This is a genomic window from Nannocystis pusilla, from assembly GCF_026626665.1.
GTDB classification, from domain to species: Bacteria; Myxococcota_A; Polyangia; order Nannocystales; family Nannocystaceae; genus Nannocystis; species Nannocystis pusilla.
This window is the reverse complement of the sequence record NZ_JAPNKE010000002.1, coordinates 792,231-849,901: the sequence shown is the minus strand read 5'-3', so window position 1 is coordinate 849,901 and position 57,671 is coordinate 792,231. Positions and strand designations below refer to the sequence as shown.

Here is a 57,671-nt window from a genome sequence, read left to right as displayed (position 1 = left end):
GCGACTGCGTGTGCCCGTCGATGCGCGTCCACACGTCGGCCGCGGGCTCGAGCGCGTTGACGGCCGTCGCGTCCTCGTTGGTGATGAACGGGATGAGCAGCTTGTCGTCGGGGTAGCCGAAGCTCTTGAGGCCCTCGCTGAGGCCGTAGTGCGGGCCGAGGTACTTGCAGCCGGCCTGGTTGAACTTGGCGAACACGTCGCTCGGGCAGTCGGTGCCGGTGGCCTCGCGGTAGTACTGCAGAAAGGCGATCTCGCAGCCCACGCCGCCCGAGCAGCGGACCAGGTAGCGCCAGCCGCTCTTCTGCGGGTCGATGCACGGGTGGACGCACGGGTTCCAGCTGATCGGCAGGCCGTCGCCCGGGCGCAGCTTGTCGGCGTAGCAGACCTCGCCGCGGAAGAACGGCAGGACGAAGGTCGAAAGATCGCCCTCGCCCATCCCCGTGCAGTCGTCGGGGGCGTCGCAGGTCGCCGGCGGCCCGGTGGTCGCGGTCGGGTCCCAGCCGGTCGTCTCGCTCGTCGCGGTGGTCGACGTCGTCGCGTCGGTGCTGCCCGAGTTGCTGTCGCTCATGCTGCCCTCGGAGCTCGTGGTCGGCACCGCCGTCGTCGTCGGCACGTCGGCGGTCGTCGATTCGGTGCCCGTCGCGCCGGTCGCGTCGGTCTCGGTCCCCGGGATCGAGGACGACTCCGACACCGTGTTGAGGGCAGCGGTCACCATCTCGTAGTTGTCCTGGCAGCCGACCGCGAGCGCGAGCGCGGGGAGCCAGGCCATACGCGGCCAAAGCTGAGACATGGGCATGCCGAGCAGTGTAGAGGCTCGAAGGGCCGCGGGCGACGTCTCGGCCGCGCGGCCTGCGCCCGGGACGCAAGGGGTACGTGGCCCCGCGCACGACCTCGGCGCTCGCGGCGCCTGCTTCGGCGCTCGCACCGGGCCCGCGGGTTCGGCAAGCTTCGCGCATGTTCGACCTGCGCATGTGGTTTCGGGCGCTGCAGATCATCCCGCGGCTCAGCAAGGACGAGTGGGACCGCCTCGACGTCGTGAGTCGCTGGCTCGTCGCCACGCGAGCGGCCGTGTTCGTCATGACGATCGTGTCCGCCGGCATCGGCGGGATCCTGGCCGCGCGCGACGGTCACTTCTCCGGCCTGAACTTCCTCGCCTGTCTGATCGGCCTGGTGTTCGCGCACGCCACCAACAACCTCGTCAACGACCTCACCGATCATTTGCAGGGCGTCGACAAGGGCAACTACTTCCGCGCCCAGTACGGCCCGCAGCCGCTCGAGCACGGCCTCATGAGCGTGCGCGACGTGCTGCGCTACACCGCGATCACCGGCGCCGTCGCCCTCGCCGCCGGCGTGTGGCTGATCGCCGCCACCGGCACCACCGCGCTCGGCCTCATGCTCGCCGGCGTCTTCTTCGTCCTGTTCTACACCTGGCCCTTGAAACACATCGGCCTCGGCGAGCCGACCGTGCTGCTGGTGTGGGGCCCGCTGATGGTCGGCGGCACCTACCTCTGCACCGCCGGGCAGTGGAGCTGGGACGCCGCGCTGATCGGCAGCGCCTACGCGCTCGGCCCGACAGCGGTGCTGTTCGGCAAGCACACCGACAAGCTGCCGGCCGACCGCGCCAAGGGCATCTTCACCTTGCCGGTGTTGCTCGGCGAGCCGCTCGCGCGCCGCTGCGTCACCGTCATGCTGGTCCTGCAGCTGCTCGCAGTGGTCGCGCTGGTGTGGCGCGGCGCGCTCGGCTGGCCGCTGCTCGTCGTGCTGGCCGCAGCGCCGCTGCTGCGCGAGACCGCCGCCGTGTTCGCCCGTCCGCGGCCCGAGACCTGCCCGCCCGGGTTCCCGAAGCACATCTGGCCGACCTACCTGGTGGCCTACGCCTTCCGCTACAACCGCCGCTTCGGCCTGCTGTTCCTGCTCGGTCTGCTGATCGATCTGGCGCTCCGGTGAACGGCGCGTCTCGCGGCAAAAGCCGCTCGTGACGCTCGGCGAAGCGCGGTCGCCGGACGCGCGAAGGGCCGAAGCGGTCGTCACGACCGCCTCGGCCCTGCTGGCAGATCAAACAGTGACCGGTCGCACCGCCGCGCGGCGGTTCACTTCGGCGCGGGCGCCGGCTCGGCGGGCGCCGCGGCGGCCGGAGGCGTCGAGCCCGCGGGAGGCGTCGCGCCCGCCGCGGCCGGAGCGGCCGAGCCGGTCGAGGGCGTACAGATCGGCGGCTCGGTGGCGGCCTCCTGGACCTTGTTGGCGACCCCGTAGCAGCCCCACACGACCTCGAGCTCGCGGCACGAGCCGGGGTTGAGCTCGATGAACTTGGCGGCCCGCCCGCGCGCCTCGGAGGACTGACCGATGTTGGGACCCACCCACTGGAGCTGCAGTCGACCGAGGATCTCCTTCGTCAAGCCGACATTGATGCTCTCGCGCGCCGCCGCGTTGGTGACGCATTGATTGTAGTCGACGATGTTCTGCAGCACGCAGACGTTCCCCTCGGACAGCACATAGCCCGACTCGCAGCCTCCGGGGCTCTTGGAGCTGTCCTTCTTGCAGGCGACGGCGGACAGGGCGGCAGACGATAGAGCGATGACGGCGAGGGTACGGAGCATGGGGGGCCTCTTCGTTGCGGCCGATTGTATGCCACAGGGGTCCGCGCGCCGCACGAAATTCGCCGGGCCCGGGAAAATGCGACCCCGATCGCGTAAAACCGCGTCCCGGGCTATCTTCGCGGCCATGAGCGAGCCTTCCGACCTGTACTTCCGTCAAGTGCCGATCGGGCCGATGGCCAACTTCATCTACTTCATCGGCAGCCGCAGCACGCGGACCTGCGTGGTCGTCGATCCGGCGTGGGACACCGACGCCTTGGTGCGCCTGGCCGAGGCCGACGACATGAAGATCGTCGGTGCGCTCGTCACTCACTATCACCCCGATCATTGCGGCGGCGGGATGATGGGGTTCCGCGTCCCCGGCGGCGTCGCCGAGCTCATCGGCCGCGTCGACGCCCGGATCCACGTGCACAAGCTCGAGGCCGACGGGCTCAAGCAAGTCACCGGCGTCAGCGAAGGCGACCTCGTGCGACGCGAGGGCGGCGATCGGCTCGCGCTCGGCGACGTCGAGATCACGTTCATCCACACACCTGGTCACACCCCGGGAGTCAGTGCTTCTTCGTCCGCGATCGCCTCGTCGCCGGCGACACTCTGTTCGTCGACGGCTGCGGCCGCGTCGACCTCCCGGGCGGCGACGCGCAGCAGATGTACGAGAGCCTCACGGGGCCGCTGGCCGCGCTGAGCGACGACGTCGTCCTTTACCCGGGCCACAACTACGGCCCGACCCCCACGAGCCCGCTGGGTACGCAACGGAAGACCAACCGCTACTTGCGGATCCGCTCGCGCGACGACTGGCGGCGGCTGATGGGCCGCTGAGCGAGCGAGGGCGCGCGATGGACGGCGCGGCGCGTCGTTGTACGATCTCGGGTCCGCGGCCTCGGGCTGGCGGGTCGGGCTTCGGTAGGATGGGCGCGTGAACGTACAACCTTACGGCCGTCCCGGAGATCGCCGCGTCTACCCGCGGGTGGCATGCACGCTCGTGTGCACCGTCGCCAACGTCGGCAGCGGTCGGGTGTTGAACGTCTCCGACGGCGGGGCCTTCGTCGCGTTGCCCGACCAGCACGCGCACCTGCCCAGTCAATTGCTCCTGTCGGTCGCGCTGCTCGGCAGCGACCAGGCCGTCGACGTGTCCGCGCGTGTCGTCCGAGTAGCCGCACTGTCGCCGCATGGCCTCGGGGTCGGCCTGCAGTTTCAGGACCTCAGCGAGGCCGCGGCTGAGCAGATCCACCGCTACGTCCTCGGGCGGCTGCTGGCGGAGATCGCCGAGATCATGGAGGACAGCCCGCGACACGTCGACCCGCGCAACGTGCAGGTCGTCAGCGGCGTCGCCTCGGTCGCGGGCACCTTGCGCGACATGATCGCCGAGGGTCCCGTGCCCGGCCTGTTGTTTCAGCGCGACGTCGGCGAGCTCGTCGACTTGCAGCTGTTTCAGGTCAGCGGCGCCGCGATGTTCGTGCAGCTGCGGGACGCCGCGGCGCGCCTGCCGGCCGTCGGCGATCACGTCCACATCACCTTGACGCGCGGCACATTCAACGCCCACGCGCACTCGCAGGTGCTCGACCGCAGCGGCGCCCGCGTCACGCTCGAGGTGCCGGCCAACCTCACCCGCTTCGAGCTGCGGCGCTCGCAGCGGCGCTCGCCCGGCCCGCAGGAGATGTTCGTCTCGATCCCGCTGCCGTATCCTCCGGGCAAGAAGCTGCGGCGCGAGGTGCTCGACATCTCGGCCACCGGCCTCGCCTTCCGGATGCGGCCCGACGAGGCCCTGCTGCTGCCCGGCACCCCCCTGCGCGAGGTCGTCGTCAGCGGCGCCAACGGCGACGGCGAGACCCGCAAGACCGGCCAGGTCATGCACGTCACCCCGGTCCAGGGCGACGCCGGCGCCGTCGAGTACCTGCGGGTCGGCCTCGACTTCGGCATCGCCGACGAGGCCTTCACCAAGGGCGTGCGCCCGCGGGGCGCGTCGGAGAAGAAGTCGCTCGGCTTCGTCGAGAAGATGGGCCTTTTGATCGGCCGGCTCATCCCGCGCAAGGCCCCCGCGCCGACCGGACCGGGCACCGGCGGCGTCGAAGTGGTGCGCTACCCCAACCGGCGGCGCGAGGACATCGTCGCCATCCTCAACACCACCCCGCGCGGCGACGGACGCAAGCTGCTCGCGCCGGTGATCATCATCCCGCCGGCCCACTCGAAGCGCAAGGAGTCGACCTCCGGCCTCGCGCTCACGCTGGTCGAGAACTTCGCCCGCCGGCGCCAGGACGTCGTCGTGCTGCGCTTCGACGGCGTGCGCAACCTCGGCGAGAGCTACAAGGACCCCGACTGTCGCGAGCACGGGCGCGAGGCCATGCGCATGTCGCTGTCGCAGGCCGTCGACGACATCCAGGCCACCCTCGACTACGTCTACGACAACCCGATCTTCTCCCCGACCCAGGTCGTCCTGGTCTCGTTCAGCCTGCAGGGCGTCGTCGGTCGCCGCGCGGTGTGGCAGGACAAGGGCAAGCGCATCCACTACTGGCTCGGCATCAACGGCGCCCCCGCGGCCCAGGAGGTCATCCGCAACGCCTCCGGCGGCATCGACTACGTGTCGCAGCACGCCAGCGGCAAGCTCAGCGGGATCGCCAACATCCTCGGCGTCACCGGCGACATCGACCACTTCTGCGCCGACCTCCTGCGCGAGGGCCTCGCGTTCATGGCCGACGCCAAGCGCGAGATCGCCGAGATCCCGATCCCCGTCACCTGGCTGCTCGGCCGCTTCGACGCGTGGATCGACCCGGCCACGATCCGCGAGTTCATGGCCGTCGCCGCCCCCGGCGCGCGCGAGCTCGTCGAGCTCGACTGCGGCCACATGCCGCTGTCGAGCGTCGAGGCGCTGACCCTGTTCCACACCGCGGTGCGGCAGATCTGGCGCTTCCTCTTCCGCGAGGACATCGACCCGATCACGCCCGACCCGCGCGAACTCGTGCGGGCTCGCAACGCCGAGTGGCGGCGCGTCCCCAAGAGCCCGCTGCCCGACCGCCGCCGCTACTGGCAGGAGTACCTGCTCGGCGACAGCAGCTCGAAGCTCGCCTACGACGTCCTCAACGCCTGCGACGAGTACAACGAGTTCATCGAGCGCGAGCTCGAGCTGCTCGACGTGCGGCCCGAGCACGTCGTCTGCGACCTCGGCTGCGGCACCGGCAACCTCTCCGCCCGGCTGCTGCGGCGCCGCGGCGCCCGCGGGCGCCCGCCGTGCGCGCGGCTGAACCTCGTCGACTTCGTGCCCGGCGCGCTCGACGAGGCCGAGCGCAAGCTCCGCGCGCTGGCGGACGAGCGCGGGCTCGCGCTGCCCGAGGTCGCGCGGCACTGCGTCAACATCGACATCAGCCCGGTGCGGACCCTCCGGCGCTTCCTCGCCGGGGAGCTCTACGGCTACGACGCGCTAAGGGGCATCATCAAGGGTCTCACGGGCTACTCGATCGACATGTGGAAGGCAGCGGAGGACTGGCGGCTGCACGACGTCTTGCGCGGGCGGGAGCTCGACAAGCAGGACCTCGCGTACCTCGCCGCCGCGTTGCCGGCGGACGAGCAGGACGTCGCCCTCGACTTCAACCGCATGGCCCGCTGGCTGCGCGGGCGGCTCGGCCCGCAGGACCTCGTCCGCGACGCGCGGCCCCGGTTCGAGCGCGGCCAGGCGCCGGCGGTCGACGAGCTGCAGCTCGCCCGCCTGTCCATTCGGCCAGGCGATCAGGTCGAGCGCCTGCCGTTCGGCGACGCCACCTTCGACCGCGTCGCTTGCAGCCTCGTGCTCAGCTACCTGAGCAACCCGATCGAGGTCCTGCGCGAGCTCCACCGCGTCGTCCGGCCGGGCGGGCGGATCGTCGTGTCGACCATGCAGCCCGACTTCGACATGAGCCGGATCTACCAGAACCTGCTGCACCGGCTGCAGAGCGACCCCAACATGCCGCTGCCGCCGGGCGTCGACCGCGGCACCTTCCTGCGCGACGTCCGGGCCTTCCTCAGCAGCGCCGCCTTCCTCTCGATCCTCGCCGAGGAGGGCCAGTTCGCCTTCTTCTCGCGCGAAGAGCTGATCGTGATGGTCGAGCGCGCCGGCTTCCGCCGCGTCGAGACCGTCACCGCCTTCGGCGACCCGCCGCAGGCGATCATCGCCGTGGGCCATCGATGAGCAGGAGCGACCTCCCCACCGTCAGCGAGAGCACCTTGTCGCGCGACGAGGGCTTCGCCGCGCGCGTGCGGGAGGACGTCGCGGCCGGCTACCGCCGCGTCACCTACCTCGGCATCGCCTTGATGCTCGGCTTCGGCGTCCTCGACATCATCAGCCTCGACGACCCGGCCCTGGTCGCCAAGTTCTTCGCCATGCGCCTCGCGCTCGCGCTGGTGATGGTCGGCCTGCTCAAGTTCAGCCAGCGGCCGCGGTTCCAGCGCTACGTCGAGAGCGTGTGCGCCCTGGCCATGTACCTCATCGGCTCCTTCATGGGCCTGATGAGCGCGCTCAACCTCGGCCACAAGAGCCACTACTACGCCGGCATCACCCTCACGCTGATCGCCGTCGGCGTGTTCGTCCCGATCGGCCCGCTGCACGTCCTCGTCACCTCCACCGCCGTCTACCTCACCTTCGTCGGCCTGCTGCTCGCGCTCGACCCGGTGCCGCTGGCGCAGTGGGACTGGTCGGTGTTCGCCGCCAACAGCATCTTCCTGATCTCGACCGCCACCACCGTCACCGTCGGCGCCTACTTCAACCGCCGCCTGCGCCGGCGCCTGTTCGACGCCGCGTTCGCCCATGCAGACCAACGAGGAGCTGCGCAGCGTCTACGAGCGCATCACCCACAGCTACCAGGAGGTCTCGGAGAAGAACCGCGAGATCGAGGAGGCCTACCGGGCCAAGAGCCAGTTCCTCGACAACATGTCGCACGAGCTGCGGACCCCGCTGACCTGCATCCTCACCCCGCTCGAGGGCCTGCTCGCCGGCAACGCGCGCGGCGAGGTCCGGCAGGTGTTCGAGGACATGCACACCGCCACGCGACAGCTCTACGACCTCATCAACGACCTCCTCGACTACTCGAAGTACGGCGCGCGCGACCAGCCGCTCACGCGCGAACCGATCGACCTGCGCGCCGTCGTCGACGAGCAAGTCAAGGCGTTCGGCAGCACCGCGCGCCAGCGCAAGCTGGTCCTGCAGTGGGACCCGCCGCCCGAGCCGGTGGTCGTCATCGGCAGCGCGCGCGAGCTCGGCAAGGTCGCCCGCAACCTGATCAGCAACGCGGTCAAGTTCACCCCGGCCGGGGGTCGCGTCGGCGTCGGCGTCGGCGTCGACGGCGAGCGCGTGCGCCTGTCGGTGAGCGACACCGGCATCGGCATGAACGACGCGGTCAAGGCCAAGCTGTTCACCCCGTTCTTCCAGGGCGACGCCACCTCGACGCGCGCCTTCGAGGGCACCGGCATCGGCCTCGCGCTGGTCAAGACGATCGTCAACCGCCACGACGGCGAGGTCGTGGTCGAGAGCAGCCCGGGCGCGGCACCACCATGACCGTCGAGCTGCCGAGCCGCCCGCTCGACCCGACCGAGCTGGTCGGGATGGCCCCGGCGCAGCCGGCCCCCGGCGAGTCGATGCTGGCCATCCCTGTCCCCGAGGACATCCTCGCCATGCCGGCCATGAGCATGACGCGGATCGAGCGCCTGCCGGCGATCGAGCGGGTCAAGCTGCTCGACGCGACGATGCCGACCCCGGACCTGTCGTTCCCCGGCGCCGTCCCGCTGCTCGGCGAGCACCTGCTGGCCGCTCGCGGCGAGCGCAGCCGGATCCTCGTCATCGACGACCACCCCGAGATCGTCCGCGTCATCGAGCGCCTGCTCGCGCCGCAGCACGACGTCTACACCGCCAACAACGGCGAGGAGGGCCTGCAGAAGGTCCGCGATGTCCGGCCCGCGCTCGTCATCTCCGACGTCATGATGCCCAAGCTCTCGGGCTTCCAGCTGGTCGAGCAGCTGCGCAAGGACCCCGACTTCGAGCGCCTGCCGGTGCTGCTGCTGACCGCCCGCGCCGACGGCCGCGACCGCGTGCGCGGCCTCCGGCGCGGCGCCAGCGACTACCTCGTCAAGCCCTTCCTGCCCGAGGAGCTCAAGGCCCGCGTCGGCAACCTGCTGCGGGCCCAGCACTACGAGTCGTACCTCACCCGCCTCAACGAGGAGCTCGCTACCAAGAGCAGCTCGCTCGAGACCCGCGTCCACGGCTTCTTCATCGACACCGTGCGCACGCTGGTCGCCGCCATCGACGCCAAGGACTTCTACACCGGCGGCCACTCCGAGCGCGTCAGCTACTTCGCGGTGCGGATCGCCGAGCACATGAAGCTCGCGCGGCCGCTCCTGCGGACCATCGAGCTCGGCGCCCTGCTGCACGACGTCGGCAAGATCGGCATCCCCGACAAGGTGCTCAACAAGCCCGGCGCGTTGACCCTCGAGGAGATCGAGGTCATCCGCCAGCACACCGTGCTCGGCGGCAAGATCCTCGAGAAGTCGCCCGAGCTCGCCGAGCTGCGGCGCTTCGCCTTGCACCACCACGAGCGCTGGGACGGCGGCGGCTACCCCGATCGTCTGCGCGGCGACGACATCCCGCCGAGCGTGCGCGTCGTCAGCGTCGCCGACTGCTGGGACGCGATGGTCTCCGACCGCATCTACCGCGCCGGCATGGAGCCGCGGATCGCCGCGGAGAAGGTCAGCAAGCTGGGCGGAAGCCAGTTCGATCCGGCGGTCGTCGAGGCGATGATGGAGATCTGGCCCGAGCTCGAGCTGCCGCCCAACTTGCGGCCGCTCAAGCCGCGCACGAGCCCGGTCGAGAACCGTCAAGGCCCGCGCGTCAGCGAGTGCGGCGAGGTCTACGAGGTCCACAACTGACGCGCCGCTGCCGCCGAGATCGGGGGTCGCATGCGTAGGCGGCTGCGCACGCACGGCGCTGGTCCGCCTCGCCGTGACAAACGGCTGCGGCCGGTTACAATCGCCGCCCTGTGACCTCCTCGATCGACCGGATGCGGGCCGCCTGGCACTTCTTCCTCAACGGCTGGCGTGACTGGGACCAGACTGCCTCCTTCGTGCCGAGCTCGCGGTTCCTCGTCGACGCGCTGGTCCAGGGCGCCGACCTCGGTCGGGCCCGCAGCGTCATCGAGCTCGGCACCGGCACCGGCACCGTCACCGAGAAGTTGCTCGCCGCGATGCGGCCGGACGCGCGCCTGTACGGGGTCGAGATCGACGGCCCCTTGCTCGAGGCGACCGCGCGACGCCTGCCCGACCCGCGGCTCGTCGCCATCCACGGAAGTGCGGCCGACCTCGGCACCCACCTCGCGGCCGCCGGGCACGCCGGTCCGGTCGACGCCATCGTCTCGTGCCTCGGCATGAGCCTGCTGCCGCCGGACCTGCGCGACGCGATCCTCGACAGCGTCGCGCGGGTGCTCGCGCCCGGCGGCGTGTTCGTGCAGTACGGCTACCTGCACGCGCACGTGATCGTCTACAGCACCACGCGGGGCTTCTCGCAGTTCCACCTCGGCCGTTACCTCGGCCGCTACTTCGCCGAGCAGCGGCGGCAGATCGTCGTGCCCAACTTCCCGCCGGCCGAGGTGCTCGTGTGCCGCGGCTCGCTCCCGCGGGACATCTCCGAGGCCGCCTGAAGCACGGCCCGCTGGCACGGCGCGTCGTACTTCTGTCGCTGGTGTTTTAGTTCTGTCGCGGCCGCTGGGGGCCCTGCCGGGGTGACTGCGCGAGCCGTTGCGCACCTGCACAGAGCTTCAGGATCCGCGGCTGCACAGCCTCCACGAACGTTGCACGGGGGTCGGCTTCGGTGTATCGCTGCGGCGCGTGCAGAGCCTCGATCATTACTTCCAGTCGACGTACGACCGCGTCGCCGAGTTTTACGACGACCTCTGGAGCCCCAACGTCAAGACGCCGAACGACCGGCTCACGCGCGACCTGCACCTCCGCCGCGGCGAGCGCCTGGTCGACCTCGCGTGTGGCAGCGGCGCCGCCACCTTGCCGATGATGCGGCTGATCGCCCCCGGCGAGACCGTCGCCGTCGACCCCTCGGAGAACATGCTGCGCCTCGCCGTCGAGCGCGCCGCCGAGGAGGGCCTGCACCTGCTGCCCGTGCGCTCGAAGGCCGAGGACTTCATCGCCGACGCGCCCGCGCACTCGTTCGACGTCGTGTCGATGCGGTTCGCCCTCGCCTACCTCGACTGGCCGCGTGTGCTGCCGGCGATGGGCCGCCTCGTCCGCCCCGGCGGCCGCGTCGGCATCCTGACCAGCCTCGCCACCAGCGCCCCGCAGGCGATGGCCACCTACCAGAAGTTCGCCGAGCACCTCGAGCTCGACACCGTCGCCGAGCCGCCGACGCCCCGCGAGATCGATCCGGTGCTCGACCTGCTCGGCCGCGGCGGCCTCGTCATCGACACCTGCTGGCAGCACAACTTCCGCCTGTGGTTCAAGTCCGGCGTCGACGCCACCCGCTGGCTGCTCGACACCGGCTACATCACCCACCCGGCCCTGTCCGCGCTCGAGGGCGAGATCAAGGACGCCATGATCGAGCTGTTCGGCTCGCACCTCGAGGACGGCTTCCGCGAGGACGAGGGCGTCCCGCTCGACTTCTTCTTCGCCGGCGTCATCGCCCGCCGCTAGAGCCTGGCTCTTCGGACAGCCTGCCCGAAGAGCCAGGCTGCTCGTACCTGCTCCTTCGGACAGCCTGACCGAAAGGCCAGCCGACCTCGCCTGGGCCCGCCGGTCACCGGCCTGAGCCGTGGCCGTCGCTCGTGTCGGCGGCGCCGAGATCACCCGCGAGCACAGCCCGCCGTCCGCGTCGTCTCCCGCGCCGGTCTTCGGCGACGCCCTCGCCTCACGCCCCCGCGGCCGGTAGCCGGACCATCCACCTGTCCCTCGGGACAGATCCCGCTCGCCCGCTCCGCTCGCTCCCGCGCCTGCTTCGCCTGCGCCGGCGGCTCGCGTACCATCGCGCGCATGGCTCTCTCCCCGCGCGGCCAGCAGATCCTCGGCACCGTCGTCGTCGTGTTCGTCGGCGGGTTCTTGCTGCTCGCCGGACTCGACCACACCGAGCTCCGCTGCGACCGCGCGCGCGGCAGCTGCAGCTACGCGGCCGGGCTCCTCGGCTTCGAGCGCGCCCGGGAGATTCCGCTCGACGCGATCGTCGATCACCGCTTCGACACCCACGCCGGCCGGGCCGGCACGCGCGGCGTCACCGTCCTGATCGACGCCAGCGGCCGCGAGCTCGCCCTCGGCGTCACCGACGAGGCCTCCGCGCGCGCCGACTACGACGCCCTGCACGCCTTCCTGCAGGGCTCCGGCGACGGCGTCACGGTCGCCACCGGACCCAGCTGGTGGCTGCTGGGCTTCGCCCTCCTCTGCTTCCTCTTCGGCCCGTGGATCGTGCGCCCGAGCGGCCCGGCGCGCGCCGCCGCGCCGGTCGACGCCCAGCCGCGACGTGGCGCCAGCGCCCCCACCCTCGCCCTCGTCGTCGGCGTCCTCGTCCTCGTCGGACTCACCGCCTCGATCCTCACCTCGCGCACTCAGGGCTCGCTCGCGCTGCGCTGCACCCAGCGCTGCGACGTCGGCGGCGGCAGCTGCATGCCCGGCTCGGAGATGGTGCTCACCCTCGCGCCCGGCGAGCACGAGGTGCGCGTCTTCAACCCCGACGAGCCCGCCGCGCCCATCGTCCACCGCGTCGCCGTCGTGCGCGGCCAGGTCACCCACTTCGAGTGCGCGCGCTGACGAGCGCCCGCGCGCGCGTGCGGCCCTCGCTGCGCCGCCGCCCCCGCAGTCGTTTCTGTGGAAGCATCACCGCATGCCCGAGGAACACGACGCGCCGGCCACTGCCCTCGAACTCGTCGGTCAGCACCGCGTCGAGCTGCGCCGCGACCCGGCCGTCGACACCCTCGAGCTGTTCGGCCGCGACGGCAAGGTCGTGCTGGCGATCGAGGTCCGCGAGACCGGCCCGGTGCTGCGCTTCGAAGGCGCCGGCCTGACCCTCAAGGCCGCCGGTGAGCTGGTGCTCGACGCCAAGAAGCTGACCCTGCGCTCCGAAGAGGCCCTGTCGCTGTCGACCGGCGGCGACCTCGACCTCATTGCCGCCGGCGACCTCCGCAGCACCGCGCGCGTGCAGACGATCACCGCCGAGCTCGGCGACGTCCGGGTCGAGGCCAACGACGACGTCCGGATCGACGGCGAGCGCGTGCTCGTCAACTGCTAGAGGCGCCCGTGAAGCTCGACAACCGCTCGCCGTACCACGCCCGCCTGTTCCGCGGCGGCATCGACGAGCGCCGGCTGTTCGGCTCCGTCGCAGTGCGGATCACCTACGACATCGTCGGCGACCGCCTCCGCGTCGCCCGCGAGCAGGCGTGGGAGATTTCACCTGCCCCATGGGACAGCCCGCAGGGACCGCTGCCCGGCGACGAGCTGTTCTACCGCGGCGGCGTCGACCTGCTGGTGTTCGGCGCCGCCCGCTCGGCCCGGCCCGTCCCGCGCCTCGACCTCGACGTGCGGGTCGGCGCCGCCTTCCGCAGCCGCCTCGCCGTGTTCGGCGATCGCGTGTGGAAGCGAGGCCCGCGCGGCCTGGTCCCGGGCGCGCCGGAGCCGTTCCGCGTCATGCCGCTGACCCTCGATCGCAGCTTCGGCGGCAGCTTCGAGTGGGACGGCCTCGGCGTCGGCTTCCCCGACAACCCCGGCGGCCGCGGCTACTACCCCGACGAGCGCGCCGCCGAGGGCCAGCCGCTGCCCAACATCGAGGACCCCGCGGCCCTGCTCGCGCGCTGGGACGACCGCCCCGAGCCCGTCGGCACCTGCTGCCCCGGCCAGGGCTTCGGCCCGCGGATGCGCCGCAGCCTCGAGTTCGACCCCGACACCGGCATGCTCACCGTCCTGCGGCCCACCTTCTACAACGCCGCCTTCCCGCAGCTCATCATCCCCGCGGTCAAGCCCGGCGATCGCGTCTCGCTCACCGGCGTGCGCGAGGACGGCCCGCTCGTCTTCCACCTGCCTGACAACCTCCTGCGCGTGCACCTCGCGTTCGGCGACGAGACCGCCGAGAAGACCCCCGCGATCGACCAGATCGGCGTCGAGCCCGACCTGCTGCGCGTGTTCGTGTCCTACCGCTACCCGTTCCGCTACGTCCTGAACCCGCTGGAGAAGCGCGTGTGCGAGCTCGTCGCCCTGCGCTGAAGGACATGTTCTGAGGGACATCCCGTGCCGTTCGCCGTCCTCAAAGACTTCCACCCGATGATCGGCTACGACCTCCACATCCCGTGGCCGATCGGCTCGCCCGCGCCGCTGCCGGCGCCCGTGCCGTACTTCTGCTTCCACCTGCTGTGCGGCTGGAAGGGCACCTACCAGCGCGCCGTCACCCACAGCACCAGCTGGGCGCGCTCGTGCAGAAGGGCAGCGACATCGGCCCCGGCATCCCGCACATCGGCACGCCGTCGTACCTGCTGCCGCTCGACATCCTGTTCAGCGCCTCGAAGTCGTACTGGGGCACCACCGAGTACAAGGCCGAGGGCAAGCCCGCGGCGGTGTGCATCATCCCGTACGCCTGCATCAACCTGAACCTCAACTGCGGCACCCCGTTCCCCAAGCGCCCCGGCATCGTCATCGCCTTCAACACCCACTACGCGGGCATGACCTGGGGCGACTTCTTCCACGGCCTCCTCAGCTTCGCCATCGACTGGGCGCTGCAGTGGCTGTTCAACAAGCTCCTCGGCAAGCTCAGCGACAAGATCGCCAACCGCTTCCTCAACGCGGCGCTGACCAAGAGCGCCGCCAAGGCGGCCCTGCGCGGCACGGTCAAGGGCAACGTGATCAACCAGGTCGCGCGCGAGATGGCCGCGGCCAACCGCGCCCGCGCCGACGCCTTCCTCAAGATCTTCCCCGCCTTCATGCGCCCCAGCCGGGAGGCCGCCAACCCGATCCTCAACAACGCCGTCGGCGCGGTGTCGGGCTTCCTGTTCGGCGGCCCGCTCGGCATGGACGCCAACGGCGCCTTCGGCTGGTGGACCCCCGGGGGCGCCACCACCAGCGGCGCCCAGGACTACCTCAACAACAACGTCGTCGACGAGTTCGGCAAGCCGCCTCCGCCGCCCCCGCAGCCGCCCCCGCAGCCGCGCCAGCCGCCGAGCATCGGCCCCGCGCCGCCCGTCTGCCGCCCCTGAAGCACCTGCCCCAAACGCCAGGCCGTCGCCACCGTCTGTCCCTCGCGCCAGGTCGCTCCTCACCCATCTTCTGTCCCTCGCGCCAGCTCGCCCCTCACTCTTCCTCCCTCGCGCCAGCTCGCCCCTTCCTCTTCCCTCGCCGCAGTTCTCTCCTCACGCATCCTCTGTCTCTCGCGCCAGGTCGCTCCTCACCCATCCTCTGTCCCTCGCGCCAGGTCGCCCCTCACCCATCCTCTGTTCCCTCGCGCCAGGTCGCTCCTCACTCTTCCTCTGTCTCTCGCGTCAGTTCGCTCCTCACGCATCTTCTGTCTCTCGCGCCAGGTCGATCCTCACTCTTCCTCCCTCGCGCCAGGTACCTCGCTTCCTCACCTGTCCCTCGCGCCAGGTCGCTCTCCTCTCATCTTCTGTCCCATGCGCCAGGTCGAAACCCGCCCGAGCCCCACCGTCTTGCAGCTCTCCGACGTCCTCCCCTCGGGCGAGCCGATGCTCTCGGTGCTGGCCAAGCGCACCTACGACGTCGGCGCCGACGGCCGCTGCGTCCCCGCCGACGAGCAGACCCCGCTGGTCGCCGAGCCGCTCGACGACCCCGACTTCCCCGCCCTCCTGGCCGCCGACACCGACCTCCACGCCTACAAGCCGCGCACCGACGTCGTCCTGCTCGGCCACGCCTACGGCCGCCAGCGCGCCCGCCGGCTCGACGTCCTCGTCCGCGTCGCCGGCCACGAGCACCGGATCGCGGTCCTCGGTCAGCGCACCTGCTCGATCGGCCAGGGCCGGCTCCGCTTCTCCGAAGCGCAGCCGATCGACAGGGTCCCGCTGTCGCCCGTGTTCGCCTACGGCGGCCGGGACCACGGCGCCGAGGCCCGCCACGGCAACCCGCTGCGCAGCCCCGAGTGGAGCAAGGGGCTCGGCGGCGTCGATCCGGACGCGGCCTCGCCCTTCTTCTACCCGCGCAACCCCGTCGGCCGCGGCTACTTGCTCGAGCTCGACCCGGGCACCGTCGACGAGTTCGAGCTGCCGCAGCTCGAAGATCCGTCCGACCTCCTCACCCCCGAGCGCATCGTCGGCGACTGGCTCGACAACTGGCACCGCCTGCCCCTGCCGCACGCCGGCGGGTGGGTCCACTACGACTGGTACCCGCGCGTCGCCTTCAGCGGGATTGTCCCGATCGTCGACTACTTCGACGAGCCCCCGCTGGAGGTCGAGCGCGGCCTCGTCCCCGAGCTCCTCGCCGACGGCACCGGCCGGACCAGCCTCGATTTCCGCTACGAGATCGCCTGCGGCGCGCCGCTCGGCCTGCAGTTCGCCCACCTCCGCGGCGGCGAGCTCGTCGAGCTCCAGGGCGTCCACCCCACCCGCGCCCGCTGGACCCTCGCGGTCCCGCCGGCCCCGCGCCTCCACACCGACGGCCGCGACGGTCGCCTCGACGCCACCGAACCTGTCCTTCACACCATGGTCTTGGAGCCAGATGCCGATCGCGTGACCCTCGTGTGGCGCGGCTGCGCCCCGGCCAGGCGGGCCTATCACCCGCAGGAGCTCGCGACGATGCCCCTGCGCGTCGAGTGGCGCGACTAGATCGCCCCGGCTCGTGGCGCGCTCGCGCCCGAGGGTCGACGCGCGCGAGGTGAAGCTCCGACGCGACGCTCGCGCCAGCGAGCTCGCCGGTCAGGTCGGCTACGCCCGCGCGCCACGATTCACCCGCGCTCTCAAGAGCCGCTCCCGGCGCGCCATCCACCTGTCTCCAAGGACAGACCCGACCGACGTGCTCACCGCGTCACGCTCGACTCACGCGCGCCCGAGGCCCGCGAGCAGCGGCAGCCGCGAGGCCACCAGCGCCACCGGGCCGCTGGCCAGCGCGCAGATGATCAGCGCCGCCGCGGCGGGTCCCGCCAGATCGATCCACGACAGGGCGAACGGCAGGTGGTCGACCGGATAGACTTCCGGGTCGAGCGGGTAGCGGAACACCGCCACCATCCAGCCGAACGCCAGGCCGAGGCCCACCCCGATCAGCGTCCCGAGCACACCCGCGAACACCCCGACCGCCTCGAAGACGGCGAAGATCGCCCGCGAGTCGGCGCCGAGGCTCATCAGCGCCGCGATCTCCTCGCGCTTGCGACGGACCAATAACAAGAGGCTCGCCAGCAACGCCGTCGCCGCCACCACCTCGAGCAGGCCGAGGACCAGCGACACCGCCGCGCGGATCTGCCGCAGCCCCGCCAGCACGTCCTCGCCCTGTTGCTCCCACGTCGTCGCGCGGAAGCCCTCGCCCATGGCCGCCACCACCTCCTGGGCGAACGCCGACGCCGAGTCCGGCTCCTGCAGCGCGAACTCCACCCCGCTCACCCGGCGCTCGGCGAAGAACAGCGCCTGCGCGGCCGACAGGTGGACCAGGGCCAGCGACGCGTCGTAGTCGCCGACCCCGGTGTCGAGCAGATCGACCACCTCGTACTCGCCGTGGCGAGGCGGGCGCATCATCGCCGCCGCCGTCCCGTCGAGCTCGGCCGGCACCACCAGGCGCACCGAGTCGCCGACCGTCACCCCGAGGCGCTCGGCCAGGCGCGAGCCGAGCGCGATCGCCGGCCCGTGGCGCACGTCGCCCGGCCGGACCTTCGTCAGATCGCCGGCGCGGAGCATCGCCGCCGTGCCCGGCAGCCCCGCGGCCAGCGCCGGGTCCACGCCCTTGACCAGCGCGATCACGGGCGCGTTGCGGTCGATCGGCCGAGTGTGAGTCTCCTGGGACATGTCCTCGGGCGCATGTCCCTGCGGACCTGCCCCATCGGGCCTGTCCTCAGGGCCATTCTGTTTCAGCGGCACCACCGCCGCCGTCGAGAACGCGAACGGCGAGGCCGCCAGGACGCGCGGGTCCGGGCCCCAGCGCGCCACCACCTGCGGGTACTCGTCGAAGTCGAGGCCGTACTCGGTGAGGGTCACGTGGCCGCCGATCTTGCTGAGGCGACCGACCAGCTCGCGTTCGAAGCCCGACGTCACCCCGAGCACCGTGATCAGCGCCGCGCAGCCGAGGCCGGTGCCGAACACCGCCACCGCCACCGCGGGCATCAGGTGGCGGGCGCACAGCAGCCCCACCGCGACCAGCGACGCCACGCCGGCGACCAGCGGCGGCGTGACGGCCCGGACCCCGAGCAGCGTCGCCGCCGCGCCGGCCAGCGCCAGCACCACCGCCACCCTGAGGACCGCGCGGCTCGTCTTGCCCGGCCCGCGACGGCCCTCGCGGAGGAGCATGCGACGGGCCACCAGCGCGATCAGGGCCCAGCGGCGGGAGCTGCGGACGGCCACGGCCTCACTCGTAGCGCAGCCCCTCGACGGGGCGGAGTTTGGCCGCGCGGAGCGACGGCGGCAGCGTGGCGACGAAGCAGATCGCCAGCGTCATCCCGAGGATCCAGCCGATCTGGGCCAGGCTGAACTCGACCGGCAGCTCCTCGATGAAGTAGACCTCGGGGTCGAGCGTGTAGCCGTAGAGCGACACCAGCCAGCACAGCACCAGGCCGAACAGCACCCCCGCGGCCGCGCCGGACAGGCCGATCGCCATCCCCGTGACCTGGAAGATCCGCGCCACCTGCGGCCCGGTCGCGCCCATCGACATCAGGATCGCCACGTCGTTGGTGCGGCGGACCACCATCGTCCACAGCGCCGACAGCACGTTGAACGTGGCCACCGTGATCACCAGGCTGAGGATCACCGTGATGATGTTCTTCTGCAGGCGGATGCTCTTGAACAGGTTCTCGTTCAAGTTCTGCCACTCGAGCACCTGGTACTCGCGGCCGGGCAGCGCCGCGCGGATCGACGCGCCGACCTGGGGCGCGAGGTCGGGGTGCTGCAGGCGGAGGTCGACGCCGGAGACCTGGTCGCGGCCGCGGTACTTGAAGCGCTGCAGCTCCTTGATGTGTACGTACACCAGGCGGCTGTCGTACTCCTGGAAGCCGGCCTGGAAGATCCCGGCCACGCGGTAGTACTGGATTCGGGCTCGCTCGAGGCGTCGAACGACGAGCCCGGGTCGACCACCATCACCAGCGAGTCCTCTTGAAGGCCGAGCTCGCGGGCCAGCGTCGCGCCGACGAAGATCGTCGGCAGCGCGCTGGCGTCGAAGCGGGCCGCGGGTTCGCCGGCGGCGTGCTCCTCGGGCCACACGTCGTCGTCGAGGAGATCGCCGCGGATCTCTCCCGGGATGCGCTTTTTGGCCGCGGGGACCTCGGCGTAGTGGCTCATCGCCCGCTCGTACCAGCCCGCGCCGCGGGGGTCGGGGTGGCCGCGATCGCCGGCGGCAGCTCGTCCGACTCGCGGTCGGGCACCGGCATCAATTCGAAATCGGAGCGCAGGACCGGGAGCGGGATCGCCCGCCCGCTGCCGCGTTGCAGGTGGGCCGGCAGGTCGATCACCTCCGCCGCGGTCTCCGGCTCGATCCCCTTCACCAGCACGCTGGCGAGCCGGAGATCGTCGGTGCGGCCGCCCTCGGGATCGTAGGGCGCCAGCATCATCGCGTAGTAGACGAACGGGCTCGCGCCGGTGACGCCCGGCCGCGTGCGCAGGTAGGCCTCGAAGCGGCGGTACTCGGCCATGCCCGAGCTGCGCGTCACGTTGATGTGGGCGTAGACCCCGAGCACGCGGCGTTCGAACTCGTGCTGGAAGCCGGTGGCGACCGACTGGACGACGATCAGCGCCGCGACCCCCAGGACCACCCCGATGATGCTGGTGGTGCCGAAGATCGACGAGTACTGGACCAGCAGCAGCAGCAGGCCGAGGAAGCTGGCCGCGGCGGTGGCGATCACCAGCGCGAGGCTGTGGTAGCCGAGGTTGAGCAGCAGCAGCGCGACGCCGGCGATCGCCCAGCACACCGCGCACAACATGCGAGCGCCGCGCGGCACCCGTTCGGCGCGGATGATCCGCAGGCCGAGCGATCGCTCGTAGCCGAGGGCGCCGGACAGCAGCCAGAACAGCACGAGCAGGCCCAGCGACGCCGCGCCGGCGTAGCCGACCGCCGGCGCCCACTCCGGCAGATCGCCGGCGAACCCGAGCGGCCCGGCGAGCGCGAGCGGCGAGGCCCACGACAGCACGAACAGGCTCAGCAGTCCGGCGCGGCGGGGGACGTGGGACCGGGCGTCCGCGCCCCGAACGGATCTCCCGGCGGATGGGGGCGCACACGGGCGAGCGGAGGGCCTTGTACGTGCGGCGGCTGCAGGCCGGGCACGCTAGCAGCCGGGCTTTGCGCGGTCAACGAGCCGAGGGCCCCGGAGCGGCGGAGAGGCGGTGAATTTCGCGGTCCTTCGCCTGGGCTCGGCGCCGCTGCGAGGGCCGCTGCGGGGCGCGCTCGGCATCCTTAGTTGAATCAGCACCGGCTGCGGCGGCCGTGTCACGCGCGGCCCACGGCAACATACAATCGGGCGTATTCCTCGGCCCAGCGTGGCCTGGCGCGAACCTTGACACACCTCGCTGGCGCAAGTTACGCTGCGCCGACCGCTGAATCTCGGAGCTCCCGCATGCCCAGACGGTTCCTTTCTTCGTTTGCCCTAGCGGCTTTCGGCCTGAGTTTGCTTCTCGGCTCTTCGGAGGCTTGGGCGGGACCTTACGACCTGCGGCTCAGCCAGTTGGGCACGATGGACCCGAGCGGCGTGGTCTCGGCCAACGACGGCGACTTCCGCAGCCTCGCCTCGGAGCTCGGCGTGTTGATGGCGCCGAAGCCGGTCGACCCGGCGGACTCGCTCGGTCTTTCGGGCTTCGCCGTGTCGGCCGACATCAGCCTCAACACGATCAGCAACGGCCAGAATTTCTGGAAGAACGCGACGCGCGGTGATCCGGGCAAGGTCGCACCGACCCTGCAGATCATGGGCCGCAAGGGTCTGTGGCCGGGCATCGAGGTCGGCGCCGGTGCGACGCACCTGTTCGGCAGCCGCATGTGGACGATCAGCGGCTACGGCAAGGTGGCGATCCACGAGGGCTTCCACCACCTGCCGATCCCGTCGATCGCGCTGCGTGGCATGTTCTCGCGCCTGGTGGGCGCCGAGGACATGAACATGACCACGGGCGCGTTCGACATCTCGATCTCGCACGTGTTCGGAGTCGGCAAGACCGTCAACCTGACGCCGTACGTCGGTTATCAGGGTTTGATGATCTTCGCGCGCTCCGGCGTGCTCGACGCCACGCCGACGACGGACGAGTACCTCGACAAGTCGCCGGTGCTGAGCGAGTTCGTCTTCAAGGATGCGGGTATGATCTACCGGCACCGCCCCTTCCTCGGCTTCCGATTCATCTTCAGCGTCTTGCGCGTCGGCGTCGAGGCGATGATCGTCCCCGGCGGCAAGCGCGAGGGCGAGATCGAAGGCAACAAGGTCGCCGACAAATCCGGGCTGCAACAGCAGTACACTCTCTCCTGGGTCTGGACTTCTAATGTTCGTCCTCTGTCCGTCCTGCGCCGGTCCCTTCCGCATCCCTGCCGACCAGATCGCCCCGCTGGTCCAGATCGCGTGCCCGCACTGCGAGTTCCGCATGATCTTGGACTTCGAGGCGGCCAACGAGCCGTCGCTCGCCGAACCCGGGCAGCTGTTCGCTCAGGGCTTCGAGAGCGCCGAGGCGTACTTCAGCGTCTACAGCCACGTCGGTCCGCAGTCCGACATCACCCCGCGCAAGGTCGAGGCGCCGCCGCCGGCCCGTCCGGTCGAGGTCGAGACTCCGGCCGCCAAGGCGCCGCCGACCTCGCCCGCGGCCACGCCGCCGGTGTCGGTGCAAACGCCTCCGACCCCGCCGGTCTCGGCGCCGCCGCCGACGCCCGTCGCTGCCGAGCCGCCCGCGCGCGCCGGCAACAAGACGATCATCCAGGCGCCGAAGCGGCCCGCGAGCATGGACCCGCGGGCTGGCGAGACGGCTGCGGCGCCGAGCTCCGGCTCGTCGATGCGGGCCGGCAACAAGGCCGCCGACGTCGAGGCGGTCGCCGAGGCCAAGGTCAGCGCCGTGCAGCCTGAGCCGCGGATTCCGCCGCACACGCCGCCGGCTCAGACCGCGACCAGCAACCCGCCCGCGCCGACCGAGCCGGTCGTCCCCGCCAAGGTCGAGCAGGCCGCGACCTCCAACGCCAACCTGCCGACGCCCAGGCAAGAGGCGATCAGCAAGCCGGCCGAGCCGGAGGCGAAGCCGATCGCCACCACCCCGCCGCCGACCGGCAGCTCGAACGTCGTCTACATCGCGCTCGTGGTGGTGGTCATCATCGCCGTCGTGGTGGTCATCGTCCTCAACTCGAAGGGATGACGGGCGACGCCCTCGCGGCGTCGACGACGAAGCCCGCTCGCTCCGACCGGAACGAGCGGGCTTCCTGAACTTCGGCGTCGTTCTCGGCGGCGGAGAGGTGGGCCGCCGGTCGAGCGCTCAGCCCGGGCGGCCGTGCTTCGGCTCGTCCTTCGGCGTGACGTCGATCTCGCCGCGGCGGTCGGCCTCTTGTTGCTTGTCGTGTTCGATCGCCTTCATCTCCTTGCGGAACCCTCGCAGCATCTGACCGATGCTCGATCCCAGCGCGGGCAGCTTGGACGGGCCGAGCACGAGCAAGATGACCGCGACGATGATGACGATCTCGAGGGGACTGAGGACACCCAGGAGCATGGCCGAAAGGTAGTCCTTCGAGCCTCGCTTTGCTAGCGTGGGCGGCGATGCGAATGCGACCAGGTCCGGATCTGCGCGGGCGCCGCAAAACCGCCTATACGCCCTCCTGGAGGGGGATTGGCGGGCTTGCCACGGCGCTGTGGCTAGCCGTTGCGGGTGTGGCTCACGGCGCACCGGTCGACGAGCGCGAACGGATCGGGCCCCTCGAGGTCGCCGGCGGCGGTCGCGACCAGGTGCGTGGTGGACGGCCTGACGGCGCCACGATCCACGAGACGCACGCCTCGCGGGCGGTCGACGCGGACGCGGCCGCGCGCGAGGACCTCGCCAGCTTCGAGCGGGGCGTGCTGGCCGGCACACCGCGCGCGACGATCGAGAAGACCGCGCCCGAGAAGTGGATCGCCGCGCTCGCCCTGCCCGAGCTGCCGATCCGCTACGGCGCGAAGTTGGTCGAATACTTGCGTTTCTTCAAGGACGACGCCAAGGGCCAGGCGCTGATGCGCGGCTGGCTGCGGCGCATGAACCGCTACGAGCACGTCCTGCGGCCGATCCTCAAGGAGGTCGGCGTGCCCGAGGATCTGGTGTTCGTCGCCATGGCGGAGAGCGGCTTTCAGCCGCACCGGCGCTCGCGCGTGGGCGCCGCCGGCCTGTGGCAGTTCATGGAGCCGACCGGCAAGGTCTACGGCCTCGAGCAGAACTACTGGGTCGACGAGCGGCACGACATCGAGCGCTCGACCTACGCCGCGGCCGCCTACCTCAAGGACCTGCGGGTCCGCTTCGGCTCGTGGGAGATGGCGCTGGCGGCCTTCAACGGCGGCTACGGCCTGGCGATGACCGCGATCGCCCGGGCCAACAGCAACAACTTCTGGGCCCTGTGCGAGATCGAGAGCGGCCTGCCGCACGCCACCACCCTCTACGTGCCGAAGATCCTCGCGGCCGCGCTGGTCGGCCGCAACCGGGCCGCGTTCAAGCTGGGGCCTGACCTTTCGGACAGCTTGCCGCCGCTCCACTTCGTCAAGGTCGACGTCCCGCCGGGCACCGCCCTCAGCGCCGTGGCCAAGGCGATCGACGAGGACCCGGCGCTGATCGAGGAGCTCAACGCCCAGCTGATCCGCAAGCGGACCCCGCCGGGGCGCAGCTATCCGGTGCGGATCCCCAAGGCCAAGCTGGCCGCGTGGGAGCGCGGCGGCGTGCGCGACGGCGCTGGCGGCGACCACATCCAGCACGTCGTCGCCTACGGCGAGACCCTCGCCGCCATCGCCCAGCGCTACGGCGCGACCGAGGTCCAGCTGCGCAAGCTCAACGGCCTCGAGGACAACGGCGAGCTCGAGCGCGGGGTCGTCCTGCTCGTCCCGCGCGGCTCGGCCGCCGCCGCACCTGCCTCCACGGACAGGTTGCTCGTACCGGCGCCGAAGGTCGCGGTGGGCGCCGACCAGCGCCTCGTGTTCTTCGTCGTCGCCCGCTCGACCACCCCGCGCGGCCTGGCCGACGCCTTCTCGGTCCCGTGGGACAGCATCGTCGCCTGGAACGACCTCGACCCGCAGGCCCGGCTGCAGCCGGGCCAGGTGCTGCAGGTCGTCGTCCCCAAGGGCTTCGACGCCAGGGCGGCCAAGATCGTCGTGCTCGAGCAGAGCGCCGTCGACCTGGTGATCCGCGGCTCGCGCGAGCACCTCGAGGCCGGCCTCAAGCAGCGCGGCCTGGTGCGGCGCGGCTACAAGACCCGCAAGGGCGACACTCTGGAGAAGATCGGCAAGCGCTTCGACCTCACCGACGGCGACCTGGCGCGCATCAACGGCATCGACCGCAGCCACACCCCGGCCGCCGGCGAGCTGCTGGTCGTCTACGTCAAGTCGGGCGAGACCCGCGGCACCGTCGACGCGCCCGCCCCGCGCGGCAACGCCGGCCCCGCGCCCGACGATCTGCGCGCCGACGTCGCCGCCGAGGACGTCGACGCCACCCGCTACGCCGCCACCGCCGACGACCCGAGCGCCGCGTCCGCCGTCGACAACCCCGTGCCCTCGACCGAGGAGACCAACTCCCTGCCGGGCAAGCGCGGCTGGTCGAAGCGCGGCAAGCACAAGACCTCGCCGCCGAAGAAGAGCAGCAAGAAGAAGACCGGATGACGGCCGACGACCTCGAGCTCGCGGACGCCCTCGCGCGCGTCCTGTCCGCCTGCGCTCCCCTGCCGGGCGAGCGCCGGGCGCTGCCGACCGCCCGCGGCCGCGTCCTCGCCGAGGCCCTGCACGCCCGCTGGGCCATGCCCGGGGCCGACGTCAGCACCATGGACGGCTGGGCCGTGCGCGCCGCCGACCTGTCCCCAGGGACAGGCGGAGACATGTCCTCGGGGACAGCCAGCACCGGCGGGCGCCCCGACCTGTACCCTGAGCCAGCCGAGGTCGAGCTCGCCGTCGTCGGCGAGAGCGCCGCCGGCCACCCCTCCGCCGCCGTGGTCGGGCCCGGCCAGGCCATGCGGATCTCCACCGGCGCCGTCCTGCCGCCCGGCGCCGACGCCGTCGTCGCGCAGGAGGACGTCCGGCGCCAGGGCGAGCGCCTGTGGATCGATCTCACGCGCGCCGGCGCGGTCCGACCCGGGCACTTCGTCCGCCGGGCCGGCAGCGACCTCGCGGCGGGCGTCGAGATCCTGTCCCCCGGGACAGCCCTGCGCCCCGGCGACCTCGCGCTGGCGGCCGGGGCCGGCCACGCCGACGTCCTGGTCCACCGGCCCCCGCGGGTCGCCGTCCTCTGCACCGGCGACGAGCTGGTCGACATCGGCTGTCCTCCGGGACATGGCCAGGTGGTCAGCAGCAACGGCCTCATGCTGGCCCTCCAGGCCGAGGCCGCCGGCGCCGAAGTGCGCGACCTCGGGCGCGTCGGCGACGAGCCGGAGGCGCTGCGGCGGGCCCTCGCCGACGCGGCCGCCGGCGCCGACGTCGTCCTCGTCAGCGGCGGGATCTCCGTCGGCGACCACGACCTCGTGTGGCCGGCCCTGCTCGCGCTCGGGGCCGAGCCACTCTTCCGCCGCGTCCGCCTGCGCCCCGGCCGGCCGCTGGCGTTCGCCCGCCTCGGCGACGCGCGGGTGTTCGCCCTGCCCGGCAACCCCGCCAGCACCTACGTCGGCTTCGAGCTGTTCGCGCGGCCCGCCCTGCGCCGCCTGGCCGGTCACGCCCAGGTCGAGCGACCGCGCCGGCGGGTCGTCCTCGCCGCCCCCGCCGAGGGCGCCGGGCGCCGCACCCACTGCGTCCGCGCCCGCCTGGTCGACGGCCGCGCCGAGCCGCTGCCGAGCCAGGTCTCCGGCGCGCTCACCTCTCTGCGCGGCTGCGACCTCCTCATCCTCGTCCCGCCCGGCCCCGGTCTGCCGGCCGGCGCCGAGGCCGACGCCCTGGTCCTCACCGACCCGGGGAGCGAATGACGCGCTCCAGGACAGGCTCCAAAGACCATGTCGCTTCAGACAGGTCCGAGGAGACATGTCCTGAAGACCCGGCCGAACCCAGGGCGCTCCGCCCGGACGCTGCTGCCGCTCCCCGCGTCCCGGACGCTGCTGCCGCTCCCCGCGTCCCCGACGCCGCTGCCGCTCCCGTCCTCCCTGGGGCTCCTCCCGCCGCCCCCGCTCTCCCCGACCCTCACCCGCCCGACACCACCCGGCTCGCCTGCGTCGCCGACCCCGAGGACGAGGGTGCTCGGGCCGACGTCGTCCTCGGCCGGCGCATCGCCGGCGTGTCGCGGCGGGTCGCGCGGGAGCTCGCGCTGGCCGGCCGCCTCACCGTCGACGGCCGGCGCGCCCCTCCGTCGCACCGCGTCCGCGCCGGCGAGCGCCTCGAGCTGGCGGTCTCGGCCGCGCCCGCGGTCGCCGCTCCCGGCCCCGAGCTGCTCGTCGCCACCGACGCGTTCGTCTACGTCGTCAAGCCGGCCGGCCTGCACACGCACCGCCTCCGACCCGACGATCCCCCGGCCCTGGCCGACCGCGTCGCCGTCCGCTTCCCCGAGTGCGCCGCGGCCGGCCTCGACGCGCGCGAGGGCGGCGCGGTCCACCGGCTCGATCGCGGCACCTCGGGCGTCGTCGCCTTCGCCCGCACCCGCGCCGCCTTCGTCGCCGCCCGCGAGGCCTTCGCCGCCGCCCGCGTGGGCAAGCGCTACATGGCCGTCACGACATGTCCGATCGACCATGTCTGGCCGCCGCCGCCCGACGCCTGGATCGCCCCGGTCAGCCCCGACGCCGTCGAGGTCCGCGCCCCGCTCGGCCCCGGCCTCGGCCGCGATCGCATGGCCGTGCGCCGCACCGGCCAGCCGGCGCTCACGCGCGTGGAGCCGCAGGGCCCGCCGGGTCCGCGGCGCCTGTGGTCGCTCGAGCTGTCGACCGGCCGGCGTCACCAGGCCCGCGTCCACCTCGCATGGCTCGGCCTGCCCATCCTGGGCGACGAGCTCTACGGCGGCGAGCTCGCCGATCGCCTGTACCTGCACGCGCTGCGCCTCGACCTCTCGGCCGCGATCGCCGGCGAGCTCCCGGTCACCGCCCCCTGCCGCCCGAGTTCGCCGCGGCGCTCGGCTGAGCACGTCGACCCGCAACGCCTCGGTCACTCGAGACTGTTGCGGTTCACGCCTACGTTGTTGCGCTCGGCCGAGCGCGACGAACACTGACTCGCAACGCCCCGGTCGCTCGAGGATCTTGCGCTTCGCCCCTACGTTCTTGCGCGCGGCTGCGACGAACACCGACTCGCAACGCCCCGGTCGCTCGAGGATCTTGCGCTTCGCCCCTACGTTCTTGCGCGCGGCTGCGACGAACACTGACTCGCAACGCCTCGGTCGCTCGAGACTGTTGCAGTTCACGCCTACGTTTCTTGCGCTCGGCCGAACGCGACGAAGACCAACTCGCAACGCTTCGCCCGCTCGAGAATGTTGCGGTTCGCCCCTACGTTCTTGCGCGGCTGCGACGAAGACCGACTCGCAACGCCTCGGTCGCTCGAGGATCTTGCAGTTCACGCCTACGTTGTTGCGCTCGCCCGAGCGCGACGAAGACTGACTCGCAACGCCTCGGTCGCTCGCGGATCTCGCGGTTCACCCGACGTTCTTCCGTGCACACTACCTCCTTGCTGCATCGAGTCGTCCCCCCGCGCTCGTGTTGCATCGAGCGCCCACGACGCTCTCGCACCCTTGCCGCAGCGAGCCCCCTACCGATGCTCTCGCTGCGTGAGCACCCTACCCACTTGCACCCGCTCTACTTCCTTGCTGCGTCGAGCCCTCGTGTCGTCCACCTACCCGCTTGCGCTCACTTCACTCCTTTACTGCTTCGAGCGATCACCTACCCCTCTGTGCCCGTTCTACTCCCTTGCTGCACCGAGCCGCACCTCGGCTCTCGCTGCCAGAGCCCTCCACTACGCTCTTGCGCCCGCTCTCTCTCTTGCTGGATCGCGCCGAGCATGACGACTCACGTGGAGTCCACCTACGCGCTTGCGCTCCCTCGGCTCCTTGCTGCGTCGAGCCATCGCGCTCGCCCCGCTCCCTTGCCGCATCCAGTTTCGGACCTCGCAGCCTACGCGCGTGCAGCGTCGAACCACCACCTACGCTCTTGCGCCCGCTCTACTCCCTTGCTGCATCGAACCTCGAGCATCGCGGCCCATGCTCTTGCGGCATGAACCATCCGCCAGGCTCTTGCGCCCCCTCTCTCTTGCTGGCCGAGAGCCGCCCGCAGCCGGTTCCCGCTCTATCCCTCGCCCACCGCCCGATACGCCCCGTACACATAGTATTTCGGCCGCGCATCGAGTCGCACGTGCAGCCACGGCACCGCGCTCCCCGACGTGCTCAGCCACACCGGCGCCGGGCTGCGCTCCCACGCCTGCTCCAGCGCCGCGCCTACCGCCTGCCACAGCGCATCGATCTGCGCCGCAGGACCCCCGCGGAGGAACGCAGCCAGGTGGCCGTAGACCGCGGGTTCCGTCAACGGTCGCGGCACGACCAGAGTCGCATCGCCGCCGAGGTTGGCGAACGTCCGGATCGCGGGGCCGTCGGGCTCGAGGTGCTCGGAGAACGCTGTCGGCGACGCCGCTGCGCGGGCCAGGTGCGGAGCGGACACCACCACCATCTCGAACGGCCGCGCCGTCGACCTCGCCGACACCGCCGGCGTCTCCCAGAAGAACGCCGGATACGGGCTCGCCACCAGCGCCTCGGTGAGCGCCGACCGCAGCTCACGATCTGCGCGCAGACCGGCCGCGAACGCCGCCCAGGACACCGCCGTATCGCTTGAAGTCAACCGATGCCGACGCGTCTGGGCGCCCACGGGCTCGCACCTGAACTCGAAGCGATCCGTCACGCCGCGATCGTAGCACGCGCGCCGCCCGGCTGGCCGATCGGACAGGCGCTGGCTGGCGCGCGCGGCGACCCCGTCGCTCGTGGCCTGCGCCTCAGAAAGCTCGGTGACCCCGGCGCGCCGGTGTATGCTCCGAACATGCGAACCCGGCACTTCGGCGCGACCGATCCTGGGTTGCGGCGGAGCCACAACGAGGACGCCTTCCTCGCCGACGAGCGGCTCGGCCTCTTCATCGTCTGCGACGGCGTCGGCGGCCGCGCCTTCGGCGAGGTCGCGGCGCAGGAGACCGTCGAGATCATCTGGGAGTGGGTCAAGCGCGAGGCGGAGACCATCGCCGTCGCGGCCGACGAGGCCCGGCTCGCGCGGCGCGTCGTCGTGCATGCGCGGCCCTCGGCGGGCCCGCCGGTGTGGGTCTCGCCCGACACCGTCGCCCGGCTCGGCGCCCTGATCCGCGGCGCCCTGCAGAACGCCTGCTATCTGGTCCACGGCATGGCCGAGGTCGACGCCAACTACTCGGGCATGAGCACCACCGCCTCCGTCGTCCTCATCGCCGGCGAGCTGGCGATCGTCGGCCAGGTCGGCGACTCGCGCGTCTACCTCGCGCGCGGCGACGACGTCCGCCAGCTCACCGAGGATCACACCTTGCTCAACATGCAGGTCAAGCTGGGCCTCGTCAGCCCCGAGCACGCGCGCGGGCGCAAGAGCTCGATCACCCGCGCGATCGGCCTGCACGACTTCGTCGAGGTCGACATCTTCGCCTTCCCGCTGCAGGTCGGCGACCGCTTGCTGCTCTGCTCCGACGGCCTGCACGAGTACCTCGACAGCGCCGACACCTTGACCGACCTGTTCCAGCTCGACGCCCGCGACGCGGCTCCGGCCGCCGTCGCCCACGCCAACGCCTGCGGCGGCAAGGACAACATCACCGCCCTGTTCGTCGAGATCCTCGACAGCGCCCCCGGCCCTGACGGCTCGCATGGCCGTGCTTCCCGGCCGCTGATCGATCTCGCGGACCCCCTCGCGAGGCCCGCAAGTCCCGCACAACGGCAAACCTGCAGCCGAGTTCGCCGGTGCCGCGCCGGCCACCTGTCTCTTTCGCCAGCTTCATCCTCCGCCGCTCTCGCCGAGCCGTGTCTCTCGCCACGGACCGCGTTCGTCGACGGCTCACGGCTGCGACGCAATGTATGGACATGTCCGCAGGGACAGCTCACGTCCCGCGCGTCGGCGCGCGCCTCGTGGGGCCTCCAGCGAGCCCGGCCGTGGCGTGCAGCCGCGTACGCCTCTTCTCATCGCCGGCGGATGCGGCTGAAATGGCGGGACCATGCGTCGTGCCCCTACTCCCGCCACCCTCGCCTTGCTCGGCCTCGTCCTCATGCCTGCCTGCGGCGACGACGGCGGCGCGACGACCGAGGGCGCGAGCTCGACCACCGACGGCGCCGGCTCGACCACCGGCGACGCGACCACGGCCGCGCCCACCGGCGACCCGCCGACCGCCTCGACCACGCTCGAGCCGACCTCGACCACCGCCGGGCCGACGACCGAGCCGATGACGGGCACCACCGCCGAGACCGGCACCACCACCCTCGACACCGACACCACCACCAGCGAGCCCTCGGCCCTGTGCGATCGGCTCGGCGGCGAGGCCGGCGTCGGCGAGCTCGTCGACGGCGCGCTCGCGGTCGTGCTGAACGACGACAAGGTCAACGGCTACTTCCTCAACAACGACGTCGACGGCGGCAACCTGCGGACCTGTCTGATCAAGCAGCTCGGCCAGGTCGCCGGCTGCGCCGGCGTCGAGTACGACTGCCTCGACATGAAGACCGCGCACGCCGGCCTCGGGATCTCGACCGCCGACTTCATGGACTTCGCGCTCGACTTCTCGACCGCCCTCGACGCTCACCAGGGCGCCCACCCCGACCTCGGCGACGACGACAAGACCGCGATCCTCGGCGTCCTCGGCGAGCTCGCGCCCGACATCGTCGAGGACGTCGGCAGCGACGCCACGGTCTACCAGCGCGTCGGTCGCAAGCCCGCGATCAAGGGCCTCGTCGGCGCGCCCGGCCAGGCCGGCTCCTTCGTCGACAACGTCGCCCTCGACGTCGCCATCAACGGCTTCTTCGCCGCCGCCGAGTTCGAGCGCCTCAACACCTGTCTCACGCGCCAGGTCGGCGGCATCGACGGCCCGACCCGGTACGGCCTCGAGGTCGACGCCCCGCCCGGCATCGACCCTGGCGTCGGCGTCGGCAACGAGTGCAAGACCATGGCCGTCGCCCACGAGGGCCTGGTCGACGTCAACGACATGGTCGGCATCGACATCAACGACTTCGGCGCCCTCGTCACCGACCTCGTCACCGCCATGGAGACCGCCGGTGTCGCCGCGAGCGACCAGGACGCGATCCTCGGCGTCCTCGGGCCGATGTGCGAGGACATCCTCGCCCCCGAGTTCAAGAACCAGTGCCCCGGCGCCAGCAAGACCGAGACCGTCGAGGCCACGAACCTCGCCGCCCCGATCCCCGACGACGGCTACGACGGCTCCCTCGCCAGCATGGCCTGCGCGGTCCTCGTCGTGCCCGACGACGCCATCGACTTCGTCGCCGCCGTCACCCTCACCGTCGCCGCCGACCACACCTTCGTCGGCGACCTCGTGATCAAGCTCCAGGGCCCCGACGGCACCGTCAGCACCATCCTCAGCCGCCCCGGCCTCGTCGAGGGCGTCGACGGCCAGGGCGACTGTTGCGGCGACAACGCCAACCTCAGCCCGTCGACGCCGCTGACCTTCAAGAACGGCGGGGCCACCGACGCCGAGCAGATCGGCGCCGCCGTCCCCGACACCAGCGGCATCGTGTGCGTCGACGAGCAGCCGCCGATCGCCTGCGAGTTCCACCCCAACCCCGGCGCCGGCCCCGGCATGGACCTGGACGACTTCCTCGGCCTGACCGCCAAGGGCACCTGGCGCGTCTGCGTCGGCGACGCCGGCGGTGGCGACAGCGGCACCCTGCACGGCATCACTTTGGTCGTCGACAGGGTCAAGTACGACCCGACGCCCTGAGCCCTTCCGCGAGCGCCACGACCTCCGCCGCGACGGCCGCGATGCTCCGGCCGCCGCAGTCCAGCGTCGCGTCGGCCAGCGCGAGGTTCGACGGGTGCGTCACGTAGCCCCGCAGCCGCGCCGGCGCGATCGGCCGCCCCTGCGCGCTCAGCCGCGCCGCCAGGGTCGCCACCGCCGCTTCCGCGTCGCCAGCCGGCAGCAGCAGGACCACCCGCGCGCGGGCCAGCGCCGCCTTCACCGCCGCGCGCAGGTCGAGGTGCTCGTAGATCGAGTGCCCGGCGCCGAAGTCGAGGATCGCGTTCTCACCTGTCCCTTCGACCATCTCGACGATCGCCCCCGCCTTGGCCTCCTCGAGCGCCCGCGCGGCCGCGGGCTCGCCGAGGCTCGCCACCAGGCGGGCCCGCACCGTCTGCAGATACGCCCGCCGACGCGCCGGCGAGACGTCGCCGTCCACCACCCACTCGGCCGGCTCGACCGCCGCGATCGCCGGCTGCGCGCGCAGATGCGGCCACCACCGCGCGTCGACCTCGATCGCGGCACGACCTGTCTCTCGGGCCATATGCGCGGCGCAGCAGGTCTTGCCCGCGCCCGGCGGCCCGACCAGCACCAGCGGTCCCGGCCGCTCAACCACCGCGCGCGTGCTCCGCGAGCGCCCGGTGCCCGGCCGCCAGCACCTGCGCGGTCCATTCGAGGAACGCCGCGACGAACACGGCCCCGTCGGCGTCGGTCTCGACGTGCTCGGCGATCTCGCGCCGCCCGGCCTCCATGCGCTCGACGTTGCGGCGCAGCAGCCCGGCCAGGTAATCGCGCAGCGACGGATCGGCCTCGCCGGCCAGCATGGCGACGTCGAGCGCGGTCACGTGCATGAACGAGTACTGGGCGTGGAACACCGCCGACATCGGCCGCTTGCGATCGGTGCGAACGGGGCTCGTGTACAGCCGATCGAGCGGGTTGACGACGAGGCGCGCGCTCGACTCGAGCTCGAGCCCGAGCGCGAACAGCTTGTTGTGGGCCATCTCGTGGACCAGCGCCTGGGCCGTGGCCGCCGGGTCGTGCGTCGTCACCCACACCACCCCGAACTGCGAGCTCTGGGACGTGCTGGCCGACCCGCGCAGCTCGGGCCAGCGCGCCGTCGGCCGCCCCGCCGGGCGCATCGGGCTGATGGTGTGGACGATCTGCGGCAGCTGCCGCGCCGCCGCCGGCCAGCGCGCCAGCAGGCGCAGCGCCTCGCCGAGGCCCGGATCGGCGAGCGCCCCGTGCTCGTAGTCCGGCGCCCGCGGGCACTGCTCGCCGACGTGACGCACCGCCACCCGACCGTCGCACACGCGCACCTCCGCGGCCGCCAGCGCCTGCGCGCGCGCTCGCTCGAGCTCGGGGAAGCGGGCCGCCGCCAGCCGAACGATCACCGCGGTGTCGTGGCCGTCGTCCTGCGGCGCCGCCAGCCGCTCCCACGCGATGGCCGGCGCCGACGCCAGCACCGGCAGCCGCGGGCGCGCGTCCGCGTGCGCGAGCCCGCGGAGGTGTCGCGGCGCGTCGCTGACCAGCCGCCGCGGCGGCGCGCGGAACGGCGGCCGGGTCCCCTGCGCGCCCGCCTCGGGCCACGCCTCGCCCGCGCGCACGAGCGCGTGCCAGCCCGGCGAATCCTCGCTGTCGTGGCACAGCTTGAACACCGGCGTCTTGACCTCGGCGATCCCGTGCAGCGCGCTCCAGCGGATCGGCCACGCCAGCGCCGCGAGCAACCACTCGGCCGCCTCGGCGTCGCGCTGCCGCAGCTCCGCGAGCCGGGCCTCCGCCGAGGCCAGGCTGCTCGCGCAGGTCGGCGAGCACGGCACGTGGCCGAGCATCCGCACTCCCATCCGTGCGAGCAGCGGCGACAGCAGCGGCGCGCAGTCCAGCGCCGTCTCGCCCGCCGGCGGCCGCCAGCGCCACACCGGGTCGCGCAGCTGCGCCCCGTCTTCGCAGCACCGCGGCGCCGCGCTCGGCGACAGCTCGGCCAGCGCGCGGCGGACCCGCTCGAGCCGCGGCTCCCACAGCCGCCGGGCCGCGTCGCTCACCCACGACACCCGCGCGAACCTCGGCATGTCCGAAAATACATGCTCTTTCGCACATGTCCTATCCGACACCACGTCGCGCAGCGCCGACTCGAGCGTCGGGTTGTCGCCGCGAGCCCAGGCCGCCAGCATGGCCGCCTCCACCCGCGCGCGCAGCGGGTGGAGCGACAGCGGCAGCTCGCCGGCGGCCCGCAGCTCGCGCTCGGCGTCGACGAACAGCTGCTTGTGGACCTCGCAGTGCTCGCTGCGGTTGCGCCAGTCGCCGGCGATCGCCGTGCCCGGGCAGTGGCCCTTGCACATCAGGAAGAACCGGCAGTCCTTGCACCCGCCGTCGCGCTGCGGCGTGTGGTAGAGCGCCACGTAGCGCTCGTAGCCGGCGCGGTCGGCCTTGGTGAAGTCGACCCCGTCCTTGTTGGTGCGGCCGCAGTTGCTGCGCTGGCCGTCGCCCTCGACCCCGCTCACTGCCGCGGTCGTGTAGCTGTCGCAGGCCCGGAACACGCAGCCGGCCCGCGCGTCGCGGCCGCGCAGCATCTGCCGCATGTCGGTGAACACGTCCAGCTTCAGCGCCGGCACCTGGCGCTCGAGCGCCGCGAACGAGCGCAGCGCCGCCACGTTCTCGTCGGCGTCGAGGGCGTAGCGGGCCCCGACCGCCGGGTCGTCGACCTCGAGGGTGTGCAGCCGCGCCGCCCGCAGCCCGCGCCCCGCCAGGTCCGCCAGCCACGCGTGCAGGCGCGGCAGCTTGTCGGCGGTCGCGTTGCCGCGGTGCAGCGTGACGATGAGGCTCACCGGCAGCCCCTCGGCCAGCAGGCGGGCGATCGCCGCCTCTGTCTTTTGGGTCAGCTCCCGCGTGCGCGCCAGAGTGCCGGCCCAGCGGACGTCGTTGAGCTCGCCGGGCCCGTCGATCGACACGCCGACGCGGACCTTGTAGCGCTTGAACGCGGCCACGTGGTCGTCGCCGACCAGCGTCCCGTTGGTCTGCACGGTGTTGCCGCCGTGGCGCTCGAGGCCGAACGCCCACAGCCGCTCGAGGTCGGCCAGCGGGACCAGCAGCGCCTCGCCGCCGAACAGCGAGAACGGCCGCGGATCGGCCTCCAGCACCCGCAGGATGGCCTCCACGTCGTAGCGCCGGGCGACGTTGCCGGCGTCGCGCTGGGGGTTCTGATAGCAGTACTGGCAACCGATGTTGCAGCGCACCCCCAGCGGTCTGACTTCGATCCCCATGGCTCAGTAGTCGTCGATGTGGCCGATGACCGGGACGTCGACGTGGTCGACGTGCGGCAAGGGGATGTCGACGTGCGGGATCCAGCTGCCGCCGAAGATGTCGCCCATGACGTCCGCGACCTCGTTCGCGGCGTAGCCGGCCCCGCTCAGCGCCGAATTGACCGCGCTGTCGGTGTAGCCGCCGACGTCCTTGAGGAACTTGCCGACCTCCTCGGCCGACTTGCCGAACGTGTTCTTGAGGATCTTGGCCGCCTCGTCGGCGCCGAGGTTGAGGTACTTGACCGCCTGCTCGGCGGTGGTGCCGAACGTGTTGACCAGCCCCTTGGCGATGTCCTCGCTCTTGGCGCCGACGTCCTGGAAGAACTTGGCCGCCTCCTGCGCGACCGGGGTGACGAACTCCTTGACCCACTTGAACGCGGTGTCGCCGGCGGCCTTGAGCACGTCGAGCACGGGGCCCAGGATCTGGCTCTTGAACCACTTGGTGAACTCCTGCGCCAGGTCCTCGGCGGTCCTGAACGGCACCGACACCTGCACCGGGCCGATGGACTTGTTCTCGTAGAGGATCTTGAACGCGAACCCGACCCCCTGCGAAAACGCGCTCTTCGAGATCGTCGTCGCCACCTGGCAGCCGACCGACAGGCCGACCGAGCGCCCGGCGATGTCGACGTTGACGCCGATCGTCGGCCCGAAGCGCAGGTCGAACACCCCGCTGTTCAGCTTGAGCTTGGCCTGGGCGTAGATGCCCATGTTGCCGCTCTGCAGGTCGACCGCGAAGCCCGACGTGGACATTTCGGCCTTGATCGACTGCGAATAGAGCCCGCCGACCAGCACGATCTTGCCGTCGATCGACCCGCCCTGGCGCGACGCGGTGAACTCGACGTCGACCGACGCGCCGCCCGAGCCGGCGACGTCGGTGATCGCGAGGAAGTCGATCCCGCCGGCGCTCAGCTTGATCGGGTCGAGCTTGCCCTTCAGCGCCCCGCCGCTGCCGTAGTCGACCTTGCCCTTCAGCTCGGCCTTCCAGCCCCACAGGTCGACCTTGCCGCCCAGCTCGAGGCCCGGGTCGTAGGTCTTGCCGGCGCTCGTGCCGCCGTTCGGCGCGATGTGGATCAGCAGGTCCTTGATCTGGACGGCGATCAGCTTGCTGGCGTCGATCGCGTCGTTGGTCAGCGCGCCGATGAGGCGCGGGATGTCGAGGCCCTCCGGGCTCTCGATGCGGAGGATCGAGTTCTGCGGGGTGCCCGGGTCGATGAGCAGACCGATCTCGCCGCCGAGCAGGCCGTCGCCGATGTGGATCCCGCCGCGCGCGCCGATCGCCACGAACGGGAACGTCGCGGTCGCGCTGAGCTGCACGCCGAAGCCGGTGATCGTGATGCCCTTGAAGCCGAACGGGTCCTCCCACGCCCCGTCGGCGGCATCGAGCGCGCCCCACACCGTCACCTTGCCGCCTTGCCCGATCTCACCCTCGATCCCGCCGCGCAGCTCGAGCTGCTCGTTGCCGATGTTGAGCTCGAACGTCGCGGTCAGCCCGGCCGCCACGCTCGCGGTCTGGCGATCGACGTCGACCGCCAGGCTGCGGAACACCACCGCCTGGGTCCCGAGCGCCGCGTTCAGCAGCAGCTCGGCCTGGACCTTGAACAGCAGTTGCCCCCCGCGGCGCGACGCGATCGCCAGCACCACGGTGCGCGCGTCGAGCCCGAGCGCCGGGAAGGTCGCCTGCAGCGCGCGGAACGGCTGGAACGTGTCGCCCTTGACGGTCGTGAACAGGGTGATGCCGTCGACGTAGTCGCCGAGGTCGTCGTCGCTGCCCTCGTCGTCGGCGATGACGACCACGCTGTTGGCGTAGACCTCGACGAACGGCATCACCACCGCGTCCACGATCGTCCACAGCTCGCCCGGCAGATTGGGCCTTACGTCCTTGAGCATCAAATCGTCGAGGCCCTTCGGGGTGGCGAACTTGAACACGTAGCTGATCGGGTCGGCCTTGGAGAGCGTGATCGCCAGCGGGTCCACCGACGTGCGGAACGGCGCCGAGATCGAGGCCGCGCCCTCGTAGGCGATCGACTTGTCGAACGCCGAGGCGGTGATGGTGCCGGTGAACTGGACCGGCAGGGTGAACGGCAGGGAGAACAGGTCGAACGAGACCTCGCCGAGGTCCTTGAGCCGGCCGAGGTCGGCCTGCGGATCGAGCGGCCCCGGCGTGTCCGGCTTCGGCGGCACCGGCTTCGGCGCCTCCGGCTTCGGCGGCACCGGGGTGGCGACGATCCCCTTCGTCACCACCAGGCTCGACGTCTTGTCGTTGAAGTCGCCGACGTTGCTGGTGTCGGCAGTAAAGCTCACGCTGCGCCCGCGGAAGCCGGAGTGCTCGTAGAGCGTCACGGTCATCCCCTTGGGCACCTTCACCGAGCTCAGGGCCTCGTCGCCGATGCCGAGCTGCGCCGCCTCGTAGCGGCCCGGCGCCAGCACCTGGCTCTTGCCGGCGAAGTTGACGTCGACGAAGATCGTCGCCCCCGCGGCCTCGGGCAGGCTCACCTTCTCGACCTTCACGCTGGCGGTCTTGTCGTTGAAGCTGCCGAGAGTGGTCGCGTGGGTGGTCAGCACCAGCTTGCGGCCGGCGAAGCCCGTCTGGTCGTAGAGCGACACCTGCAGCCCCTTCGGCACCTTCACCGAGCTGATCGAGCCCTTGAACTGCAGCGCCGCGGCGTCGTGGCGGCCCTCCGCGATCCGCTGCTCGCGGCCGCCGAAGTGGTCGTTCTCGTACAGCGCCACCCCGGCCCACGCCTCGCCGCGCTCGACGATCGCGCTCGAGATCTTGTCGCTGAGCTGGCCGATGTTGGCGCTGTCGGCCGCGAACGAGACCGACGAGCCGCGCGCCTCGGCGTCGGTGAACAGGGTCACGCGCCAGCCCTGCGGCACCTTGACCGAGGAGATCGCGTCGTCGCCGACGCCCAGCGCGGCGAGGTTGTGGTGACCGACGCCGAGGGTCACGCTCTTGCCGGCGAAGCCCGCGTCGACGTAGAGCGTGACGCCGGTGGGCAGCCGCGCCGGCGGCTTCTCGCGCACCTCGATGCTCGAGGTCTTGTCGTTGAAGTCGCCGACGTTGCTGGTGTCGGCCGCGAACGCGATCTTGCGCCCGCCGAACTTGGCGTTCTCATAAAGGATCGCCTCCATCCCCGCCGGGACCTTGAGCGAGCTGAGCGCGTCGTTGCCGATCGCCAGCTGCTTCACGTCGTACCGCCCCACCGTGAGCACCTGGCTCTTGCCGGCGAAGTTTACATTTTGAAATACCGTGACCTCGCGACCCATGACACCCCCTGCCCGAAGCGGGCTCGACCGTATCAGAGCCGCCAGTCGGGAGACATGCCCGCAAGGACAGGTGATGGGATGTCGCCGCGCTCACCCGCGGGGCGCGAGCGGTCGCGCGAGCGCGAGGAATTGCGCGTGTAGTCGCGGCCACCCGCCGACCTCCGCCTCCGCGGCCGCGCGCGCGAGTTCGTCGACCGCCCGCGCAGCCAATGCACCGACGATCGGCGCGAGCCCGTCGATGACGATGCAATCATCGTTCGACAGCGAGAGCGCGAGGTTGGCCGCGCCGCGTCGGGCGTCGTCGCGGACGTCGTCGAGGTCGTCGACGATCCGCCAGGCCACGAACAGTCGCTCGAGCACCCCGACGATCCGGTCGCGCGCGGCGGGTCCCCCCAATCGCCAGGCGCAGAGGCCGGGCACGATCGTCCACGTCGCCATCTCGGCGCGCGCATTCGCCAGCGCGGCTTCGAGCGCGACCGGTCCGCGCGCGCTCGACCGCGGCGAAGTGGCGATCGATCTGTGCGGCCGCGAACGCCTCCATCTCGCGGTCGCCTGCCGCCAGAAGAGCGACCGCCGCCTCGAAGCGCGACCAGGCCCGCGTGCGCAGCTGCAGCAGCGCCGGCGCGCACGCCAGCTGACCGTCGCACAGGTGGTCGTCGAGCAAGTGGAGCAGCAGCGCGAGCGCCTGCCCGACGCCCGCCTCGCCGGCCAGGATCGCCGACAAGCCGGCGCGCAGCGGCAGCAGCGAGGCCCACAGCGGCGGCGGGAACTTGCGCAGGACCCCTGCCGGCCCGCGCCCGCGCGCCTCGGCGTCGAGGAACGCAGCCGCCCCCGCGCGCAGCGGCGCCGGCAAGCTCTCGGCCACCGTCCGCAGCGACTCGCCGAGCTCCGCCTGCAGCGCCAGCTCGGCGGGGGTGAGCGCGACGCGCCCGAACTGCCAGCGAAGCGGCGCGTCCGGCGTCGCAGCCGACGACTCCGCGGTCGCGTCGTCGGCCCGAGGGCTCGCAGCGAACGCATCGCCTGTCGCCTCGGGCTCTTTACGACGCTCGCCGGCCGCGTCACCTGCCCCTTCGGACACCCCGCCAGGCCGCACCGCGTCACCTTCGGACCTCTCGCTCCCCCGCGCCGCGTCCCCTGCCCCTGCGGTCACCTCGTCCGTGCCCGCTCCACCTGCCTCTTCGGACACCTCGACGTCGTAGCGCCCCGGGGCCAAGATGTCGGCGGGGTCGAGGGCTCGCCGGATCTTCGCCAGCGTCGCCGCGTGGACCGCATCTGTCCCGCGGGCCAGGTGCATCGACTGCAGGCCCAGGCGGTACGGGTGCAGCCCGCGCCCCGCCAGCCCGCGCAGCACCGCGTGGTGGCAGGCCAGCGCGCGCGTCCTCGCCCGGGCGGCGGCGGTCGAACAGCAGCGCCAGCACCACGTGGATCACCCGCGGCTCGGCCCACTGCAGGCTGATCGCGGGGTCGAAGCCGCGGGCGATCACCTGCTCTTCGAGCCAGGCGACCGTCGCCGTCAGCTCCGCGCCGCGGGCCGGCACCGCCGGCGCGCACCACAGCAGGCCGCAGCCGTCGGCCAGCGGGTCCGGCAGCGCCGGCGGCTCGCCGACCGGCCAGTACAGGCGCGCCAGCGCGTCCTCCCCGGCCAGCGCGTCGGACTCGCGCGGGACGCGAGCGGCCAGCCCGTCGACATGTCCCTTCAGGCAGGTCTCCGCCAGCACGAGGGTCGCCGCTCCGATCGCCTCGCTCGCGCCGTCGACGACGAGCTGCCCGAGCCAGCGCGCGCCCGGTCCGGCCGGGTTGTGGCGATCGACCGCGGCCTGCGGCAGCGCCTGTCCCTCGGGACATACGGGGCGGCGCCCGGCGATCGTCAGCAGCCGGCGGTCGTTGTACAGGGAGATCGTGTGCGGCAGCGCGTCGGCCAGCTTGAGCGGGCGCAGCGCGTCGATCACCGCGGCGAGCCGCTCGCGGCGATCCAGCGTGAACCGCAGCGCCCGCGCCCACGCCGGCCGCGGCGTCAGCCACAGCGTCGCGCGCGCGACCACCCCGAGGCGCGACTGCAAGAACATGCCCTCGAGGCCAGGTCCCGCGGCCGCGCGCGACAGGCCGCGGCAGCGGGCCCCGGGCTCGCGGTCGAAGCCGGTGCGCAGCAGCGAGCCGTCGGCGAGCACGACGTAGAGGCCGCACAGGCGATCCGCGCGGCTCCCGTGGCGGCCGCGGCCGATCCCGCGCTCGAGGCCGTTGGCGAGCACGCTGGCGTCGGGCGGCGCGCCCGTGCGCGCGATCGTGAAGCCCGATCCGCGCAGCCGCTCGCCCAGCGCCGCGAACGTGACCCCCGGCTCGATCGCCGCAGTGCCGAGCTCGAGATCGAGGTCGGCGATCCGGTCGAGGCGCGCGAGATCGAGGATGGCCGCCCCGTCGCGCGTCGGCACGCGTGAGCCGTAGCCGAGGTTGCGCCCGCGGCTGCTCGGGTATACCGGCACACCCGCGGCCGCCGCCGCGCACGCACGCCTGCAGCTCCGCGAGCGTGCCCGGTCGGACGATGCAGCTCGGCGCGTTCGTGGTCACGAACGTCGCCCGCGCCGCCGTTCGCCGCGCCTGGGGATCCGCCAGCACGTGGGCCTCGCCGACGATCGTGCGAAAGGCTGCCAGCGCTCGCCACAGCTCGCTCATCACCCCGCATCCTAACGCATCGCGCGGGCTTGACGGGGGCGGCGGCGCCGGCTGTGCTGATGTCGATGATCCCTCTGCGAACCCGCCTCGACCTCGCCCCGCTGTTCGCCGCTCTCGGCTGGATCGCCGCCTGCGGGCCGCCAAGGGCGAGACCGAGTCGACCGGCGAGCCCACCACGTCGACGACCACGATTGCGAGCACCGGCGCGCCCACGAGCGGCACGACCGCGCCGACCACCGGCGATCCCGCCGCGTGCCCCGGCGAGCTCACCCCGTTGCTGCAGGCCGACGTCGAGCCGCCCGCGCCCTCGGGCTACGTGCGCTGCGACGACGGCATCGTCCACCGCGCCGAGAAGCTCGAGTGCCTGGTGCCCGCGACCCCGTCGAATTGCCCGGCCGACGCCGCGCCGGGCGGGTGCCTCAGCAACGACGATTGCACCGAGCTGCCCTTCGGGTCATGTCGCAGAGCATCATCCTCGGCGGCCTCTTCGCCACCGAGACCGGCGGCACCGGCCCGACGTGCGAGTGCGAGTACGGCTGCCGCACCGACGCCGACTGCCCCGAAGGACAGATCTGCCGCTGCGCCGGCGACGGCCTCGGCACCTACACGCGCTGCATCGCCGCCGACTGCACCGCCGACGCCGACTGCCCCGGCGAACTGTGCGGCGTCGCGGGCGGCGCGTGCTCCGACGGCCTCGTCCACGCCGCCTGCACCACGCCGCAGGACGAGTGCGCCGGCCCCTCCGACTGCAACGGCAACCTGTGCATCCTTCAAGACGCGAAGTGGATCTGCAACAACGTCGATTGCGGCCGCCCCTTCATCGTCGACGCGGCCCCCGTGACCGCGGCCGCGTCCGCGCGGGACGACTGGCGCGGCCTCGTCGCCGTCCCCGCCGGCGCGCCGGCCCTGCGCGCCCGCCTGCGCGAGCACTGGACCGCGATCGCGCTGGCCGAGCACGCGTCGGTGGCCTCGTTCGCCGTGTTCGTCCTGCAGCTGCTGGCGGTCGGCGCCCCGCCGACGCTGGTGAGCGACGCCCAGCGGGCGATGGCCGACGAGATCGAGCACGCGCGGATCGCCTTCGCCCTGGCCAGCCTGTACGAAGGGACAGGTGTCGGCCCCGGCCCGCTGCCGATCGGCCGCCCGCGCGTCGCCGCCGACCTCGACGCAGTCGTCGCCGCGGTGATCGCCGAGGCCTGCGTCGCCGAGACGCTCGCCGGGCTCGAGCTGCGCGAGGCCGCGGCCCAGGCCGAAGATCCGGCCCTCGCCCGCCTGCTCGCCCGGATCGCCGCCGACGAGCAGCGCCACGCCGAGCTCGGCTGGCGCTTCGTGCAGTGGGCCCTGAGGGAAGCAGGGGCCGACCGCGGCCGCGCCGAGGCCTGCTTCGCCGCCGCCCTGGCCGGCGCCGAAGCTGCCGCAGAGGACATGTCCTCACGGCTAGGCGATCCGGCGCTCCGCAGCCACGGTGTGGTCGACGCCCCGCTGCGCGCCGCCGTGTGGCGCCGCGCCCTCGACGGCCTGGTCCGCCCCGCGGCCGCCCGCCTGTGCGCCGCGTGACCCTCGCATCGTCGCCTCTTCACGAGCTCGACCGCGGTGCGGCCAACTCTCATCACGGCGAGAACATGCCCAACGCCACCACCCCGGCCCCTTCCCCCGGCACCCAGCCGCGGGCCAGGGCCTCGCGCGCGAGCGCGGCGATCCGCGCCGGCGCGATCGGCACGACCTCGGCGCGCCACGCCTCCTCGACGTGCGCCTGCACGATCGCCCCGGTGCGCGACGCGTGGGCCAGCGTCACCGTGCATTCGTCGCAGTGTTGACAATTCCGCAGCCCGCGCCGACGCACCCACCAGAGCAGCTCGTGGCCGTCCACGACGATCGCCCGACTGCCGCGCCGCGCCAGCATGATTCGCAGGGTGCCGCCGCGAGGCCTCATGGTCAAGCGGGCGAACGCGAACGCGTTCGCCCTCGACATGCGGCGCGCCGCATCATGACCCTCTGCCACGACCCCCTGCGTGGCATCATGCGCCGACCATGAAGCGCCGCATCGACCCCCGCCAGCTGCGGGCTTACGCGCAGCGCGGCGCCCCGCGGGTCCCCGACGCCCTCGCGCGCTATCGCAGCAGTCTGCGCCGCGGCGAACAAGGCGACGATCCGTTCCCGCGCGGCCGCTATTGCCTCGACTTCGAGCTCCCGCGCGCCAGCGATTGTTGTGAGATGCGCGTGCGGGACCTCTACCACGCCCTCATCCCCTGGCTGGCCCACGACCTGGTCGAGCGACCGCAGCCGTGGATCGACTTGATCGCTCTCGTCGACGAGCTCGTCGAGCGTGAGGACGACTGGTACGCCTGGTCCGCGCCCTGGCCGCTGGCCGACCTGCGCCTCGTCGTCGACGAGGTCGCCGTGCTGCTCGCCGAGCAGCCCAATCCTTGCGCCCGTCCGTGGCTCGGCGACATCGACTACGAGCACCTCGGCCGCAAGTTCGCCGGTTTGCGTCAGGACCTCGCCGCCCACGCCGGCGAAATCACCGACGTCCTCGTCAACGTCCACTGGTGGTAATTCCACGAGGCGATGACGCGGCCTGCCCGCGACCGCGGCGAGGACAGGCCGTCCGCGATGGCCAGCACAGCGCGAAGATGCGACCATCGCCCCGGCCACGCGGGGACGGAGGACGGCATGGCGCACAGCAGCGAGCCTGGGACCTACGAGCTGGCGGCCGACACCCAGTCTCACCCGCTCGGCGACGCGCACACGCTCGCCGCACCGACGGCCGACTTCGACGAGACCGCGACCGGCCGCCACATCCCGCCGCTCCCGCAGGTCGCGCGTGACGCCTACGTCGTCGGCCAGGAGGTCGCCCAGGGCGGCATCGGCCGCGTCCTGTGGGCCCGCGATCGCCGGCTCGATCGCCCCGTGGCGATCAAGGAGCTGCTGGTGTGGAACGAGCGGCAGGAGCGACGCTTCGTGCGCGAGGCGCTGCTCACCGCGCGGCTGCAGCACCCTGCCATCGTCCCGATCTACGAGGCCGCGCGGTGGCCCGAGGGCGCCCCGTTCTACGCCATGAAGCTGGTCTCGGGCCGCACGCTCGCCGATCGGATCGACCACTGCGAATCGTTCAGCGAGCGGCTCGCGCTCCTGCCCCACGTCCTCACTGCCGCCCAGGCCGTCGCCTACGCGCACAGCCGGCGCATCATCCACCGCGACCTCAAGCCCGCCAACGTCCTCGTCGGCGAGTTCGGCGAGACCGTCGTCATCGACTGGGGCCTCGCCAAGGACCTCGCAGAGGACGAGCCGATCGCCGAGTCCGTCGCGCAGGCCGGCGAGGGCCTCACGATCGACGGCGCGGTCATGGGCACGCCCTCGTACATGCCGCCCGAGCAGGCCGCCGGCCTCGCGGTCGACGAGCGCGCCGACGTCTACGCCCTCGGCGCCATGCTCTACCACCTGCTCGCCGCCGTCCCGCCCTACCGCGACGCCCCGCACGAGCTGCGGCTCCTGTCGATCCTCGAGGGCCCGCCGCGGCCGCTCGAGCAGCTCGTCCCGCAGCTGTCCGACGAGCTGGCCGCGATCGTCCACAAGGCCATGGCCCGCGAGCCCGCCGCTCGCTACCGCAACGCCGGCGAGCTGGCCGCCGATCTCGAGCGCTTCCAGACCGGCCGGATCGTCGCCGCCCACACCTACTCCGCGCGCCAGCTGCTGCGCCGCTACTGGCAGCGGCACCGCCCCGCGCTGTCGATCGCCGCCGCCGCGCTCGTGCTCGTCGCCGCCGTCGTGTTCGCCGCCTTCGTCAAGACCGACCGCGCGCGCCAGTTCGCCGAGGCCAAGGAGCGCGAGGCCGTCGACGCCTCGCGCGCGGCCGAAGCGGCCCGCCACGCCGCCGAGGACGCGCGCGCCCAGGCGACCGCCCGCGCCGACGGCATCACCCTCTTGCAGGCCCAGGACGCGCTGCGCCGCGATCCCAACCAGGCGCTCGCCTGGCTGCGCACGCTCTCCCCGAATTCGCCGACGCCGCTCGCGTGCGCCGGATCGCCGCCGACGCCGCCGCCCGCGGCCTCTCGCGCGCCTTCCGCGGCCACACCGAGTACATCAATCGCTTCGGCGTCTCGCCCGACGGCGCCCGCTTCGTCACCGCCAGCGACGACAAGACCGCCCGCGTGTGGGACATCGCCAGCGGCCGCGCGATCGTCCTCGCCGGTCACGGCGACGAGATCTGGAACGCCCAGCACGCGCCCGACGGCGCCACCGTCGCGACTGTCTCGAAGGACAGCACCTTGCGCCTGTGGCACGCCGACACCGGCGCGCTGCGGGCCACCTTCGCCGTCTCGCCGACCCGCCAGCTGGTGATGCGCCCCGACGGCGCGATCCTCGGCTGGCACACCACGAACGGCCCGGCCTGGCGCTTGCGCCCCGGCGCCGCCGCGGTCGAGCTGCTGTCGCCCCTCGACGAAGCGCCGCGGTGGTCGAACCTCTCGCTCGACGGCCAGCGCCTCCTCGTCCAGCCGCAGGCCGCCGACGCCTACGTCCGCGACGTCGACGGCGCCACCGAGCGGACCCTCCCCGGCACCCGCGGCGCGCCCGGCAGGTGGATCCTCGACCACCACGGCGACTTCGCCGTCCACCTCACCCCGGAGTCGGTCGCCCTGTGGGACCTGGCGACCATGACGCGAAGGCCCTCGACGTCGGCTCGCACTCGCGGCGGGCGGTCTTCTCGTCCGCCGGCGATCGCGTCGCCTTCGCCGTCGGCGCCGACATCGTCGTCCACGACCTCCGCACCGGCGCCCTCGTGCGGCGACTCGTCGGTCACGAGGGCCCGGTCGAGATGTTCGCCTTCTCGCGCGACGATCGCCGCCTCGTCTCCGGCGCCGTCGATCGCACCGTGCGGACCTGGAACCTCCGCTCCGGCCAGAGCGAGGTGTACGCCGGCTTCGACGGCATCGTCACCGAGGTCGAGCTGCTCGCCGACGACCGATCGATCCTCGCGGTCTCGAGCGTCGGCGAGGTCCGCCTGTTCGAGCCGCGCCGCGCCGGCCGGATCGTCACCGATCACGCCGCCCCGACCACCGGCCTCGCCCTCTCGGTCGACGGTCGCGCCGCCTCGGTCGACGATCGCGGCCGCCTGCGGATCAGCGACCTCGACGGCCGCCTGCTCGCCGAGCACCCTGTCTCCCACGCGCCGCAGCTCCACCTCGTCAGCGCCCCCGACGGCCGCAGCTTCGCCGGCCTCGCGCGCGCCTGGGTCACCGTCGCCGACGGCCGCCACCCCGACCTCGGCGCTCCGCCTGCGACCCTCCTCTTCGGCAGCTTCGACGCCGTCGCCCCGACTCGCGTCGAGCTGCCCGCGGCCGCGCTCGAGCTCGCGTGGCTCGTCGACGGAAGCGCCGTCGTGGTCTCGCTGATCGACGGCACGGTCTTGCAGATCGATCGCACCGGCGCGCTCGTCGAGCGCGCCCGCTTCGCCGCGCCCGCGACCAGCCTCGCGCTCGCGCCCGACGGCGCCCGGCTCGCGCTCGGCAGCGAGGCCGGCGACCTGCGCCTCGTCGACCTCGCCGGCGGCCACCACCGCGACCTCGAGCCCCATCAAGAACGCGTCACCGCCCTCGCCTTCTCCGCCGACGCATCCAAGCTCGCCAGCGGCTGCGCCGACCACACCGCCCGCCTGTGGCGCCTGCAGGACGACAGCTTCCGCGCCTTTGACGTGGGGGGCCACGGCGTCGAGCAGCTCGCCTTCTCGGCCGACGGCGCCGCGTTGATCCTCCTCAGCGGCGGCGAGACGCACCTGCGTCGCCTGGACGTCGAGACAGGTGCCCAGCTCGCCCCGCTCGCCGGCCCCCTCGGCAAGCTGCTCGGCTTCACCGTCGCCGCCGACGGCCGCCGCCTGCTCACCCACGGCGCCGACGGGGCCGTCCGTCTCATCGACCTCGCCGACGGCGAGGGCCGCACGCTCGCCGGTCACACCCAATCGATCACCGGCACCGGCTTCGCCGCCGGCGGCCGCACGATCGTCACTCTCGGCCTCGAGGGCGCCCTGCGGGTCTGGCCCGACGACCTGCCCGAGACCATGCCCGAGCTGCGAGCCTGGCTCGACACCGCCACCCCCGAGCGCGAAGCGGAATAACCTGTCCCTCGCGACATCCGGCTCTCGCCAGGGTCGACCTGTCCGCATGGACATCCGGCCGACTCTCACCGGCCCCAGGATCCTGTCCCGAGAGACAGCCCCCGTCCAACCTCTCCCGACCTGCTACCCTCCTCCCCGTGTCGACCGCCGACGCACCTGCGACCTCCCCCGCGACCGGCTCGCGCGCGCAGGATTCATCGTCGTAGCGATCGTCGGCGGCCTCGCCCTCTACGGCCTCGGCGGCGGCGGCGGCTTCTATCATCGCCTCGTCGCCGCCCCCTTCGCCCCCGCCGCGTCCGCCCCCTACTACCGCGAATCGCTGCTGCACGTCGGCCTCGCCCACGCGCTCGGCCTGGCCGGCAGCCTCCTCGCCTTCCGCGTGTTCGTCCTGAGCTTCTTCTGGCTCGGCCTCGTCCGCCTCGTCACCGCCGCCGCGCGCCGCCTCTCGCTCGCCGACGTCGCCCTCGTCCTCGCGGTCGCCGTCACGCATCCCACCGCGATGATCGCCCACGCCTGGACCTGCCATCCGGACGCCCTCACCTACGCCCTGACCCTCGCCCTCCTGTTCGCCCGCCGCCCCGCCTTCATCTTCTCGATCGCCGCTCTCGGCGCGTGGAACCACCTCGCGATGTGGCTCGTCGTGTGTACCAGCGCCCTCGTGCTGTGGTGGACCTTCGCCGAGCCGCGCTTTCGCCCGCGCGCCTTCGCCCTCGGCGCCGGCCTCCTCGGCGGCGTCGTCACCTGCAAGCTCGCCCTCCACCTCTGCGGCATCACCATCGCCGAGGACCGCTTCGCCGCCGCGGCCGCGCACCCGCTCCCCGTCCTCCTCGGTTACTGGACCGGCCCCGGCTGGCCGCTCCTCTACACCCTCGCCTTCGCCCACCTCGTGTGGTTGCCCGCCCTGCTGCTCGGCCTGCGTCGCCTCGCCCCGCGGGCCGCCCTCGGCCTCGTCGTCACCCAGGCGCTCGCCCTGGGCGCGACCTTCTTCACCGAGGACACCACCCGCGTGTTCGCCTTCCTCGCCGGCGGCCCGCTGCTCTACGCCCTCGTGCGCGCGCTCGAGGTCCCCGCCCCGCACCGCCCGGCCGCCCTGCGCCCGCTCGTCCTCGCCGGCGTCCTCCTCACCCTCGCCGCCCCCAGGGGCTTCGCCTGGAAGGGCCGCCTGCACGACCTCGAGGCCTCGCGCGCCCACCTGCGAGCCCTCCTCTCGCGCTGAACCGGTGACGCCTCCGGCTCGAGAGCCATCCGGGCCGTCGCCTCGTCACCCGCGCGCCGGCGAGCGCAAAAAAATTCTTTCGTCGCCCGGGAAGATGACGACCGGCCGGCGTTGACCCGGCGAACCAGGACCGAGCTCCGCCGACCGCCGCGTCGCGCAGCCCGGCTCGCGCACGCGCCCCGCTGCGAGGGTCGCCGCGCCCGGCACGGGCGGCGCCCGCTCGCGCCGCGCGGCCGTCGACGGACGCACGTGTCCCATCCCACATGTCCGAATCAACATGTCCGAAAGCGCACGAGAAACGATCATGAAGCACCGCATCCTCCTCCCCGCCGCCGTCCTCCTCGCCTTCCCCGCCTGCGACGATCCCGACGACCTCCGCGCCGACGAGGCCCTCGAGCTCGAGAGCGACGAGGACGCGGACGAGGCCGACGAGGGCATCGGCGCCACCGACGGCTTCGCCCTCACCGACGCCCTGCGGCCGCAGGCGATCGTCGGCGGCGCGGCGGCCAGCGAGGGCGAGTACCCCTTCATGGTCTCGCTCCAGCTGTCCGGCTTCGGCCACTATTGCGGCGGCAGCCTCGTCGCCCCGCAATGGGTCCTCACGGCGGCCCACTGCGTCAACGGCCGCGCTCCCGGCAGCCTCACCGCCGTCATCGGCCGCACCGATCTCGCCAGCGGCGCCGGCGAGACCCGCAGCATCACCCAGATCGTCGTCCACCCGCGCTACAACACCGAGCCGGGGGAATTCGACAACGACCTCGCGCTGGTCGCCCTCTCCTCGCCGTCGACGCGCGACCCGATCGAGCTGGCCGCCCCGCACACCGGCAGCGACCGCGCCTCGTGGATGCCGAACGCCCTCGCCACCGTGATCGGCTGGGGCTCGCTATGGGCGGGCGGGCCCGGGACCAATCATTTACAGGAAGTCCAGGTCCCCGTCCTCACCGACACCTACGCCGCCCAGCCCAGCGTCTACGGCAGCAGCTACAACCCCGCGGTCCACGTCGCCGCCGGGTTCGTCAACGGCGGCAAGGACGCCTGTCAGGGCGACAGCGGCGGCCCGCTCATGGCCTGGACCGCCACCGGCCTGCAGCAGTTCGGCGTCGTCAGCTGGGGCGACGGTTGTGCCGGCGCCGGCAAGCCCGGCATCTACACCAAGATCTCCAGCCAGCGCCTGCACCGGTGGCTGCGCAGCGTCATCCACGAGACCCCCGCCGTCGGCGACGTCAACGGCGACGGCCGCGACGACATCGTCACCTTCACCCACGGCGACTCGGGTGCCGGCCCGCTCGACGTCTACGTCGCCCTCTCCAACGGCAGCAGCTTCGGCGCCGGCCAGCTGTGGCACGACTGGTGGGCTCACCGCGGCCACACCGGCGCCGTCGGCGACTTCAACGGCGACGGCCGCGACGACATCTGGGCCTTCAGCGAGAGCCAGGTGTGGGTCGCCCTCTCGCGCGGCTACGACTTCAACGGCGGCGGCTATGCCAGCAGCGTCGGCACCGCCGACAGCGACGACATCGGCCGCGTCGCCGACGTCAACGGCGACGGCCGCGACGACGCCGTGTTGTTCTCCGCCGACGGCACCGGCGACGTCCACGTCATGCTCTCGACCGGCTCCGGCTTCGGCGCCAAGACCAAGTGGCACGAGTACTTCGCCCCCGAGGGCGAGACGCCGATGCTCGCCGACGTCAACGCCGACGGCCGCGCCGACCTCATCACCTTCACCCAGAGCATGAACGGCGCCCAGGCGGTCGTCGCCCTCTCCAACGGCAGCAGCTTCGGCGCCGCCAGCGTGTGGAACAACTGGTTCGCCCCCGCCGGCGAGGTGCCCGCGGTCGGCTACTTCAACAGCGACGCGCGCGCCGACATCGCCACCTTCGACCGCAACTACAACGTCTACGTCGGCACCTCCAACGGCGCGAACAACTTCGCCTCCGCCCTGTGGACCTCGTCTTTCGGCGACTGGAACGACACCCTCACCACCGGCGACGTCAACGGCGACGGCCGCGACGACCTGATCGCCTTCACCCAGGACCAGAACGCCGACGTCTGGGTCGCCCTCTCCAACGGCGTCAACGGCTTCGGCGTCTCGTACATCGCCCACGGCTACTTCGCCCCGTGAGCTCCGCATCGGCGCGGGCGACTCGCTCGCGCCGACGCCCGGACGTTCGCGACCTCGGCCCGCGTCGCCCGACGCGGGCCGAGCTCGTCGACGGCACGCGATTCCTCCAGCAACTCGCCGTCCGCGACCTCACATCGCCGCGCGTCCCCGCCCCGTCACCTCCGTCCCGGACAGCTGTCACCGATATGTCCTTCGGGACATCTCGCCGCCTCGGCCCCCGTACACCCCTCCAGACGGCCACGCACACACTTGTCGCGGACGCGCGAGCGGCTCGCGCGGCGATTCCGACGACACGCACACCGCGACCAGTTCGCCGCCCCTCGCGGCTCGCGCCGAGCCCGCGGCCCGGTCCTCGGCTACAAGCGACACATGCCCCTTACCCCTCGCTTCGCCCTCGCCGCGTCCCTCTGCCTCGGCCTCGCCGCCTGCACCGACCCGGGCACCACCACCGACGGCAGCTCGACCGACGCCGGCACCACCACCGCCTCGACAAGCCCCGCGACCACCGTCGACGAGCCGACCACCACCAGCGGCGTCGACACCACCGAGACCGGCACCGGCACCACGGAAGCCCCGACGGGCACCGACACGGCGACCACCACGGTCGACACCACCACCGCCGGCCAGGAGTGCCCGCCGGTGAGCGACGCGTTCGGCCCCGCCGGCGGCGAGCTCTCGCTGTGCGGCGCCACCCTGCGCGTCCCTGCCGACGCCGTCGCCGAGGACGTCGTGTTCGGCATCGAGGTCATCGAGCCGCCCACGGCGCCGCCGTTCGAGCAGGAGTTCGCCTCGCCGGTGTTCCGCTTCACCCCCGACGACGTCGCCTTCGCCCAGCCGGTCGAGCTGATCCTGCCGCGGCCCGAGACCGACTACCGGATCTCCCTCGCCCGTCACGTCCCCGAGGAAGACGCCTTCTGGATCGTCGAGGCCTGCGACCTCACCGACACCACCATCGCCCAGAGCTTCTTCCAGCTCGGCACCTTCGCCACCCTCCGCGGCACCTACAAGTATCCGGACAGCACCTCCGGCCTCGGCGACGGCACCATCGAGCTCGAGTTCCTCGGCGACACCGCGAGCTTCCCGATCGACATGAGCGGCTTCGGCATCTACTCCGACGCCGAGGACGGCAGTCGCACGCTGACCGTCAAGTCCATCCGCGACATCGACGGCGGCGTCGAGTCGCTGCGCATCGACTTCGCCGTCGACGGCACCGGCGACATCGCCAGCCTCGTCGCCGTCGAGTGGCTCTCCACCGTCAGCGGCGGCGGCTACACGTACATCGTCGATCTCATCGGCTCGGACGGCGTCATCACCCTCTCCGACAGCGCCGACGATCACTACGCCGGTGAGCTCAGCGCCATCACCCACGGCGGCAACCCGCCCCACGACGAGCCGCTCCACGCCACCTTCGACGTGACCCTCGAGAAGTACGCCTTCCCGCCCGAGCTCAGCTGCTTCGGCGGCGAGTGACCTTCGCGTCCCGCTCACGGGCCCTTCGCCGCGGCCGACGCCCCGTCGGTCGCGGCGAGCACCTCGCGTCCCGCTCGCGGGGCCTCCGCCGCGACCGGCGCTCTGTCGCCACGCCGCATGAGCGCGTCGAGGCTCGCGCCGGAGCGCGAGCTCCGAGTCGACGCATCCGGCCACGAGCCGCGGACGCTTGTCGCCCCTCTGCGGAGCTGTAATACTGCCAGTGAATGAGCGTCTTCGCGGATTCGCGCAAGGTGACGCACAAGGGCAGCGGCCAGACCGAAGTCGCCGCGCCGCCGGACGTGTGCAAGACCCCGTCGCCAGGCGGACCCGTCCCCGTGCCCTACGTCAACGCGGCGCAGAACAGCCAGCTCGCCGGGGGCAGCAAGCGGACGGCGATCGCGGGCAACCCGATCGCCCTCGCCAGCTCCAACCTCCGCACCAGCACGGGCGACGAGCCCGGGACGGCCGGCGGCGGGCTCATGTCGAACAAGGTCAAGGGCAAGCTCACCTGGGGCAGCAGCAGCCCCGACGTCCTCGTCGAGGGCAAGGGCGTCGTCCGCTTCATGGACGTCACCCAACACAACGGCAACAGCTTCAACACCGCCTTCATCGAGCAGGGCGGCACCGGCTTCGCCTACGGCGACGACTTCGATAGCGAGTGCCCCCTGTGCAAGAAGAGCCCGGAGAGCCACGCGATCAAGGAGGAGACGGCCGAAGAGAGCAGCCTCGACGTCGCGCAGAAGATCCTGCGCGACCTCAAGGCGCGCGAGGACGCGTGGAAGCGGGCCAACGAGGCGCTCGAGTCGGCCGCCGCGGAACTGAGGCGGCTCAAGGACACCACTGCGACGCTCAAGCCTGCGACGCTACAGGCGCGTGAGGCGAACATCATCGCGCTCGTGCAGAGACGCGACGCGCTCGAGTCTCATCGCCGCGGGAGCTCCAACGGCTACATGTTTGGAGTGATGGTCTGTCTCACGGGCAAGAAGTTCGCCGCCGTCTCCGGGGACGAGGTCCCGGAGGGGTTCAAAGCCATCGCCGAGCGCTATGGCTGCACTATTGTGGCAGAGGCTGCGACGCTGGCCGATTTTCAGAGGCTCAATCCCCGGACCGAACAGGTGGCCGAAGCATGGAAAGAGGTGGACCGAAAGCACCAGGAGGACGCCAAGGGGTACAACAACAAGCCTGGGAAATGTGCAGGGGCCAAACTCGTCGGTAAGAGCGGTCACATCGCCAGGTCCATGACCGAAATCTACTTCCCCTTCAGCGGAGGTCGGAGAACGTTGACTTTCAACGTAATCTACCGCGGTCCTCAGCAATTCGCCCCTGCCGCGGGTCCCTGGGTTCCCCCTACGGCTCTCGACATGGCTGACGCTGGAGAGGCCACCCTCGTCGAGAGACGAGAAATGCGCCGCAAGTCAGAGGTCACCGTTCCATCCTGCCAGGCTTGCCAGGACACCCTCTACATGGCTCGTTGTGACATTGAAGGGAAGAGCTGCGGATGAACTGGTCCGAGATCCCTGCGGCGTCCCCAGTATCATTCTCGGGACTGCTTTCATTCATGGAACGCTGGAAACCCGGAAGCACCCGGGGGTTCCGGCCGGCTTCGACGGCACAGATCGGGGCCCTGGGGGCGTTCCACGGCGGACGAGACGTCCTGCCCCGAGTGTATCGAGAGTTCCTCTCCGTCATGGGCGATTCAACGGGCGAGTGGCGCTTGACGCGGGGAACGACTTCGATCTCCGCGCTCCTCGAGGACCTCGAGGACCGAGATCACGAGCGCCCAGATCTACAGCGATATCTAAAATTTGCGGTCGGAGAGGACGACTACAACGGTCGGCAACCGGACGATTTTTTCGACCTTGCTCGTCCCACTTCAGATGGTGCCGACGCAGACATCCTCCGCATTCACGAAGAACGCCTCAAGCACGGAGACGCCGAGGCGGAGCGACCGTTCTCGACCTTTTCGGATCTGCTTCGTACGCTCGTGGTGGTCAAGATCGCCTTTCAAATCAGGGACAAGTCACCCCGGTATTTCGACCTCGGCCGTCGCCTCAAGGTCATCGAGAGGGCCTACGAGCTTCTCCTCCGCCTGGGATTCGAGACGACCGAGCTCGGCATCTCCTTGAGCTCGATCCTCTTGAAAATCCACGTCGTGGTGCGATCGCCCTGCTCCTCGGACCCACGGACTTGGACGGATGCCTGCGGCTCAGGGCTCAGGACGACGACGAAGAGCGTCGGCTGATGGAGATCGTCGCGGATCATCGCGCGGAGCTCGTGAAGCCGTGAAAGCCGACCTCCGATACTCTCCTCGACGCCCTTGCCTTGTCGTCCGTGACACTTACTGGCAAAGGCTTTCCCTTCGCGCACCGCTCCGCCGACGGCCGCCGGTCCTCGTGAGCCCGTGAACGTGCAGACTCGCCGATGGACAACCTCGTCAACCTGACCCCGTTCGCGGCTGCGGCGATGCCGTCCATGGATCGGCACGGCAGCGAGCTGATATTGGTCGTGCTCGCCGCGCATTACCGCTTGCCGCCCGCCGGTCGGTCGACCGCCGCCTCGCTGAGCCCGTGCGAGCTTCAGGAGGCGGTCGTGGTCGCGGACGAGTACTGGGGCGACCCCGCGAGCTCGAGTTTGCGCCGGGAGGCGCAGACCGCCTATCGCAAGCCCGGGACCGACATTCACTTGCTCGGACACGCCTGGGCGCCGCGCGGGCGTCCGGTGACACGGGGTCACGTCGCGCTTCAGGTCGGCTCTCTTCGCCACGAGGCCGTGGTGTTCGGCGAGCGCCGCTGGTCGAGGGGGCTCGGCGGTCTTCGCCCCACCGAGCCCGAGCCGTTCGAGCGGCTGCCGATCTGCTACGAGCGCTGCTTCGGCGGAGCCTGCGGCGACGAGGCGAAGCGGCTCGTCGAGGCGAGCGAGCGGAACCCCGTGGGGCGCGGCCTACTCACCTCTGCACGCGAGGCTCCGGACCAGCCGCTGCCCAACTTCGAAGATCCGCGCGCGCCGATCGACGGGCCGGACGACCTCCCTGCGCCCGTCGGTTTCGGTCCGCTCGCGCGGCACTGGTCGCCGCGACGCCATTACGCCGGGACCTACGACGAGGCGTGGGTCCGCCGGCGAGCCCCGCATTGGCCGCAAGACTTCGACGAGCGCTTCTTCTGCGCCGCTCCCGAGCCCCTGTGCGCCACCCCGCACCTGCGCGGCGACGAAATGGTGAGAGTCGAGGGCGCGCACCCCGACGGTGACCTGAGCTTCCGGCTGCCGGCGCCGCGGATCCAGGTCAAGCTGACGCTCGGCGGTCGAGTCGGCGTCGCGCGCATGGTGCTCGACGGCCTCACGATCATGCCCGACGACGAGCGCTGCACGATGATCTGGCGGGCCGCGCTACCTGTCCAAAAGGACATGGCCACCATCGAGACGATCCGCGTCCGCGAACTCGAGCCGTGGGAGAACGGCGCGTGACTCGCTCCGCGCGCGTCCTGGGGCTCGGCGTCGGCTGTCCGCTCGGACTGACCGCGCGGGCGGCCTTCGCGGCGGTCGAGGCCGGGCTTCGTCGATTCGTCGAGATCGACGGCGTCCTCGACCTCGCAGGCGAGCCCGCGCGCGGCTGTCGCCTGCAATCGCTGGCCGGCGAAGATCCGTTCGAGCGCGCGCTCTGGTTCGCGCGGCGAGCGGCCGCCCAGGCCTTGCGCCCCGTCGCTGGCGGTGTGGCCGCGCCAGTGCCGGTGTTCGTCGCGGTGCCAGCCGCTGCGCACGAGGCAGGCCGCTCGCGGCGCCTGAAGGAAGTCCTCGCAGAGGTCGCGCCGCCGGCCGCGGAGCTGCGCTGGTTGATCGCGGTCGGGCGGGCGAGCGGTGCGGTCGCGCTGGCCGCGGCGCTGGACGAGCTGGGCGAAGGAGCGCCGCGAGTGCTCGTGGGCGGGCTCGACTGCCAGGTCGCCGGCGAGGCCCTGCGCGAGCTGTCGCGTCACAATCGGCTGCTCGGGCGCCGCAATTGCGACGGGCGTCTGCCGGGCGAGGGCGCGGCGTTCTTGCTGCTCGGGCGCGCGGGCGAACGGACCGGCGGTCCCGCGCTGGGTGTCGTCGAGGCGGTCGCATGCGCCGAGGAGCCCGCGCCCTTCGTCGGTGAACCGGCCAGCCGCGCAGCGGGGCTCACCGAAGTTCTCTCCGAGCTGCGCGAGCGCTGGCCGCAGCGCGTGGACGAGGTGGTCGCGGCGCAGAGCAACGAGCGGTTCTTCGCCACCGAGCTGTCGACGGCCTACCTGCGCAACGTGGAGCTCATGCCCGAGCCGATGCGCGTGCGGGCCCTCGCCGATGCCCTCGGCGACTGCGGCGCGGCGGCCTTCCCGCTCGGGCTCGCGTGGGCGCTCGACGACTTCGATCTCCGGGCCCGCTGGCGCGGCTCCCTCGCCAGCGCCGTGGTGCTCTCCTCGTCCGACGCCGGGACCGTCGGCGGCGCGCTCGTCACCGCCGCAGCCGGCGAGTCTCGAGAGGTCCGCCGAAGCGGCGCGGGCAGCTCGTGACGCCGGGTCGACCTCGCCGTACGCTGCGACGTCGAGCTGCCTCGAGCCAGCATTCGCGAAATCACCGGCGTCTCGCGCATTCGCGAATCACTGCACCAGGATCATGAACTCGATGCGGCGATTCTTCGCGCGGCCCGCCGCCGTGCGATTCGTGTCGAGCGGCTCGTCGGGGCCGGCGCCGCGGGTCGTGAGGCGGGCCGCGTCGACCCCGTGTTCGACGAGGTAGCGGCGCACCGACTCCGCGCGGCGGCGCGACAGGTCGCGGTTGTGCGCCAGCCCGCCGGTGCTGTCGGTGTGGCCGGAGATCTCGATCTTCACGCTCGTGTGCTCGGTGAGCACCCGGACCGCCCGGTCGAGCACCGGCCGCGAGCGCGGCTTGATCGAGTCCTTGTCGAGGTCGAAGTAGATCCCGCGGATCACCCCGATCACGGGCCGCACCGGATCGAGGTCGTCGGGGCAGCCGTCGTCGTCTTCGAGGCCGTTGCGGGTCTCGGGCTCGTGGACGCACCGGTCGACGTCGTCGAGGATGCCGTCGCCGTCGCTGTCGGGGATCGGGCACCCGCGCGGGGCGACGCCGGGGACGTCGGGGCAATCGTCCTGCCTGTCCCAAAAGCCATCTCCGTCCCGATCGGGCTCGGGGCACCCGTCCGGCGCGATCCCGGGGACGTCGGGGCACACGTCCCGGCTGTCCAAAAAGCCATCTCCGTCCCGGTCGCGCTCGGGGCACCCGTCCGGCGCGATCCCGGGCTCGAACGGGCAGGCGTCGGCGCGGTCGAGGAAGCCGTCGCCGTCGCTGTCCTTCTCCGGCCGCCGCGCCGGCGACCTGCGCCCGAGCAGCGCCGACACCCCGAGCTGGATCTCCGGATAGCTGACCGCGCCCGCGTCGACCCGCCGCCGCGCCGCCACCACGTCGCGCACGTCGAATCGCAGCAGCGCCCGGTGCGACAGGAACACCTTGACCCCACCGCCGAAGTGCACCGACTGGTCGATGTCACGCCCGAGCGCGCCGGTGGTGCCGATGCCCCCGCCGCCGACCAGCGCGAACGGAGCGATGCGCCAGAACGGCAGCTGCGCGATCAGGTTGCCGCGGAAGTTGAAGAGGATCGCCCGATCGCGCGGCTCGCCGTCGATCACGATCCGCGTCGGCATCACCGCCGCCTCGACCTCGCCGCCGAGGAACGCCAGCGGGTAGAAGCCGACGCGCCCGCCGAACTGCGGCGCCGCGACCCGGTACGGCTGGAAGAACACGCTCCCGGGGTCGCCG

Annotated in this window: 40 protein-coding genes and 5 pseudogenes (2 of these 45 cut by a window edge); 31 read left to right on the top strand and 14 right to left on the bottom strand. The window is 72.2% G+C overall.

Annotated features, from left to right (window positions below; genetic code table 11):
• Nucleotides 1-769, bottom strand: partial view of a hypothetical protein gene (locus tag OV079_RS03880; RefSeq protein ID WP_267766303.1) — the 5' portion only. The gene continues 104 nt to the left of window position 1, outside the view; 769 of the gene's 873 nt are visible here — the first part of the coding sequence; its start codon is at nucleotides 767-769; the stop codon falls past the left edge of the window.
• 185 nt (nucleotides 770-954) lie between these two features.
• Here OV079_RS03880 and OV079_RS03875 point away from each other — a divergent pair, with 185 nt between their 5' ends.
• Nucleotides 955-1,947, top strand: a complete 993-nt coding sequence (locus OV079_RS03875) for a prenyltransferase (protein WP_267766302.1) — start codon at nucleotides 955-957, stop codon at nucleotides 1,945-1,947.
• 143 nt (nucleotides 1,948-2,090) lie between these two features.
• Here the strand turns inward: OV079_RS03875 and OV079_RS03870 are convergent, their stop codons facing one another.
• Nucleotides 2,091-2,597: a hypothetical protein gene (locus tag OV079_RS03870; protein ID WP_267766301.1), complete on the bottom strand. Its 507-nt coding sequence runs from the start codon at nucleotides 2,595-2,597 to the stop codon at nucleotides 2,091-2,093.
• Between the two features lie 124 nt (nucleotides 2,598-2,721).
• Here OV079_RS03870 and OV079_RS57210 point away from each other — a divergent pair.
• From OV079_RS57210 to OV079_RS03810, 11 genes and pseudogenes are all read left to right on the top strand, one after another.
• Nucleotides 2,722-3,410 (top strand): annotated as a pseudogene (locus tag OV079_RS57210) (MBL fold metallo-hydrolase).
• A 97-nt stretch (nucleotides 3,411-3,507) separates the two neighbouring features.
• Nucleotides 3,508-6,750 carry a PilZ domain-containing protein gene (locus tag OV079_RS55545; protein WP_267766297.1) on the top strand — a complete coding sequence of 1,081 codons (3,243 nt, stop codon included), beginning with the start codon at nucleotides 3,508-3,510 and terminating at the stop codon, nucleotides 6,748-6,750.
• 615 nt (nucleotides 6,751-7,365) lie between these two features.
• Nucleotides 7,366-8,112 (top strand): sensor histidine kinase, encoded by a 747-nt coding sequence (locus OV079_RS03850; protein ID WP_267766295.1) that lies wholly within the window; start codon nucleotides 7,366-7,368, stop codon nucleotides 8,110-8,112.
• On the top strand, nucleotides 8,109-9,476 hold the full coding sequence (locus OV079_RS03845) for an HD domain-containing phosphohydrolase (protein WP_267766294.1): 1,368 nt from the start codon (nucleotides 8,109-8,111) through the stop codon (nucleotides 9,474-9,476). The genes OV079_RS03850 and OV079_RS03845 overlap by 4 nt, the downstream gene beginning before the upstream one ends.
• Nucleotides 9,477-9,586: 110 nt before the next feature.
• The gene (locus tag OV079_RS03840) at nucleotides 9,587-10,243 is read left to right on the top strand and encodes a class I SAM-dependent methyltransferase (protein ID WP_267766293.1); all 657 of its coding nucleotides are present in this window, start codon (nucleotides 9,587-9,589) and stop codon (nucleotides 10,241-10,243) included.
• A gap of 97 nt (nucleotides 10,244-10,340) precedes the next feature.
• Complete coding sequence (locus tag OV079_RS03835; protein ID WP_267766292.1) at nucleotides 10,341-11,243, top strand: class I SAM-dependent methyltransferase; 903 nt, start codon at nucleotides 10,341-10,343, stop codon at nucleotides 11,241-11,243.
• A 336-nt stretch (nucleotides 11,244-11,579) separates the two neighbouring features.
• Nucleotides 11,580-12,347: a hypothetical protein gene (locus OV079_RS03830; RefSeq protein ID WP_267766291.1), complete on the top strand. Its 768-nt coding sequence runs from the start codon at nucleotides 11,580-11,582 to the stop codon at nucleotides 12,345-12,347.
• A gap of 73 nt (nucleotides 12,348-12,420) precedes the next feature.
• On the top strand, nucleotides 12,421-12,825 hold the full coding sequence (locus OV079_RS03825; protein ID WP_267766289.1) for a hypothetical protein: 405 nt from the start codon (nucleotides 12,421-12,423) through the stop codon (nucleotides 12,823-12,825).
• Between the two features lie 8 nt (nucleotides 12,826-12,833).
• On the top strand, nucleotides 12,834-13,793 hold the full coding sequence (locus OV079_RS03820) for a DUF2169 family type VI secretion system accessory protein (RefSeq protein ID WP_267766287.1): 960 nt from the start codon (nucleotides 12,834-12,836) through the stop codon (nucleotides 13,791-13,793).
• Between the two features lie 206 nt (nucleotides 13,794-13,999).
• Nucleotides 14,000-14,776 (top strand): hypothetical protein, encoded by a 777-nt coding sequence (locus OV079_RS03815; RefSeq protein WP_267766286.1) that lies wholly within the window; start codon nucleotides 14,000-14,002, stop codon nucleotides 14,774-14,776.
• Nucleotides 14,777-15,187: 411 nt separating this feature from the next.
• Nucleotides 15,188-16,351 (top strand): DUF2169 family type VI secretion system accessory protein, encoded by a 1,164-nt coding sequence (locus OV079_RS03810; RefSeq protein WP_267766284.1) that lies wholly within the window; start codon nucleotides 15,188-15,190, stop codon nucleotides 16,349-16,351.
• A 210-nt stretch (nucleotides 16,352-16,561) separates the two neighbouring features.
• Here OV079_RS03810 and OV079_RS03805 read toward each other — a convergent pair whose 3' ends face one another.
• The 3 genes from OV079_RS03805 to OV079_RS03795 all read right to left on the bottom strand — a co-directional run bounded on the left by OV079_RS03805 (nucleotide 16,562) and on the right by OV079_RS03795 (nucleotide 19,845).
• Nucleotides 16,562-18,070: an ABC transporter permease gene (locus tag OV079_RS03805; protein ID WP_267766283.1), complete on the bottom strand. Its 1,509-nt coding sequence runs from the start codon at nucleotides 18,068-18,070 to the stop codon at nucleotides 16,562-16,564.
• A gap of 4 nt (nucleotides 18,071-18,074) precedes the next feature.
• Nucleotides 18,075-18,737, bottom strand: a complete 663-nt coding sequence (locus tag OV079_RS55540; protein ID WP_267766282.1) for an ABC transporter permease — start codon at nucleotides 18,735-18,737, stop codon at nucleotides 18,075-18,077.
• 259 nt (nucleotides 18,738-18,996) lie between these two features.
• Nucleotides 18,997-19,845, bottom strand: coding sequence for an ABC transporter permease (locus tag OV079_RS03795; RefSeq protein ID WP_267766281.1), 849 nt, complete (start codon nucleotides 19,843-19,845; stop codon nucleotides 18,997-18,999).
• 423 nt (nucleotides 19,846-20,268) lie between these two features.
• On the opposite strand from OV079_RS03795, the gene OV079_RS03790 reads away from it, so the two are divergent.
• Both OV079_RS03790 and OV079_RS03785 read left to right on the top strand, forming a co-directional pair.
• Nucleotides 20,269-21,747 (top strand): hypothetical protein, encoded by a 1,479-nt coding sequence (locus tag OV079_RS03790; protein ID WP_267766280.1) that lies wholly within the window; start codon nucleotides 20,269-20,271, stop codon nucleotides 21,745-21,747.
• Nucleotides 21,737-22,030 carry a hypothetical protein gene (locus tag OV079_RS03785; RefSeq protein ID WP_267766279.1) on the top strand — a complete coding sequence of 98 codons (294 nt, stop codon included), beginning with the start codon at nucleotides 21,737-21,739 and terminating at the stop codon, nucleotides 22,028-22,030. Before OV079_RS03790 ends, OV079_RS03785 begins: the two co-directional genes overlap by 11 nt.
• 117 nt (nucleotides 22,031-22,147) lie before the next feature.
• Here the strand turns inward: OV079_RS03785 and OV079_RS03780 are convergent, their stop codons facing one another.
• The gene (locus OV079_RS03780) at nucleotides 22,148-22,378 is read right to left on the bottom strand and encodes a Sec-independent protein translocase subunit TatA/TatB (protein WP_267702410.1); all 231 of its coding nucleotides are present in this window, start codon (nucleotides 22,376-22,378) and stop codon (nucleotides 22,148-22,150) included.
• 158 nt (nucleotides 22,379-22,536) lie between these two features.
• On the opposite strand from OV079_RS03780, the gene OV079_RS03775 reads away from it, so the two are divergent.
• Genes OV079_RS03775 through OV079_RS03765 form a run of 3 tightly spaced genes read left to right on the top strand, consistent with a single transcriptional unit; the run spans nucleotide 22,537 to nucleotide 27,010 of the window.
• Complete coding sequence (locus tag OV079_RS03775) at nucleotides 22,537-24,498, top strand: LysM peptidoglycan-binding domain-containing protein (protein ID WP_267766278.1); 1,962 nt, start codon at nucleotides 22,537-22,539, stop codon at nucleotides 24,496-24,498.
• A complete protein-coding gene (locus tag OV079_RS03770; protein ID WP_267766277.1) occupies nucleotides 24,495-25,784 on the top strand; it encodes a molybdopterin molybdotransferase MoeA in 1,290 nt (429 codons plus the stop codon). The genes OV079_RS03775 and OV079_RS03770 overlap by 4 nt, the downstream gene beginning before the upstream one ends.
• Nucleotides 25,781-27,010: an RluA family pseudouridine synthase gene (locus OV079_RS03765; RefSeq protein WP_267766275.1), complete on the top strand. Its 1,230-nt coding sequence runs from the start codon at nucleotides 25,781-25,783 to the stop codon at nucleotides 27,008-27,010. The genes OV079_RS03770 and OV079_RS03765 overlap by 4 nt, the downstream gene beginning before the upstream one ends.
• A gap of 1,063 nt (nucleotides 27,011-28,073) precedes the next feature.
• On the opposite strand, the gene OV079_RS57205 is transcribed toward OV079_RS03765, so the two are convergent.
• Nucleotides 28,074-28,598: a DUF6940 family protein gene (locus OV079_RS57205; protein ID WP_420829497.1), complete on the bottom strand. Its 525-nt coding sequence runs from the start codon at nucleotides 28,596-28,598 to the stop codon at nucleotides 28,074-28,076.
• Nucleotides 28,599-28,622: 24 nt separating this feature from the next.
• Between OV079_RS57205 and OV079_RS57200 the strand changes: the two are divergent.
• Together OV079_RS57200 and OV079_RS03755 are read left to right on the top strand one after the other, a co-directional pair.
• Nucleotides 28,623-29,468, top strand: a pseudogene (locus OV079_RS57200) (PP2C family protein-serine/threonine phosphatase); the annotation flags it as partial.
• Nucleotides 29,469-29,994: 526 nt separating this feature from the next.
• Nucleotides 29,995-31,722 carry a proprotein convertase P-domain-containing protein gene (locus tag OV079_RS03755; protein WP_267766272.1) on the top strand — a complete coding sequence of 576 codons (1,728 nt, stop codon included), beginning with the start codon at nucleotides 29,995-29,997 and terminating at the stop codon, nucleotides 31,720-31,722.
• On the opposite strand, the gene OV079_RS03750 is transcribed toward OV079_RS03755, so the two are convergent.
• From OV079_RS03750 to OV079_RS03730, 5 genes and pseudogenes are all read right to left on the bottom strand, one after another.
• A complete protein-coding gene (locus OV079_RS03750) occupies nucleotides 31,700-32,353 on the bottom strand; it encodes an AAA family ATPase (protein WP_267766270.1) in 654 nt (217 codons plus the stop codon). The genes OV079_RS03755 and OV079_RS03750 overlap by 23 nt on opposite strands.
• Nucleotides 32,346-34,994 (bottom strand): aKG-HExxH-type peptide beta-hydroxylase, encoded by a 2,649-nt coding sequence (locus OV079_RS03745; protein WP_267766269.1) that lies wholly within the window; start codon nucleotides 34,992-34,994, stop codon nucleotides 32,346-32,348. Before OV079_RS03745 ends, OV079_RS03750 begins: the two co-directional genes overlap by 8 nt.
• 3 nt (nucleotides 34,995-34,997) lie before the next feature.
• Nucleotides 34,998-38,300, bottom strand: a complete 3,303-nt coding sequence (locus OV079_RS03740) for a beta/gamma crystallin-related protein (RefSeq protein WP_267766268.1) — start codon at nucleotides 38,298-38,300, stop codon at nucleotides 34,998-35,000.
• 250 nt (nucleotides 38,301-38,550) lie between these two features.
• Nucleotides 38,551-39,378, bottom strand: a complete 828-nt coding sequence (locus tag OV079_RS03735) for a hypothetical protein (protein WP_267766267.1) — start codon at nucleotides 39,376-39,378, stop codon at nucleotides 38,551-38,553.
• A 19-nt stretch (nucleotides 39,379-39,397) separates the two neighbouring features.
• Nucleotides 39,398-40,786: pseudogene (locus OV079_RS03730) on the bottom strand (FAD-binding oxidoreductase); the annotation flags it as partial.
• A gap of 640 nt (nucleotides 40,787-41,426) precedes the next feature.
• Between OV079_RS03730 and OV079_RS03725 the strand changes: the two are divergent.
• Nucleotides 41,427-42,524 (top strand): ferritin-like domain-containing protein, encoded by a 1,098-nt coding sequence (locus tag OV079_RS03725; protein WP_267766266.1) that lies wholly within the window; start codon nucleotides 41,427-41,429, stop codon nucleotides 42,522-42,524.
• A gap of 52 nt (nucleotides 42,525-42,576) precedes the next feature.
• Here OV079_RS03725 and OV079_RS03720 read toward each other — a convergent pair whose 3' ends face one another.
• On the bottom strand, nucleotides 42,577-42,939 hold the full coding sequence (locus OV079_RS03720; protein WP_267766264.1) for a hypothetical protein: 363 nt from the start codon (nucleotides 42,937-42,939) through the stop codon (nucleotides 42,577-42,579).
• A 59-nt stretch (nucleotides 42,940-42,998) separates the two neighbouring features.
• On the opposite strand from OV079_RS03720, the gene OV079_RS03715 reads away from it, so the two are divergent.
• The 11 genes and pseudogenes from OV079_RS03715 to OV079_RS03670 all read left to right on the top strand — a co-directional run bounded on the left by OV079_RS03715 (nucleotide 42,999) and on the right by OV079_RS03670 (nucleotide 56,407).
• On the top strand, nucleotides 42,999-43,523 hold the full coding sequence (locus OV079_RS03715) for a hypothetical protein (RefSeq protein ID WP_267766263.1): 525 nt from the start codon (nucleotides 42,999-43,001) through the stop codon (nucleotides 43,521-43,523).
• A gap of 12 nt (nucleotides 43,524-43,535) precedes the next feature.
• Nucleotides 43,536-44,561: pseudogene (locus OV079_RS57195) on the top strand (serine/threonine-protein kinase); the annotation flags it as partial.
• Nucleotides 44,562-44,980: 419 nt separating this feature from the next.
• A pseudogene (locus tag OV079_RS57190) lies at nucleotides 44,981-45,202 on the top strand (WD40 repeat domain-containing protein); the annotation flags it as partial.
• A 404-nt stretch (nucleotides 45,203-45,606) separates the two neighbouring features.
• Nucleotides 45,607-47,079 (top strand): WD40 repeat domain-containing protein, encoded by a 1,473-nt coding sequence (locus OV079_RS03705; protein WP_267766260.1) that lies wholly within the window; start codon nucleotides 45,607-45,609, stop codon nucleotides 47,077-47,079.
• Between the two features lie 46 nt (nucleotides 47,080-47,125).
• Nucleotides 47,126-48,295, top strand: a complete 1,170-nt coding sequence (locus OV079_RS03700; protein ID WP_267766259.1) for a hypothetical protein — start codon at nucleotides 47,126-47,128, stop codon at nucleotides 48,293-48,295.
• Nucleotides 48,296-48,599: 304 nt separating this feature from the next.
• Nucleotides 48,600-50,417, top strand: a complete 1,818-nt coding sequence (locus OV079_RS03695; RefSeq protein WP_267766257.1) for a trypsin-like serine protease — start codon at nucleotides 48,600-48,602, stop codon at nucleotides 50,415-50,417.
• Between the two features lie 369 nt (nucleotides 50,418-50,786).
• A complete protein-coding gene (locus tag OV079_RS03690) occupies nucleotides 50,787-51,887 on the top strand; it encodes a hypothetical protein (RefSeq protein ID WP_267766256.1) in 1,101 nt (366 codons plus the stop codon).
• A 224-nt stretch (nucleotides 51,888-52,111) separates the two neighbouring features.
• Complete coding sequence (locus OV079_RS03685; protein ID WP_267766255.1) at nucleotides 52,112-53,389, top strand: DUF4150 domain-containing protein; 1,278 nt, start codon at nucleotides 52,112-52,114, stop codon at nucleotides 53,387-53,389.
• Nucleotides 53,390-53,445: 56 nt separating this feature from the next.
• Nucleotides 53,446-54,129 carry a hypothetical protein gene (locus OV079_RS03680; protein WP_267766253.1) on the top strand — a complete coding sequence of 228 codons (684 nt, stop codon included), beginning with the start codon at nucleotides 53,446-53,448 and terminating at the stop codon, nucleotides 54,127-54,129.
• A 179-nt stretch (nucleotides 54,130-54,308) separates the two neighbouring features.
• Entirely contained in the window at nucleotides 54,309-55,349 is a 1,041-nt protein-coding gene (locus tag OV079_RS03675) for a DUF2169 family type VI secretion system accessory protein (protein WP_267766252.1), read from the top strand.
• A complete protein-coding gene (locus OV079_RS03670; protein WP_267766251.1) occupies nucleotides 55,346-56,407 on the top strand; it encodes a hypothetical protein in 1,062 nt (353 codons plus the stop codon). Before OV079_RS03675 ends, OV079_RS03670 begins: the two co-directional genes overlap by 4 nt.
• 87 nt (nucleotides 56,408-56,494) lie before the next feature.
• Here OV079_RS03670 and OV079_RS03665 read toward each other — a convergent pair whose 3' ends face one another.
• Nucleotides 56,495-57,671 carry the 3' portion of an OmpA family protein gene (locus tag OV079_RS03665; protein WP_267766250.1) on the bottom strand. Its footprint extends 131 nt past the window's final position, so the window shows 1,177 of its 1,308 coding nt (coding positions 132-1,308); its start codon lies beyond the right edge, outside the window — the gene reads right to left on this strand; it ends in the stop codon at nucleotides 56,495-56,497.

What these genes read in the sequence shown, in the direction of transcription:
- OV079_RS03790 (WP_267766280.1), top strand. Translation starts at nt 20,269, where the DNA reads ATGCCCAGACGGTTCCTTTCTTCGTTTGCCCTAGCGGCTTTCGGCCTG.
- OV079_RS03700 (WP_267766259.1), top strand. Translation starts at nt 47,126, where the DNA reads ATGGACATCCGGCCGACTCTCACCGGCCCCAGGATCCTGTCCCGAGAG.
- OV079_RS03850 (WP_267766295.1), top strand. Translation starts at nt 7,366, where the DNA reads ATGCAGACCAACGAGGAGCTGCGCAGCGTCTACGAGCGCATCACCCAC.
- OV079_RS03845 (WP_267766294.1), top strand. Translation starts at nt 8,109, where the DNA reads ATGACCGTCGAGCTGCCGAGCCGCCCGCTCGACCCGACCGAGCTGGTC.
- OV079_RS03690 (WP_267766256.1), top strand. Translation starts at nt 50,787, where the DNA reads ATGCCCCTTACCCCTCGCTTCGCCCTCGCCGCGTCCCTCTGCCTCGGC.
- OV079_RS03680 (WP_267766253.1), top strand. Translation starts at nt 53,446, where the DNA reads ATGGAACGCTGGAAACCCGGAAGCACCCGGGGGTTCCGGCCGGCTTCG.
- OV079_RS03675 (WP_267766252.1), top strand. Translation starts at nt 54,309, where the DNA reads ATGGACAACCTCGTCAACCTGACCCCGTTCGCGGCTGCGGCGATGCCG.
- OV079_RS03765 (WP_267766275.1), top strand. Translation starts at nt 25,781, where the DNA reads ATGACGCGCTCCAGGACAGGCTCCAAAGACCATGTCGCTTCAGACAGG.
- OV079_RS03745 (WP_267766269.1), bottom strand. Translation starts at nt 34,994, where the DNA reads ATGGGGATCGAAGTCAGACCGCTGGGGGTGCGCTGCAACATCGGTTGC.
- OV079_RS03725 (WP_267766266.1), top strand. Translation starts at nt 41,427, where the DNA reads ATGTCGCAGAGCATCATCCTCGGCGGCCTCTTCGCCACCGAGACCGGC.
- OV079_RS03830 (WP_267766291.1), top strand. Translation starts at nt 11,580, where the DNA reads ATGGCTCTCTCCCCGCGCGGCCAGCAGATCCTCGGCACCGTCGTCGTC.
- OV079_RS03685 (WP_267766255.1), top strand. Translation starts at nt 52,112, where the DNA reads ATGAGCGTCTTCGCGGATTCGCGCAAGGTGACGCACAAGGGCAGCGGC.
- OV079_RS03695 (WP_267766257.1), top strand. Translation starts at nt 48,600, where the DNA reads ATGAAGCACCGCATCCTCCTCCCCGCCGCCGTCCTCCTCGCCTTCCCC.
- OV079_RS03720 (WP_267766264.1), bottom strand. Translation starts at nt 42,939, where the DNA reads ATGTCGAGGGCGAACGCGTTCGCGTTCGCCCGCTTGACCATGAGGCCT.
- OV079_RS03715 (WP_267766263.1), top strand. Translation starts at nt 42,999, where the DNA reads ATGAAGCGCCGCATCGACCCCCGCCAGCTGCGGGCTTACGCGCAGCGC.
- OV079_RS03770 (WP_267766277.1), top strand. Translation starts at nt 24,495, where the DNA reads ATGACGGCCGACGACCTCGAGCTCGCGGACGCCCTCGCGCGCGTCCTG.
- OV079_RS03825 (WP_267766289.1), top strand. Translation starts at nt 12,421, where the DNA reads ATGCCCGAGGAACACGACGCGCCGGCCACTGCCCTCGAACTCGTCGGT.
- OV079_RS03870 (WP_267766301.1), bottom strand. Translation starts at nt 2,597, where the DNA reads ATGCTCCGTACCCTCGCCGTCATCGCTCTATCGTCTGCCGCCCTGTCC.
- OV079_RS03755 (WP_267766272.1), top strand. Translation starts at nt 29,995, where the DNA reads ATGCGTCGTGCCCCTACTCCCGCCACCCTCGCCTTGCTCGGCCTCGTC.
- OV079_RS03740 (WP_267766268.1), bottom strand. Translation starts at nt 38,300, where the DNA reads ATGGGTCGCGAGGTCACGGTATTTCAAAATGTAAACTTCGCCGGCAAG.
- OV079_RS03780 (WP_267702410.1), bottom strand. Translation starts at nt 22,378, where the DNA reads ATGCTCCTGGGTGTCCTCAGTCCCCTCGAGATCGTCATCATCGTCGCG.
- OV079_RS03810 (WP_267766284.1), top strand. Translation starts at nt 15,188, where the DNA reads ATGCGCCAGGTCGAAACCCGCCCGAGCCCCACCGTCTTGCAGCTCTCC.
- OV079_RS03875 (WP_267766302.1), top strand. Translation starts at nt 955, where the DNA reads ATGTTCGACCTGCGCATGTGGTTTCGGGCGCTGCAGATCATCCCGCGG.